Origin of the sequence: Streptomyces sp. NPDC001868 (assembly GCF_040297125.1) — a bacterium.
GTDB lineage: Bacteria > Actinomycetota > Actinomycetes > Streptomycetales > Streptomycetaceae > Streptomyces.
In genome coordinates this window covers 123354-178051 of record NZ_JBEOYO010000001.1, presented here as the reverse complement: position 1 = coordinate 178051, position 54698 = coordinate 123354, and the positions used below count along the sequence as shown (strand labels likewise).

At 68.9% G+C, this 54698-nt stretch carries 53 protein-coding genes and 7 pseudogenes (1 of these 60 only partly in view); 31 read left to right on the top strand and 29 right to left on the bottom strand.

The genetic code is table 11. The features are described from left to right. A protein-coding gene (locus ABT147_RS00870) for a Clp protease N-terminal domain-containing protein (RefSeq protein ID WP_351401272.1) crosses the window boundary here: on the top strand, nt 1-86 show its end. It extends 631 nt beyond the left edge of the window; the window shows 86 of its 717 coding nt (coding positions 632-717); the start codon falls outside the window, past its left edge; the stop codon is at nt 84-86. Between the two features lie 375 nt (nt 87-461). Here ABT147_RS00870 and ABT147_RS00865 read toward each other — a convergent pair whose 3' ends face one another. Beyond that, nucleotides 462-860: a YunG family protein gene (locus ABT147_RS00865; protein WP_351401270.1), complete on the bottom strand. Its 399-nt coding sequence runs from the start codon at nt 858-860 to the stop codon at nt 462-464. Nucleotides 861-1104: 244 nt separating this feature from the next. Here ABT147_RS00865 and ABT147_RS00860 point away from each other — a divergent pair, with 244 nt between their 5' ends. Continuing rightward, nucleotides 1105-1659 (top strand): hypothetical protein, encoded by a 555-nt coding sequence (locus tag ABT147_RS00860; protein WP_351401268.1) that lies wholly within the window; start codon nt 1105-1107, stop codon nt 1657-1659. 464 nt (nt 1660-2123) lie between these two features. Here ABT147_RS00860 and ABT147_RS00850 read toward each other — a convergent pair whose 3' ends face one another. Next, complete coding sequence (locus tag ABT147_RS00850) at nt 2124-2261, bottom strand: hypothetical protein (RefSeq protein ID WP_502983006.1); 138 nt, start codon at nt 2259-2261, stop codon at nt 2124-2126. A gap of 120 nt (nt 2262-2381) precedes the next feature. Here ABT147_RS00850 and ABT147_RS00845 point away from each other — a divergent pair, with 120 nt between their 5' ends. After that, nucleotides 2382-2720 carry a hypothetical protein gene (locus ABT147_RS00845; protein ID WP_351401266.1) on the top strand — a complete coding sequence of 113 codons (339 nt, stop codon included), beginning with the start codon at nt 2382-2384 and terminating at the stop codon, nt 2718-2720. 4 nt (nt 2721-2724) lie between these two features. Here the strand turns inward: ABT147_RS00845 and ABT147_RS00840 are convergent, their stop codons facing one another. Both ABT147_RS00840 and ABT147_RS00835 read right to left on the bottom strand, forming a co-directional pair. Then, the gene (locus tag ABT147_RS00840; protein WP_351401264.1) at nt 2725-3213 is read right to left on the bottom strand and encodes a hypothetical protein; all 489 of its coding nucleotides are present in this window, start codon (nt 3211-3213) and stop codon (nt 2725-2727) included. Between the two features lie 91 nt (nt 3214-3304). Beyond that, the gene (locus ABT147_RS00835) at nt 3305-3940 is read right to left on the bottom strand and encodes a TetR/AcrR family transcriptional regulator (protein ID WP_351401263.1); all 636 of its coding nucleotides are present in this window, start codon (nt 3938-3940) and stop codon (nt 3305-3307) included. A 90-nt stretch (nt 3941-4030) separates the two neighbouring features. Between ABT147_RS00835 and ABT147_RS00830 the strand changes: the two genes are divergently transcribed. Next, on the top strand, nt 4031-5473 hold the full coding sequence (locus ABT147_RS00830; protein ID WP_351401261.1) for an amidase: 1443 nt from the start codon (nt 4031-4033) through the stop codon (nt 5471-5473). 32 nt (nt 5474-5505) lie between these two features. Here ABT147_RS00830 and ABT147_RS00825 read toward each other — a convergent pair whose 3' ends face one another. From ABT147_RS00825 to ABT147_RS00815, 3 genes and pseudogenes are all read right to left on the bottom strand, one after another. Beyond that, nucleotides 5506-6627 carry a DUF4037 domain-containing protein gene (locus ABT147_RS00825; protein WP_351401259.1) on the bottom strand — a complete coding sequence of 374 codons (1122 nt, stop codon included), beginning with the start codon at nt 6625-6627 and terminating at the stop codon, nt 5506-5508. A gap of 100 nt (nt 6628-6727) precedes the next feature. Further along, a pseudogene (locus ABT147_RS00820) lies at nt 6728-7699 on the bottom strand (transposase); the annotation flags it as partial. Between the two features lie 145 nt (nt 7700-7844). Beyond that, on the bottom strand, nt 7845-8627 hold the full coding sequence (locus ABT147_RS00815; RefSeq protein ID WP_351401257.1) for a phosphotransferase enzyme family protein: 783 nt from the start codon (nt 8625-8627) through the stop codon (nt 7845-7847). Between the two features lie 251 nt (nt 8628-8878). Here ABT147_RS00815 and ABT147_RS00810 point away from each other — a divergent pair, with 251 nt between their 5' ends. From ABT147_RS00810 to ABT147_RS00800, 3 genes are all read left to right on the top strand, one after another. Further along, nucleotides 8879-9316, top strand: coding sequence for an ankyrin repeat domain-containing protein (locus tag ABT147_RS00810; RefSeq protein ID WP_351401255.1), 438 nt, complete (start codon nt 8879-8881; stop codon nt 9314-9316). Between the two features lie 213 nt (nt 9317-9529). Further along, nucleotides 9530-10180: an ArsR/SmtB family transcription factor gene (locus tag ABT147_RS00805; protein ID WP_351401253.1), complete on the top strand. Its 651-nt coding sequence runs from the start codon at nt 9530-9532 to the stop codon at nt 10178-10180. Next, nucleotides 10177-11481, top strand: a complete 1305-nt coding sequence (locus ABT147_RS00800; protein WP_351401251.1) for an MFS transporter — start codon at nt 10177-10179, stop codon at nt 11479-11481. Before ABT147_RS00805 ends, ABT147_RS00800 begins: the two co-directional genes overlap by 4 nt. A gap of 115 nt (nt 11482-11596) precedes the next feature. Here the strand turns inward: ABT147_RS00800 and ABT147_RS00795 are convergent, their stop codons facing one another. Beyond that, the gene (locus tag ABT147_RS00795) at nt 11597-12223 is read right to left on the bottom strand and encodes a class I SAM-dependent methyltransferase (protein ID WP_351401249.1); all 627 of its coding nucleotides are present in this window, start codon (nt 12221-12223) and stop codon (nt 11597-11599) included. A 63-nt stretch (nt 12224-12286) separates the two neighbouring features. Here ABT147_RS00795 and ABT147_RS00790 point away from each other — a divergent pair, with 63 nt between their 5' ends. After that, nucleotides 12287-12973, top strand: a complete 687-nt coding sequence (locus ABT147_RS00790; RefSeq protein WP_351401248.1) for a TetR/AcrR family transcriptional regulator — start codon at nt 12287-12289, stop codon at nt 12971-12973. Here ABT147_RS00790 and ABT147_RS00785 read toward each other — a convergent pair. Beyond that, nucleotides 12942-14678 (bottom strand): PE-PGRS family protein, encoded by a 1737-nt coding sequence (locus tag ABT147_RS00785; protein WP_351401246.1) that lies wholly within the window; start codon nt 14676-14678, stop codon nt 12942-12944. The two genes, ABT147_RS00790 and ABT147_RS00785, sit on opposite strands and share 32 nt — an antisense overlap. A 337-nt stretch (nt 14679-15015) precedes the next feature. Between ABT147_RS00785 and ABT147_RS00780 the strand changes: the two genes are divergently transcribed. The 4 genes and pseudogenes from ABT147_RS00780 to ABT147_RS00765 all read left to right on the top strand — a co-directional run bounded on the left by ABT147_RS00780 (nt 15016) and on the right by ABT147_RS00765 (nt 18213). Further along, nucleotides 15016-16245, top strand: coding sequence for an alpha/beta hydrolase family protein (locus tag ABT147_RS00780; protein WP_351401244.1), 1230 nt, complete (start codon nt 15016-15018; stop codon nt 16243-16245). A gap of 42 nt (nt 16246-16287) precedes the next feature. Beyond that, nucleotides 16288-16921 (top strand): annotated as a pseudogene (locus ABT147_RS00775) (MlrC C-terminal domain-containing protein); the annotation flags it as partial. Between the two features lie 91 nt (nt 16922-17012). After that, the gene (locus ABT147_RS00770) at nt 17013-17630 is read left to right on the top strand and encodes a dihydrofolate reductase family protein (RefSeq protein WP_351401242.1); all 618 of its coding nucleotides are present in this window, start codon (nt 17013-17015) and stop codon (nt 17628-17630) included. A gap of 208 nt (nt 17631-17838) precedes the next feature. Next, entirely contained in the window at nt 17839-18213 is a 375-nt protein-coding gene (locus ABT147_RS00765) for a hypothetical protein (RefSeq protein WP_351401241.1), read from the top strand. Nucleotides 18214-18393: 180 nt separating this feature from the next. Here ABT147_RS00765 and ABT147_RS00760 read toward each other — a convergent pair whose 3' ends face one another. From ABT147_RS00760 to ABT147_RS00750, 3 genes are all read right to left on the bottom strand, one after another. Continuing rightward, complete coding sequence (locus ABT147_RS00760; protein WP_351401239.1) at nt 18394-19500, bottom strand: methyltransferase; 1107 nt, start codon at nt 19498-19500, stop codon at nt 18394-18396. 365 nt (nt 19501-19865) lie between these two features. After that, nucleotides 19866-20954: an endonuclease/exonuclease/phosphatase family protein gene (locus ABT147_RS00755; RefSeq protein ID WP_351401236.1), complete on the bottom strand. Its 1089-nt coding sequence runs from the start codon at nt 20952-20954 to the stop codon at nt 19866-19868. Nucleotides 20955-21191: 237 nt separating this feature from the next. After that, the gene (locus ABT147_RS00750) at nt 21192-22271 is read right to left on the bottom strand and encodes a hypothetical protein (protein ID WP_351401234.1); all 1080 of its coding nucleotides are present in this window, start codon (nt 22269-22271) and stop codon (nt 21192-21194) included. Nucleotides 22272-22527: 256 nt separating this feature from the next. Here ABT147_RS00750 and ABT147_RS00745 point away from each other — a divergent pair. From ABT147_RS00745 to ABT147_RS00735, 3 genes and pseudogenes are all read left to right on the top strand, one after another. Beyond that, a pseudogene (locus tag ABT147_RS00745) lies at nt 22528-22755 on the top strand (YciI family protein); the annotation flags it as partial. Nucleotides 22756-22787: 32 nt separating this feature from the next. Next, complete coding sequence (locus ABT147_RS00740; protein ID WP_351401232.1) at nt 22788-23942, top strand: SGNH/GDSL hydrolase family protein; 1155 nt, start codon at nt 22788-22790, stop codon at nt 23940-23942. Between the two features lie 379 nt (nt 23943-24321). Continuing rightward, nucleotides 24322-24543, top strand: coding sequence for a hypothetical protein (locus ABT147_RS00735; protein ID WP_351401230.1), 222 nt, complete (start codon nt 24322-24324; stop codon nt 24541-24543). 375 nt (nt 24544-24918) lie between these two features. Here ABT147_RS00735 and ABT147_RS00730 read toward each other — a convergent pair whose 3' ends face one another. After that, entirely contained in the window at nt 24919-25695 is a 777-nt protein-coding gene (locus ABT147_RS00730; RefSeq protein WP_351401228.1) for an AAA family ATPase, read from the bottom strand. Between the two features lie 655 nt (nt 25696-26350). On the opposite strand from ABT147_RS00730, the gene ABT147_RS00725 reads away from it, so the two are divergent. Next, on the top strand, nt 26351-26788 hold the full coding sequence (locus tag ABT147_RS00725; RefSeq protein WP_351401226.1) for a glutaredoxin domain-containing protein: 438 nt from the start codon (nt 26351-26353) through the stop codon (nt 26786-26788). Nucleotides 26789-26799: 11 nt separating this feature from the next. Here ABT147_RS00725 and ABT147_RS00720 read toward each other — a convergent pair. Beyond that, a pseudogene (locus ABT147_RS00720) lies at nt 26800-26886 on the bottom strand (cysteine hydrolase); the annotation flags it as partial. Between the two features lie 274 nt (nt 26887-27160). Here ABT147_RS00720 and ABT147_RS00715 point away from each other — a divergent pair. The 3 genes from ABT147_RS00715 (at nt 27161) to ABT147_RS00705 (ending at nt 28883) form a co-directional block, all read left to right on the top strand. Then, nucleotides 27161-27595 (top strand): hypothetical protein, encoded by a 435-nt coding sequence (locus ABT147_RS00715; RefSeq protein ID WP_351401223.1) that lies wholly within the window; start codon nt 27161-27163, stop codon nt 27593-27595. 77 nt (nt 27596-27672) lie between these two features. After that, on the top strand, nt 27673-27885 hold the full coding sequence (locus ABT147_RS00710) for a hypothetical protein (RefSeq protein WP_351401931.1): 213 nt from the start codon (nt 27673-27675) through the stop codon (nt 27883-27885). A 491-nt stretch (nt 27886-28376) separates the two neighbouring features. After that, nucleotides 28377-28883, top strand: a complete 507-nt coding sequence (locus ABT147_RS00705) for a DinB family protein (RefSeq protein WP_351401221.1) — start codon at nt 28377-28379, stop codon at nt 28881-28883. 140 nt (nt 28884-29023) lie between these two features. Here ABT147_RS00705 and ABT147_RS47250 read toward each other — a convergent pair. Continuing rightward, nucleotides 29024-29425 (bottom strand): annotated as a pseudogene (locus ABT147_RS47250) (transposase family protein); the annotation flags it as partial. Between the two features lie 112 nt (nt 29426-29537). On the opposite strand from ABT147_RS47250, the gene ABT147_RS00690 reads away from it, so the two are divergent. Beyond that, nucleotides 29538-29756 (top strand): hypothetical protein, encoded by a 219-nt coding sequence (locus tag ABT147_RS00690; protein ID WP_351401217.1) that lies wholly within the window; start codon nt 29538-29540, stop codon nt 29754-29756. A gap of 168 nt (nt 29757-29924) precedes the next feature. Next, nucleotides 29925-30749, top strand: a complete 825-nt coding sequence (locus ABT147_RS00685; RefSeq protein WP_351401215.1) for a hypothetical protein — start codon at nt 29925-29927, stop codon at nt 30747-30749. Between the two features lie 89 nt (nt 30750-30838). On the opposite strand, the gene ABT147_RS00680 is transcribed toward ABT147_RS00685, so the two are convergent. After that, entirely contained in the window at nt 30839-31162 is a 324-nt protein-coding gene (locus tag ABT147_RS00680) for a hypothetical protein (RefSeq protein WP_351401212.1), read from the bottom strand. 86 nt (nt 31163-31248) lie between these two features. Between ABT147_RS00680 and ABT147_RS00675 the strand changes: the two genes are divergently transcribed. Genes ABT147_RS00675 through ABT147_RS00665 form a run of 3 tightly spaced genes read left to right on the top strand, consistent with a single transcriptional unit; the run spans nt 31249 to nt 34879 of the window. After that, complete coding sequence (locus ABT147_RS00675) at nt 31249-32595, top strand: flavin-containing monooxygenase (protein WP_351401210.1); 1347 nt, start codon at nt 31249-31251, stop codon at nt 32593-32595. Continuing rightward, complete coding sequence (locus tag ABT147_RS00670) at nt 32592-33470, top strand: SDR family NAD(P)-dependent oxidoreductase (protein ID WP_351401208.1); 879 nt, start codon at nt 32592-32594, stop codon at nt 33468-33470. The genes ABT147_RS00675 and ABT147_RS00670 overlap by 4 nt, the downstream gene beginning before the upstream one ends. An 11-nt stretch (nt 33471-33481) precedes the next feature. Then, entirely contained in the window at nt 33482-34879 is a 1398-nt protein-coding gene (locus tag ABT147_RS00665; protein ID WP_351401929.1) for an aldehyde dehydrogenase family protein, read from the top strand. Nucleotides 34880-34911: 32 nt separating this feature from the next. Here ABT147_RS00665 and ABT147_RS00660 read toward each other — a convergent pair whose 3' ends face one another. Continuing rightward, complete coding sequence (locus tag ABT147_RS00660; protein WP_351401206.1) at nt 34912-35985, bottom strand: AraC family transcriptional regulator; 1074 nt, start codon at nt 35983-35985, stop codon at nt 34912-34914. A gap of 207 nt (nt 35986-36192) precedes the next feature. Between ABT147_RS00660 and ABT147_RS00655 the strand changes: the two genes are divergently transcribed. Continuing rightward, nucleotides 36193-37443, top strand: coding sequence for an MFS transporter (locus ABT147_RS00655; RefSeq protein ID WP_351401204.1), 1251 nt, complete (start codon nt 36193-36195; stop codon nt 37441-37443). Nucleotides 37444-37886: 443 nt separating this feature from the next. Here ABT147_RS00655 and ABT147_RS47245 read toward each other — a convergent pair. From ABT147_RS47245 to ABT147_RS00640, 3 genes and pseudogenes are all read right to left on the bottom strand, one after another. Beyond that, nucleotides 37887-38213, bottom strand: a pseudogene (locus tag ABT147_RS47245) (sporulation protein); the annotation flags it as partial. Nucleotides 38214-38739: 526 nt separating this feature from the next. Then, nucleotides 38740-39993 carry an NAD(P)/FAD-dependent oxidoreductase gene (locus ABT147_RS00645; protein ID WP_351401201.1) on the bottom strand — a complete coding sequence of 418 codons (1254 nt, stop codon included), beginning with the start codon at nt 39991-39993 and terminating at the stop codon, nt 38740-38742. A gap of 245 nt (nt 39994-40238) precedes the next feature. Then, entirely contained in the window at nt 40239-41183 is a 945-nt protein-coding gene (locus ABT147_RS00640; protein WP_351401199.1) for an RNA polymerase sigma-70 factor, read from the bottom strand. A gap of 106 nt (nt 41184-41289) precedes the next feature. Here ABT147_RS00640 and ABT147_RS00635 point away from each other — a divergent pair. Beyond that, nucleotides 41290-41482: pseudogene (locus ABT147_RS00635) on the top strand (IS5/IS1182 family transposase); the annotation flags it as partial. 123 nt (nt 41483-41605) lie between these two features. On the opposite strand, the gene ABT147_RS00630 reads toward ABT147_RS00635, so the two are convergent. The 4 genes from ABT147_RS00630 to ABT147_RS00615 form a co-directional block, all read right to left on the bottom strand. After that, entirely contained in the window at nt 41606-42034 is a 429-nt protein-coding gene (locus tag ABT147_RS00630) for an ExeA family protein (protein WP_351401197.1), read from the bottom strand. A 38-nt stretch (nt 42035-42072) separates the two neighbouring features. Then, the gene (locus tag ABT147_RS00625; RefSeq protein WP_351401195.1) at nt 42073-42420 is read right to left on the bottom strand and encodes an AAA family ATPase; all 348 of its coding nucleotides are present in this window, start codon (nt 42418-42420) and stop codon (nt 42073-42075) included. Beyond that, nucleotides 42417-43775 carry a DDE-type integrase/transposase/recombinase gene (locus ABT147_RS00620; protein ID WP_351401193.1) on the bottom strand — a complete coding sequence of 453 codons (1359 nt, stop codon included), beginning with the start codon at nt 43773-43775 and terminating at the stop codon, nt 42417-42419. The genes ABT147_RS00625 and ABT147_RS00620 overlap by 4 nt, the downstream gene beginning before the upstream one ends. A gap of 105 nt (nt 43776-43880) precedes the next feature. Continuing rightward, nucleotides 43881-44522 carry a DUF6431 domain-containing protein gene (locus ABT147_RS00615; protein ID WP_351401192.1) on the bottom strand — a complete coding sequence of 214 codons (642 nt, stop codon included), beginning with the start codon at nt 44520-44522 and terminating at the stop codon, nt 43881-43883. Between the two features lie 67 nt (nt 44523-44589). On the opposite strand from ABT147_RS00615, the gene ABT147_RS00610 reads away from it, so the two are divergent. Beyond that, nucleotides 44590-45096 carry a hypothetical protein gene (locus ABT147_RS00610; RefSeq protein WP_351401927.1) on the top strand — a complete coding sequence of 169 codons (507 nt, stop codon included), beginning with the start codon at nt 44590-44592 and terminating at the stop codon, nt 45094-45096. A gap of 263 nt (nt 45097-45359) precedes the next feature. Here ABT147_RS00610 and ABT147_RS00605 read toward each other — a convergent pair whose 3' ends face one another. Then, the gene (locus ABT147_RS00605) at nt 45360-46091 is read right to left on the bottom strand and encodes an alpha/beta hydrolase (RefSeq protein WP_351401190.1); all 732 of its coding nucleotides are present in this window, start codon (nt 46089-46091) and stop codon (nt 45360-45362) included. A 156-nt stretch (nt 46092-46247) separates the two neighbouring features. On the opposite strand from ABT147_RS00605, the gene ABT147_RS00600 reads away from it, so the two are divergent. Beyond that, nucleotides 46248-46643, top strand: a complete 396-nt coding sequence (locus ABT147_RS00600; RefSeq protein ID WP_351401188.1) for a winged helix-turn-helix transcriptional regulator — start codon at nt 46248-46250, stop codon at nt 46641-46643. A 201-nt stretch (nt 46644-46844) separates the two neighbouring features. Here the strand turns inward: ABT147_RS00600 and ABT147_RS00595 are convergent, their stop codons facing one another. After that, on the bottom strand, nt 46845-48332 hold the full coding sequence (locus ABT147_RS00595) for an RICIN domain-containing protein (protein WP_351401186.1): 1488 nt from the start codon (nt 48330-48332) through the stop codon (nt 46845-46847). Between the two features lie 707 nt (nt 48333-49039). Further along, a complete protein-coding gene (locus tag ABT147_RS00590) occupies nt 49040-49459 on the bottom strand; it encodes a hypothetical protein (protein ID WP_351401183.1) in 420 nt (139 codons plus the stop codon). Nucleotides 49460-49774: 315 nt separating this feature from the next. On the opposite strand from ABT147_RS00590, the gene ABT147_RS00585 reads away from it, so the two are divergent. Next, nucleotides 49775-50479, top strand: a complete 705-nt coding sequence (locus ABT147_RS00585; RefSeq protein ID WP_351401181.1) for a hypothetical protein — start codon at nt 49775-49777, stop codon at nt 50477-50479. A gap of 282 nt (nt 50480-50761) precedes the next feature. Here the strand turns inward: ABT147_RS00585 and ABT147_RS00580 are convergent, their stop codons facing one another. Both ABT147_RS00580 and ABT147_RS00575 read right to left on the bottom strand, forming a co-directional pair. Further along, nucleotides 50762-51841: a radical SAM protein gene (locus tag ABT147_RS00580; RefSeq protein WP_351401179.1), complete on the bottom strand. Its 1080-nt coding sequence runs from the start codon at nt 51839-51841 to the stop codon at nt 50762-50764. 64 nt (nt 51842-51905) lie between these two features. Continuing rightward, the gene (locus ABT147_RS00575) at nt 51906-52148 is read right to left on the bottom strand and encodes a hypothetical protein (protein ID WP_351401178.1); all 243 of its coding nucleotides are present in this window, start codon (nt 52146-52148) and stop codon (nt 51906-51908) included. A gap of 268 nt (nt 52149-52416) precedes the next feature. On the opposite strand from ABT147_RS00575, the gene ABT147_RS00570 reads away from it, so the two are divergent. Both ABT147_RS00570 and ABT147_RS00565 read left to right on the top strand, forming a co-directional pair. After that, complete coding sequence (locus ABT147_RS00570) at nt 52417-52707, top strand: hypothetical protein (RefSeq protein ID WP_351401176.1); 291 nt, start codon at nt 52417-52419, stop codon at nt 52705-52707. 59 nt (nt 52708-52766) lie between these two features. Continuing rightward, complete coding sequence (locus ABT147_RS00565) at nt 52767-54560, top strand: S8 family peptidase (RefSeq protein ID WP_351401173.1); 1794 nt, start codon at nt 52767-52769, stop codon at nt 54558-54560. Nucleotides 54561-54698: the final 138 nt, after the last annotated feature.

The window sequence follows — 54698 nt, the reverse complement described above, 5'->3', positions numbered from 1 at the left end:
CCGCCGGCGTCCTGACCGACACCGGCTTCGACCTCGCAACCCTTGACGCGACATCAGCGGAAGCGGGCACGGCACAACACGGGTAACCGACCCCGGATCCCGTAGACGCGCTCCGCATCCCGGACTTGAATGAGACGCGACGAAAGATCCTGTCTCCTTGTGCTCGGCCGAGCGCCCGTACCAGTGCCTGTCTCCCCATCCTCACCCACGACCTGGTCAGCCACGGGGCGTCGTCGGGACGGATGCCCTATGGGCCCAGCTCGCGCCGCCGGGGGACGCCGCGCGTTGCCTGGCCCCTCACCTTCCCCCGCGACCACACCGCGACGGCCCGCAGCCAGCCAGAACTACGCCAGCGCTTCCCCTCTGACATACAGAAATGGAGAGGCGCGGATGGCCGCTGAGCCGACGAGGCCACGGGGCCGTTGTTCCTGCGGGCCGACCGCCACGGATGCTTCTCCCCCTCAGACAGGCTCCGGGAGCGGACCGAGGTGTTTGGTGACGCGCTCACGCAGAAGGAGGTACTCCTCCCAGCGGCGGGGAAGAGGGCCCGGTGGGCGTACGACGACACGGGCAGCGGTGATGGTCTGGCCGAGTTGGAACTGCTCGCGCGTCAGATCGAGTTCTATGCCGCTGGGCAGTCGGTTCCACCAGTGGAAGCCGCGCGCGGTCCCTGCAAGGTGCACCTCACCGACGATGAGGTCGCCGCTGAACACGTCGTTGACGACCAAGGCCGTGATGTCGCAGTGCCCCCAGGCCGGGTTGCCGGGCTGCCAGTCGGCCTGGTCGTCGGGCGAACAGGTGTCGGCGGACCAGCTGGCGCGCAGGGCTCTGTCGAGATCGAGCAGGTTCCAAGGGATCATGCCGCCAGCATCGCAGCCACCACTGACATCGAAGATGACGCAGGAACCGCGGGGCTGACAGGACCGACGCCACTGTCCGTGGATATCGTCATCTGATCGGCGAAGCTACCCGGAAGGAACGGCCCAGGGCGTCTACCGAAAGCGGAACAGTAGGGTTGGAGTTGGGTTGGGTTGGGCTGTGATGGGTGTCGCGCCCGTGCTGGGGAGGGCCGCCATATTGTTCGGGTCCCGGACCGGATTCGGTTTGGAGTTCCATGTCGAACACGACCCGGGGCTGCTGTGCGTCGACATCTTTATCGGCGGTCTCCATGTGAACACGTGGGACAACGCGTTCTACCCACCCCTACTGGTCAAGAAGCTCAAGGACGAGCTCAGTCGCTTTCGCACGCCGACAACGCCGCCGGTGGGGTTCACCTCTCCGGCTGCGTCCTTTCGCCTTGCCGAGAGTTGGATGTACGACGACGCCGGTACCGGGATCTCACCTGGGGCCGAGGCGGCACTCGCGCGGTGTGTGTTCCTGGAGTGGGGGGAGTGCACCGACGAGGTGACAGCGTTCGCGTTCCCTGACGGGGACCGGGTGCACCTCGCCTGTCGGGTACGCGATGGAGGCGGTCCCGCCTGGGGTACCGAGGCCCGGCGTGAGCCAACGGTGGTGTCGGTGAACCGGACGTCGCTCGTCGAGACGCTGGAGGGCGGCCTCGTCATCGCCGAACGCGAGTGGTCTGCCCGGCTCGCCGCCATCAAGGCCCGCAGTGACACACATGACGGCGAGGACACGTCCAGCGTGCGTTCTCCGTAGGCATGCATCGCAGAACTGTTCACAACGGGTGGGTGCCAGGGTTCCGCCCACGGCACGTACGGCACCCCTCAGATTCGTTCGCCAGTTCGCAGGCAGCCACCAGTAACCACTGTCATGGCAGGTCAGGTCCGGGTGCTGACCGTGCCGGGCGCGGCCCTCAACGAGTGGCAGTTGCCGGAGAAGAGGAACGAGCCGGTGGTGCTCAGTCTCCAGGGGCGGAGGGCGTGGCGACGGGCGTGCCGGCCAGGCCGTTGTGGACCAGTGCCAGGAACTCCTGGTCCGTGAAGCCGGGTTCGCGGGCCTGACTGATGAGGCGTTGACGCCCAGCGACTCCGCCACCTCGCGGGCGGGTGGCAGCAGCTCGCCGGGGGCAGCCGTGCCGTTGGCGAGCGCGCCCCCCACGCAGGCGGCGATCTGCTCGCCGAGCGGCACGGGGGAGCGGGTAAGCACCCGGAACAACATCGCTACTCGCGCTCCCTCGCCTGACGGTCCACCAGGGCGTTGAGCAGCGCGGCCGCGGTGGTCGAGTCGTCGACGGTGACCACGTATTCGCGTCCACTCGTCGTACGGACCCCCAGTGCCTCTCCCGAACGCAGCACCACGCCCCGGCGGTTCGGGCGTACACCGCCCGGTGATCAAGACGGACGGAGGCGACCTCGCGTACGTCTCCCTCACCCTGACGGACCCGAACGGCACCCTCCACACCGAGGCCCACCGCCCCCGTGCGCCTCGAAGTCTCCGGCGCGGGACTCCTGTTGGGCCTCGACAGCGCCGACCCGTCCACCGAGGAACGCTTCGACGCCACCGAATGCCGCACCTACGAGGGCCGTGCCCTGGTCGTTCTCCGCCCGACCGGCCCCGGCAAGATCCGCCTCCTCGCCACCGCGGCCGACTGCGACCCGGTCGAAGTCCTGGTCGTCACGAACGGTAGCGACCAGACCGATGAGGTTCCTTCGTGCCGGGAACCGAGGCATGGGTTCGAACAGGAGGTCCTTGCCTTCGCCGGCATTGGCAGGAGCCCTCATCTGTCACCGCCGAGTCGTCCGTGTCGACGGGCATGACCAGTCACTGTGAGGCTCCGACACTGCTGACCCAGACATCGAAGGGCCTGCCCTCCGGCTCGATCTCGGTCTCGGTCTGCTCCGGGATGCTCTGCGCGTCGTCCAGGTCCGACCAGGGGATGAAGCCTGGCTCGCTGTCGGCCAGAAATCCCGCGACGACCGGACCGAGGTCGTCGCAAGCCACATACGTACCTCTGAACGGCAACGCATCCGGAGGCACAGAACCGGTCGAGCACCGGAGCTGTCCTGCCTGTTCGTCGTGCCACACATAGAACGTCGCCACCCCGGAGAAGCCCAGATCGCGAACGCGCGCCCGGATGGCGGCAGCAGTCCGTTCGAAGGCCGCCACCACCTCGGCGACGGACAACGAACGCCTGTCCTCGTCAGCCGCACCCAGCGACCAGGTGTTGGTCTCCCACTCCACCCGCCGGTCAGCCGGTTCCAGCACCACAGGCTCGTCCGCCACCTCGGCGATCCACGTCAACAGCACCACAGCAGTATCCCTGCGCAACTCGACGCACAACTCGACGCACAATGCGACCCGAGAACCACGGAAAGGAACGACGTCTTGAGCGCCATGAGTGTCAGACGTCCTTTCGGGGGCGGGTGGCGCGGAGACGTTCCCAGAGGTCGACCAGGTGGGTGTGCAGGACTTCCTCGGCTTCCTCTGCGGTCAAGTGGCCCATGAGTACGTGGGTGGTGAGGCCGTCGGTGAGGGCGAGCAGGGTGCGGGCCTCGGCCCGCGGGTTGGGCGGTGCGGTGTCTCCGTCGGTCGGGTCGTTCTCGGTGGCCTCTGTGATCAGGCGGGTGAGGAGGTTGTGGAGGGCCGCGTAGCTGTTTCTCAGCGGGCGGGCGAGTGGCTCTTTGACGGCGGCCTGGGCGACGAACGCGAGCCAGATCCGTGCTTCGGCGCGGTGTTCCTCGCGGAGCAGGGCGATCTCGTCGGTCGCGTGGCCCAGGGCGGTGGCGGCCGACGGGGCCGGGCTTGCGGCAAGGCGTGCCCTCACGCGTTCGGTGATGCGTTCGCCGACGTGGTCGACGGCGAACAGGAGCATCTCCTCCTTGCTGCGGAAGCAGCGCTGAACGGCGCCCAGGGACACCTGCGCGCGGGCGGCGACGTCGCGCATGCTCACTCCCTCCGGTCCGTGTTCGTCGGCAAGGAGGCAGACGGCCTCGGCGATCCGGCGGCGTCGGCTTTCGTAATCCACCTGCTTGGGCATACGCGGTCAGCCTCCTTATTCCGATACGATCGTATCGCTTCCGGGTTATGGTTCGGACACGAACACTTCGGTACAGGGACAGGGAGCACGATGACCAGGCATGACGCCCTGTGGGCCATGACCGCCGTCACCCAGGCGGAGGCGGTCCGAGGCGGCGCGATATCGGCCCTCGAACTGGTCGACAGCCACCTGGAACGCATCGCTGAGGTCAACCCGCAGGTCAACGCGGTCACGCAGCTGATGGCCGAGCGAGCCCGTGAGGCGGCGGCGCGGACAGACCGGCGGAAGGCAGAGGGCGACGTACTCGGGCCGCTGGCCGGCGTGCCGTTCACGGTGAAGGAGTCCACCCCTGTCGAAGGGGTGCCGACCACGCTCGGAACGTCACGCTTCCGCGACCTGGTGGCGTCGGCAGACGCGCCCCCGGTGGCCCGGCTCCGCGCGGCCGGGGCCATACCGATCGGCCACAGCAACATGCCCACCCTGATCCTGGCCGGGATGCACACCCGCAGTGAGTTGTTCGGCGACACCGTCAACCCGTGGGACCGCAGCCGGACCCCGGGTGGCACCAGCGGCGGCGACGGAGCGGCCGTCGCCACCGGCATGGCCGCGCTCGGTCTCGGCAACGACTCCGGCGGATCAGTACGGATCCCGGCCTCGTTCTGCGGCGTGGCGGGGCTGAAGCCGACCACGGGGCGGTTCCCCGCCGACCACCGCGTCCTCGGCCCGCAGGACCCCGGACCGGCTGCACAGATGCTGGTCACCGACGGCCCCCTGGCCCGCTCCGTCGCCGACCTGCGACTGGCCTACGAGGCGCTGGCCGGTACCGACCCGAGGGACCCGCGGGCCGTACCGGTACCCCTGTACGGCGAGCCGCTGCCGACGCCGGTCAAGGTCGCGGTCGTCGCCGATCCCGGAGGTCACGGCGTCCACCCCACGGTCCGCGGGGCCGTCACAGCGGCGGCTGACGCCTTGCTCGACGCCGGGTACGACGTGCGGGAGATGGCGGACGTTCCGCGGATGGCCGAGGCACTCGAGGCATACGGCCGGATCACCGTGACCGAATTCGCGCCGACCTGGCCGGTGGTGCGGAAACTGCTCGGCGACGGCGGAGACCGCTACATCCAGATGGCCATGGAGAAGACCCCGCCCGCGAACGCCGCAGAGCTGACGAAGCTCATGGGGACCTGGCTCGGTATCCGCCGCTCCTGGGCCGAGTTCCTCGACGAGTACCCGCTGCTCCTCGGACCGGTGTTCACCGAGCCGCCCGTCGAGCCGGGACTGGAGTCACGCGACGAAGCGGGACGGGAACGAGTCGCCAAGGGCATGCGCCTGTGCACGGTGACCAGCTTCGTGGGCGTTCCCGCGGTCGCCGTACCCACCGGAGTCAGCGACGGACTGCCGTCCGGCATACAGATCATCGGGCGCGCGTTCCGGGAGGACCTCTGCCTGGCTGCCGCCGAGGCGATCGAGAACCGCCTCGGCGTGCTCACACCAGTCGATCCTCGCCCGGAAGCCCCGGCTGCCGCGCGGTAGGCGGTGCTACGACTGCGGGCAACTCTCTTCCTCTATTGCCTTGAGACGGAGTTCTCAGGGGGAGAACAGACCGTTGCCCGGGTGGCGGCGCGTGTCCGTTCCGGATGGCTGAGGACGTCGGTGCTGTCGATGAACTGGTCGACGTTGCCGATCATCGGGAGGGTGCGGATGGTCGGGTCGGTGATGCGGGCGGTCAGCGCCGTAGTGAAGCGCTCGGCGCGCAGGACCTGGAATGGTCGGGTGTGGTAAAGCCGCGTTGCAGGGTCGACAGGGTCGGTGAGGCCGAGTTGGTTGTGAGTGGCCGCGACGACCTCGTAGGCGCGGGTCAGGTGATGCTCACGGGTGCGCCAGTCGGTGGCGGCGAGGGCCGCGGTGAGTACTGGGGTGAGGGCGGGTGCCTGGGGGGTGCGGGCGAAGGCGCTGCCGAGCCACTTGCCGTAGGGCGGGTAGCGGCGGTCCATGAGCAGGCAGAGCAGCATCAGATCGCGCACCAGTCGGGCGGTGACGATGGCGGAGCCGAGTTCGTCACCCACCTCGCCGCAGCGCCCGACGAAGGCTTCTTCCTGGGAGATGCGTTGCCACTGGCAGGCGAGTAGGTGGAGCCAGACGTCTTGGGGGTACCAGTCGAGCTTGGCGCGGGCCGCTGCGAGTTGACCGAGTCCGTCGTGGAAGACGGCGCCGGCAGTGATCTCGGCGAGGAGTTGAGTGGGGGTGGCCAGCCAGTCCGCCAGGGTGATGTCGGTACGCGGGTCGAAGCCCAGGTGCGCGGTGAACCAGGCGCCCGTGTCTGTGACTTCGACTCGGTGGTGGACCGGCCCTTCGGTCGTCAGCATGACCCGGATGCCCGCTTGGCCAGTGGGGGCGAAGTGCGTCGGGTAGCCGAGGAAGGATTTCGGCAGGCGTTCGGAGAGCAGTGCCGTGATTCTCGTTCTGTGGAGGGTGATGTCCTGCGGGCCCAGGAAGATCTGCAGGCGGGGCCCCCACTCGTGGTCGGCGGAGCGGGCGGTGTCGAATCCGAGGACTTCCGAACCGCTGCCGAGGCGGGCGGCGGAGTGCGTGATCCCGGAGGCTGCCTCGTCCAACAGGGGCCGCACGGCCTCGAGGTAGAAGCGGCGGGAGAGCTCCAGCCCGGGGATGAAAGACGGCGTGGTCATGCTGGGGAGGCTGCCGGATCGGCGTGTGGTCGGTCGAAGGCTTTTCCCGTCCGGCAGGCCACAGTTGACTGCGTGTACGGCCGGTCCGATCCGTTCAGCCAACGCGGATCAGCGTGCCTTCGATGATGGGAAGTTCGCCGGTGTGGTCGATCCATGCGGAGCGGGTGGTCAGGCGGGGGTGGATGCCGTCCCGGGCCATCGCGCGGGCGGTGCCGTACCCGTCGGTGACCTGAACGGTTGCCGCGTCCGGCTCGCCCCAGGTCTCCGGCCTGGCGAAGCGGAACTCCTTGCCGTGCTTCGGCGGTCGCCCGCCCTGGGGATAGGCCAGGGCGGTACTGCTTGAGCGAGGGCCTCGGCCGTCGCATGACGCGGCCGGAGCGCATCCGTCCCAGTACCTCGACCGGGAGGCCGGTCAGAAGGTGGGCCATGCGCGGGACGTCGTAGCCGGCGTCGAAGACGATGAGGATGTCGCGCTCGCCCGAGTGCCAGCGGCCCATCTCGATCAGGTCCTCGACCACCCGGCGGAGCTGGGCGGCAGCGACCTCGGCGACGTCGTCCCCGGGTCCGGGACGCACGGCGTCCAGGAGCTGGCACCAGGATGTGTGGCCCGATTCGAGGGGGCGACGAAGGAGCACGGCCAGCCGGGGATGAACTGGTCCGAGGAGCGTCCGCTGCGGCCCTAGACGTGGCAGAACAGGCGGTTCGCGCTGGTCCGCGCTGGTCCGCGCTGGTCGGCGCGTCGGGGCGGAGCCAGTTGTTGACGTCGGCCGCCAGGATCAGGCGGCCGTCGGCGGCCCGCAGCATCGGCAGACCGGCCAGCATCTGCCGCAGCCGGAGCACGTCCGCACTCCCGCAGTTCAACGCCTCATACACAGCGCCGGGCCCGCGCCGGTGCTCGGCCACCAGCGTCAGGTCCACCGGCTAGGTCACCGGACCCGTCCGCGCACAACAACGCGTCCACGAGGTCGAACAGTTCGTACCCGGGCGCGGTCAGGCAGTCGAATAAGTCCTCCCGGAAGCGGGACGCTTGCGCGAACGCCTCCCCGGGACCGGTGGCAGGCAGCAGACTCACCCTCACGGCCTTGGTCTGGATCGGTGCACCTTGGTCGGAGCACATGATCAGGCGAAGGCCGCTTCAATGTCCGGCGAATGCCCAGGTGAGTGATCCAGTTCGAGATTTATTTCGATGCCAGGAGCCGGGCACGGGCGCTGATGCCTCAGCTAGCGAGCAGGGCCTGCATCCACTGGTCTTCGCGTTGCTCGATGTATTCGGCGTCGTTTCGCCAAGCGTCGCCGTGGCCTTCAGCCCACAGCCTTGCCCAGGGCTGGGCTCCTTGGGCTGCCTGGTCGCGCAGGAAGTCGTGCATGGAACGCGTACGGCGCCCCAGTAGAGGCACCAACCGACGGCGTTCGGACTCAGCCAGGCCGTAGGCGTCGGCGAAGACTCGCAGTCGGTCCGCCGCGTCCGGGCTCTGCCAGTCCGGATGCGCGGACAGCGGGATGAACCCGTGAATGGCGTATGCGACATCCCACAGGCGCGAGCCGGGACCCGCAGCGTCCCAGTCGATGAAGGCCCACCGCGCCTCGTCTGCGACCACGAGGTTCCAGGGGGCCAGGTCGTTATGGGCGATGATGTCACTGCCCTCAGCGGGGATCAGCGTCTGCCACCGCGCATCGGAGGGCGCCGTGAAGTCCTGCACGGCGTCGTGGAAGTCCCGGATCAGCCGTGCCACGCGAGCCAGTTGTCGAGCGGGTTCCATCAGCGAGAACCGGTCGGGCCAGACCACATCTCCCGGCATGAAGGTCAGGACCTCACGCCCCTGATCGTCAATGCCGAGCGGACGAGGCGCCGCGCCGAATCCCACCTCGTGCAGGTGGGTAAGCAGGGCATGCACAGCGGGAGTCCATGGTCCGGTCGGACGGCGAACGGTGTCCCCGACGCGAACGACACCCTCACTGACGTTCCCACCGGACAAAGGCTGTTCATCATCGTGCCGCATCGAACCAGTGTGTCGGATCAGCTCGTCTTGATCACCCCATTAAGGGGGAGCGTCAGAGTAGGGACGGAGGTTAAGGAACAAGCTGACATGACGTTCCTGAACCTCCCTACGAATGCGGGCGGGTGTGACTCCGTTCGGCGGAGCCGACCTCTCCGAACTCCCTCAAGCCGGAGCCGGAGCCGGACGACCATGGACTCGGACGCTCGCGTGGACATGCCCCATCACGCACTCGGTCGCTAGCCTTGGCCCTCATGAACCAGCGGCAGCGAAAGAAGCTCTCCCGGCGCCTCTGCAACGCGATTCTGGTGGGTGACACCGCTGCCGTGAAGGCGGTACTGCGGGCCGGGGCCGACCCGGAGCAAGCCGACAGCGAAGGCACCACACCTCTGTACGCCGCCTCCGTGAACGGAGAAGCCGATATCGCTCGCCTGCTTCTGGCGGCCGGCGCCGCCCCCGACACCGAGAGCAGCGGAATCGGCGCGGAGGGTACGCCGTTGTGCGCAGCCGCGTGCTGGGGGCACACCGACACCGTGCGCGAGCTGTTGGCGTACGGTGCCGATCCGAATACACGGGAAGATCACGGCACAGGCTGGTCCCCGTTGGACTGGGCGAACAACGGCCCCCACCCCGCAACCGTGGATCTCCTGACCACGGCGGGTGCCACCACCAGCGGGCGAGCGACACAGTAGCGGCGATCGACTCCTGTACACGCACTACGGCCCCTGTTTCGAGGGACTCGTCAGGTAGGTACCGGGACCATGACCTCGTGCTCGCCGCCACCACCACCAACGACGGCTTGGCCTCCGCCCGCGCCAGCCCACACCCAACTGCGGTTCTCTTAGCCAGAGTCTTCTCTGCAGAGACTCCTATGCAGAGAAGACTCTGCAACCTACGCTGTTGGCATGTCGGACGAACCCGAACGCGCACCACAGCCCGCCAAGCCCGCCAAGCCCGCCAAGCCCGCCAAGCCCGCCAAGCCCGCCAAGCCCGCCCGGCGTCTCGATGCGCGCAGCCTGCGGGGGCTGGCTCATCCGCTGCGGATGAACATCTTCGAACTGCTCAGTCTGGACGGCCCCGCCACCGCTACGGGGCTCGCCGAGCGCCTCGGGGAGAACACCGGCACCGTCAGTTGGCACTTGCGCCACCTCGCCGAGCACGGCTTCATCGAGGAGGAGATCGGGCGGGGCACGAAACGTGAGCGCTGGTGGAGAAAGGTCGGCGTCACGAACGAGCTGAACACCGCCGACTTCCGCGACGATCCCGACACCCGGGGCGCGCTCTCGGTCTACCTGCACGAACTGGTGCAGCAGTACTTCAGCCGGGTCGTGAACTACATCAGCGAGGACTGGGACGACGGGTGGCGGAGCGCCGGCACCGTCTCGGACTGGAGCGACCTGCGGATGACCCCGAGTCAACTGGAGGCGTTGAACGCTGAGTTGATGGCAGTCATCGCCCGCCACACCCCTGCCCTGGATGCCGAACCCGCCCCGGACGCACTCCCTGTGGTCGTGCAGCTCCAGTCCTTCCCCCGCAAGCGGCGTGGCACCGCATGAGCCAGGGCGTACGCGGTGGTCTCCTGCACCGCCACCGCGATTTCCGCCTGCTGTGGTGCGGCGAGACCGCCGGCAAGTTCGGCGCGTCCGTCACCGGGGTGGCGATGCCGCTGGTCGCCGTCTCCACCTTGGACGCCGGCACGTTCGAGGTCGGCCTGCTGAGCGCCGCCGCCTGGGCCCCTTGGGTGATCATCGGTCTCCCGGTCGGTGCCTGGGTGGACCGGCTGCGGCGCAGACCGATCATGCTGGTCTCCGCCGCGGTCTCCCTCCTGCTCTTCGCCGGCGTCCCGGTCGCCGCATGGTTCGGCTGGTTGAGTATCGGACTGTTGCTGGCCGTCGCCCTGCTGACGGGCACGGCGGCGGTGTTCTTCCAGACGGCTTACAGCGCCTATCTCCCCAGCGTTCTGGAGCCCGCTGACCAGCCCGAGGGCAATGCCAAACTGCACGGCAGCGCGTCCGCCGCGCAGATCGCCGGGCTCGGCTTCGGTGGCCTGATCGCACAGTTGGCGGGTGCGGTGAACGGGATGTTCGCCAACGCCGCGACCTTCCTCGTCTCCCTCCTCTGCCTGGCAGGTATCCGCCATCGCGAGCCACGCGTCACCAGAACCGAACATCGGCCCAGTTCACTCGTCGGTGAAGTCCGCGAAGGGCTGCGGCTGATCGCCGTCGACCCCTGGTTACGCACGCTGACGCTCTTCGGAGCCGCCTCCAACCTGGCCCTGATGGGATACCAGTCGATCCAGGTGGTCTTCCTGGTTCAGAGCGTCGGCCTGACCCCGGGGACGGTCGGGGCACTCATCGCGGCCACCAGCGCCGGAGGCGTCGCCGGGGCCTTCGTCGCCCGCCGGGTCGCCCATCGGATCGGCACGGCCCGTGCGATCCTGCTGTTCGAACTGGGACTTCCCATGTTCGCCCTGCTCATCCCGCTGACCGTCGGCGGAGCGGGGACCCTGCTCTTTGTGACAGGTGGCTTCAGCGTCTCCGCGGGCGTCGTCGCCGGCAACATCATCAAGGCCAGTTTCCAGCAACGCTACTGCCCGCCGGACCTCCTCGGCCGCCTCACCGCGAGCACGGCGTTCCTCAACTACGGAACGATCCCCATCGGAGCACTGCTCGGCGGCGCGCTCGGAACCGTACTCGACCTCCGTACCGCCATGACCATCACGACAGCCGGAGTCCCGCTCGCCGCACTGATCCTGCTCTTCTCCCCGATCCGGCGATGCCGAGACCTGCCGACGACGCCGAGACCTGCCGACGTCCCGTCAGTCAACGAGCGATCCCAAACTCCCGCTGGATTCTGACGGCGACCGGGCCCTACCTCATTGACCACGCCCACCACGCCCACTACGCCCACCACGCCCCCCCACGCACTGGCCGAGAGTTGGATCCAATGAGACGAGACGGGCGCGGTTACGCTCACGCCGCTGCGGCGGCGCGGTGCAGCGTGAACCAGAACGTCGGGACCGGGTTCGTGCCGGGCGTCACGTCGGCCAGCCGCCACCCGGCGAACCTGGCGCTGAGTTCGTCGGCGGTGACGCCGGAGATCGGGTCGTGGAACGCCTCGGGCCCGTAGCCGAACATCAGCAGCCGTGCGCCGGGGGCGGCACGCTTCGTGAGGCCGGCCGCGTAGGCGTCGCGGCGGTGCGGTGGGATCCCGCAGTAGCAGCTCAGGTCGAAGAACAGGTCGTACGGGCCGGGCACGCCCACCTCGTCGAGTCGGGTGGCGTCCCCGCACAGCACCGTGACGTCCGCTCCGGCCGCGGCGGCCTTCTCCCTCGCCTGCCGGACCGCGCGGTCGACCAGGTCTACGGCCGCCACCCGCCAGCCGTGCCGGGCCAGATGCACCGCGTTGGTCCCCGTGCCGCAGCCGAGTTCGAGGACCTGGCCGGGCGTCAGCGCGCCGGGCCCCTCGACCAGGTCCACGAGCTCGGGCGGCGTGATGCCGCTGTCCCACGGCGGCTTGCCGTCCCGGTAGTAGTCCTCCAACGCGCCGCGCACAGCCGCCTCTTGGTCGAGCTCCTCAGCCGTCCGAGTTCCACTCATCGCCACCCCTCCAAGAAACTAGAGTCAAACTCTAGTGATTGACTCTAGAGATAGACTCTCACCATGGATGCGGTCAAGGGATCCGACGGACAGAACGCCGAGCAGGCCGTCAAGCGCCCCGTCGAGCGCCCCGACAAGCGGGCCGAGCGCTCACGGCGCACCCGCGAGAAGATCGTCGCGGCGGCGCGGGATCTGTTCGTCGCGCAGGGGTACGGGGCGACGAGCCTTCAGGAGGTCGCGGACCGCGCGGGCGTAGCCGTGCAGACCGTGTACTTCGTGTTCCGCAACAAACGTGCGCTGTTCAAGGACGTCGTCGACACGTCCATCGCGGGCGACGGCGAGCCGGTCGCCACGATGGATCGGGACTGGTTCCGCGCCGCGTGCGCCGAACCCAGCGCGGCCGGGCAACTACGCGCTCATGTGCGGGGCGTACGCGACATCCTCGGCCGTGTCGCCCCGATCATGCCGTTGATCGCGGCTGCCTCGGCCACGGACCCGGAGATCGCCGCGCAGTGGCCCGCCGGCCCCGACCCGCGCTACACCGTCCAGCACGCCGCAGCGAAGGCCCTGACCTCAAAGCCCGACGCCCGCCCCGAGATCGATACGGCCCGCGCCGCCGACGTGCTGTACGGGCTGCTGAGCCCGGAGCTGTACCTGGTCTTCGTCCGCGACCGGGGCTGGTCCCCCGAGGTGTGGGAGGAGTGGGCCTGCGCGACCCTCACCGCTCAACTCTGCGCTGAACACGAGTAGGCAGCGGCCCTTCGGCGACCCTGCAACCTCGCGACAGCCAGAAGTCCTCGACCCTCGTTCTACTCCCGCGGGCGACCAGTTCCTCGTACAACTTCCGCTTCTGGGCGGTGTCCTTGGCCGCCTCCAGCTTGGCCACCCAGTCCTGCTTGATCGTCTGGAGGAAGGCGTGCCAGTCCTCCCCGCCCATCTTCCCCAGTTCCGCCCTCGTGGCACCGATCTTGTCCTGCTTGTGGCCGTGCAATATGGACTCGGGGTTGGCGGTTGCCTCCGTGGACCTGACGCCGTGGTGATAGCCGACCGGGCTGCGGGCGCCGGGCGCCACCGTCTCGATGCCGACCAGCAGAGCGCCGTCCTTGTCACCCGTCGGCGCGGTGAACACCAGGAGCATGTGGCCGTAGGAGCCGTTCGGCAGGACCACATCGCCGTTCCAGTCCTTGGTTTCGAAGCCGCCGCCCGAGAGGTTGGCCGCCAGCAGCTTCGGGGTGGTCATGCCGGGGGTGTACTCCGAGAGCTTGTTCTTCACCGCCGCCCCGACACCGCCCTCCTCCTTGAAGCTGCCGGGCTCACCGTCCTTGTTCTTGCCGATGGAGGAGCGGTGCGTGGCGTAGTCGCGCTCCACTGCGTGCTTGTGCAGGTTGCCTTCCTCGGTGACGCCGAGGAAGTCGAGCAGTTGATCGGGGCTCTCACCCTCGCGGAGCGCGGGGATGCGGATGTTGACGCGTCCGCCGTGGGCGAGCGCCCGGATGACATCGCCGTCCTTGTAGTCGACGTAGTTGCCGTCCTTTCCCGCGACCTGGAGTCCGTGCCGCAGGATGAGCAGGACGTTGGTGAGGATGTTCCGGGCGAAGTCGTCCTGCCCCTTCAGCTCCTTCACCTCCTTCGTCGCGCCGTCGCCGACGGACTCGTGCTTCTGCTCCTCGCGCAGGCCCTCCGGGAACAGGGTGTCGACAGCGGTTTCCCGGATCTGCTCGTCCCGTTCGTTCTCCAGCGTCTTCCGTTCCGGATCGTCGGGCCCCTGCTCGTTGGTGCGCATGAATCGGCCCAGGGTGTACGCCGGATTCGTCGGCGTGGAGGCTCCCGGGACCGGCGTCTGTGCCTGGAAGGCGAGGGTCGCGGCGAGGACACGCCGTCCCGGGCTCAGCTTCAGCCAGGCCGAGTAGTCGGCACGCTCGCGCTCCGAGACCTCAGCCTGCGCGTCGTTCCCGCCCAGGTCCTTGCCCTTGCCCTTGCGGCTCGAGCTCTTGCCCGAGTCGGCCGCCCGGCCCTTGCCCTCGGCGATCAGCCGGCCCTCTGCCAGGGTGCCGATCCCGACACTGTTCAGCCAGCCAGGCCGCTTCGCCGAAAGGATCTCGATGTCCCTCAGTTCGTCCTCCTGGAAGGCCATCCCGAGGACGAGCCGCCGTTCCAGGACCCACTGCAACCGGGGTTTCTCCAGCAGCCAGTCCTCCGGCCACTTCTTGTGCGGCTCCCAGAAGTTGAACTTCCGTTTCTTCTGGAGCGTGCGAGCCTCGATCGACGCGCTGAGCCGGACCATCACCGCATCGGGGTCCCGGGAAGCCTGCAGAGCAGCCTCGTCGGCCGGCGGCGTGCTTTCCCTCGCGGGGGCGTCCGCTTCCATCTGGCTCTCCCGGGCCCGCTGGACGATCGCCGTCGCCGCACGATTGCCGACCGCGATCTGGAACGCCGCCACCTCGGCGGGGCTCACCCGGCCGGGGCCGCCCGCCCCATGGACGTGTGGAAACTCGTAGTCAGTAGGGCGGACGAGTCAACCACCGTCGAGAGCCTGCGAGTTCGGGGGATCCGCTGCTGGTGCGGCCAGCGGTTCTCCATCTGCTGTGGTGCGGTGAGGCGGCCGCTGATCTCGCGCCCGGAGCACGGCCGCAGAGCGTATCGGCCCCAGGGTGTAAACCCGTGGGCCGATGCCGCGCGAGTGATCAATCGGTGGGCTGATGCTGTGGGGGAGGGCAGATGACAGCGTTCCCCTGTGCCCACGGACCCGCCGTACCGGCACGATTGACGATCCGTGACCACGAGAGGGGCCCATGGCTGCCACGCCATTCATCAGCCGGAAGGGCATGACGCGCCGCCGCATGCTGGGAGCCGCGCTGGCGGCAGGGACCGGCGTGCCGCTGGCCGCCGGCGCAGCCCCCGCGTGGGCGGACCCGGGCACGCCCGCCCCCGCCCCGACGGCCCCGACGCGGCTCACGCTGCCCGTGCCCACCGGGCCGCACCCGGTGGGCACGGTCCAACTGCACCTCGTCGACCGGTCGCGCCCGGACGACATCGCGGGCCCCGGGCACTTCCGCGAGCTGATGGCCACCGTCTGGTACCCGGCCCGGGACGTAGAGCGGTACCCGGTGGCGCCCTGGATGCCGGACGGCGCCCTTCAGGCGTTCCTCGCCGACGCGGGGTTCAGCGACCTGGTCCCTCTGGCGCCGCTCACCGCCGGCCACGTGGGCGCCCCGGTGCGGCGCTCGGGCCGACGGCTGCCCGTCATCGTGTTCTCCCACGGTGCGCACAGCCACCAGGGCGACCACACCATCATGGTCCAAGAGCTCGCCAGCCACGGATATGCGGCTGTGACGGTGGCTCACCAGTACGACACGTACACCGAGTTACCGGATGGCCGGGTCGCCGTCCCCCTCTACGACCGGGAGGCACCGACGCTGCCTGGGGACTTCGCCGCAGACGTGCGCTTCGTTCTCGACAGCGTCGAGCAGCTTGCCGCCGGGTGCAATCCGGATGCCGACCAGCGGGAGCTGCCGGCCGGGCTGCTCGGCTCCCTCGACCCGCGGCGCATGGGCGCGTTCGGCTGGTCGAAGGGCGGGACGGCCACCGCCTGCGCCATGCTCGCGGACGAGCGCATCCGGGCCGGGCTGAGCCTCGACGGCCCGATGCGGATGAACCCGCCGCTGGCCGGCGACCTGGTCCGGCCGTTCATGATGATGTCCGCCGTGTTCACCCGGGCCACGGATCCCGCGGTCGCCGCGTTCTGGTCGCAACTGCGGGGCCGGCGGCTGAACATCCAGGCCCAGGGCGCCGCCCACGTCTCGTACGGCGACAACGAGGCGCTGTTCCCACAGGTGGCGAAGCTGTTCGGATGGAGCGCACAACAGCTCCAGGACGTGATCGGCACCCTCGATCCTGACCAGGCGGTGAAGATCCAGCAGGCGTACCCGCTCGCGTTCTTCGACGAGCACCTGCGCCACCGTCAGGGACACCTGCTCGACGGGCCGTCCCCAGCCTTCCCGGCAGTGACGTTCCTTCCATGAGTCATGGGGGGCGGTCCCGTTGGAAGGGGGTGAGTCCGTCGCAGCGACACCGGCGACAACCCGACCGCGGGCGGCGCGGGCGACGTCACCTGGACACTGGAGCGGTCCTCGCGCGGGGGGAGTTCCGCGAACCGGACGGCCCGGTCGTCATCTACGCCTCCCTGCCCGGGCCGGACGCGGTGGTGGAGGCGGAGCGGGCCGGCGTCGGTGCGACCGTCACCGTCACCGTGGGCGCGGAGGTCGACGACCGGCACGCGGGTCCGCTCACGATGACCGGGGTCGTCCATGCCGTCAGGCACGGCGAGACCGGGATGCCGGGCGGAGGCCGTGCTGCGCGTCGGCAGTGTGCACGTGATCCTCACCGGGCACCGCAAGCCCGTACCACCACGAGCGCGACTTCACCGGCTTCGCGCTCGAACCGCGCGCCGCCGCCCTCGTCATCGTCAAGATCGGCTACCTCGAACCGGAGCTGTTCGCCATGGCCGCCGCCTGGAGGATGGCCCTCACACCCGGCGGAGTCGACCAGAACTTCCACCGCCTCGGCCACCGCCGCATCCACCGCCCCATGTACCCGTTCGACCCCCGGACACCGGAACCGGTGCTCACCGCCCGGATCATCCCGCCACCGGACGAGCCGCTCGGCCCGGAGACCGGGGCGGCCACTACAAGATCTTGAGGCTTCACACACCGATGAAGCGCGGCCGCAGACCCTTCACCTGGCCATTCCGAGAGCGATGAGTTCGGGCGGCGGATCGGGTCTGCCCTGTATGACTCGAATCATCGCTGACATCTCGGTCTCTCTCGACGGCTTCGTCACCGGGCCCGACCCCGGTCCGGACAACGGGCTGGGTACCGGCGGCGAGGCCCTGCACACGTGGGCGTTCTCCGACGACCCCGACGACCGCAGGGTCCTGCGCGAGGGGACCGCCCGCTCGGGCGCCGTCGTCCTCGGCCGCCACCTCTTCGACATTGTCGACGGGCCGCAAGGCTGGGACGACACGACTGGCTACGGTGCCGGCGAGGTCGGCAAGCCCGCGTTCGTCGTCGTGACGAGCTCACCGCCGGAGTCGGTGCGGACGACCAACCTCGACTGGACGTTCGTCACCACCGGTCTGCCCGACGCCGTCACCGCCGCGCGCGAGCGAGCCGAGGCGGCGTCCTCGGACAGCGGCAAGGACCTCGACGTCATCCTCATGGGCGGCGGCGCCACGGTCGCCTCGGCGCTCGACGCCGGGCTGGTCGACACGCTCACGCTGCACCTCGCGCCCGTCGTGCTGGGCGCCGGCACGCCACTGTTCACCGGCGGAGCGCCGCGCACGCTGGTGCAGCGGAGCGTGACCTCGACATCGACCGCGACGCACCTGACCTACGACGTCCTCCGGTGACGACGACGCGCCACTCGTCCTGCTCGCGGGCGGAACGCCTACCGCCTCGTATCGACGGGCGGGACGCCTACCGCCTCGTATCGATACGAGGGGAGGGGACGGACATGAGGCGCGGCTCCACGTCGATCGTGGTGACGGCTGGTCACAGTCGGGCCGCTATACGATCCCGTACAGCGCCGAACACGTCATTCCGTGGTCCAGTCTGGTCATGGCCTCAACGCCCGAGGACGACCAGGACACCCCGGCGTCTCCCCAGACCCGCGAACGCCCCTCCCGGCTCATCGACATCGCGGTCGCCTTGCTGTTCCTGGTCGCGGACGCGGTCATTCTCGTGGTCGCCGTGATGCTGTTCGTCATGGTGGGCATGGGCACTGCGCAGTCGCCGTATGCCTCCGCAACCGCGCATTCCCGCGACGTCCCCGTCCTGATGTGGCTCGCCGTCTGGGGCCTTCCGGTCCTGGCCGCGACCGGTGCTGTCGTGCACGCCCGCCTGAGGATGCCGATCAGTGCCGTCGTTCAGACCCTGTTCGCGCTCGCCTGCGCGTTCCTGGCCGTGGCATGGACGCGCATGCTCTTGTCGTGACGCCGGTCGTTCCGGCGCCGCCGGCTTCCCGCCCGCGGGTTCCTCGCCGGGACCGGCCTCGGTGTCCCGGCAAGGCGTGCCCTCGTACCACCATGGGCGCTGCTTCACTCAGCCGACGAACCCGCTCTCGCCGGCATCGGCCTTCGCTCCGAGCATGTCGAGCGTGGCCCATGGGTCCCATCAGACAGCGACAAGCTCCATGCCGAAGTAACCGCCACCGACGGGGTACGTCTTCGAGCGGCGCCATCCCGCGGCTGTGAAAACGGCGTCGAACTCAGTCAGGTCGCGTTCCCTGCCGTTCGTCATGGCGAGCATGGCCATGTCGGACACGGCGGCGAAGTCGGGGCGGCCGAGCTCGCCGACGACCAACTCGACGACCAGCGCGCGTCCGCCCTCGTTCACGGCAGACCGGCAACTACGCAGAATGGTGACGCATTGGGCATCGTCCCAGTCGTGCAGGATCGTCTTCACCAGGTAGAGGTCCGCCGAGGGAACCTCTTGGAAGAAGTCGCCCGCCACCGCAGAGAAGCGGTAGGACAGGCCACGCTTCTCGGCCTCGGCGCGTGCACCGTCGACGGCGTGCGGCAGATCCAGGACCTGGCCGCTCAGCTCGGAGTCGGCTTCCATCAGCGCCAGAACGAAATCACCGTGCGCACCGCCGACGTCGACGACGGTGGACACACCGGCCGTGGAGAGCGCGGCCACGGCACCCTGTGTCACCAGGCCGGACATGTCACCCATCGCCTGAGAGAAAAGCGCTGCCTCCGCAACGTTCTCCGGCCGCGCGAAATACTCGAACAAGTCCATTCCCAGCGCCTTCTGGGTCTGGGTGCTTCCTTGTCGCACAGCCTCGGTGAAGTGGGCCCAGGACTGCCAGTGACCGGGGCTCGTCTGGACCAGAGCCATGGAGCGCAGGGAACCGGGCACATCCGAACGCAGCAGTCGGCCCAGCCCGGTGAGGCGGAAGCGGCGCTGCCCCTCGTGGTCCAGCAGGCCCAACGACGAAGCCGCGCGCATCAGACGGTACGTGGTCTGCGGATGGCTGCCGGCACGCTGGGCCACCTCTTCGGCCGTCAGGGCGCCGTCAGCGAGGTGATCGGGTATGTGCAGCTCCGCCAACGCTCCCAGGACCTGGGCGGCGACGAGGCCACCCAGCAGGTTGAAGACGGCACCGGCATCGGGATCACTCGGTGTGACGTCGGTTGCATAGGTCGTGCCAGTCGCCTCAGTCGCCTCAGTCGCACCAGCCATGTCAGCCACGTTGTTCATGCCGGTCACATCAGTCATGTTGGTCAATACCTCTCAAGAGAGTCGCTGCCGGTCGCCAGTCGCCAGTCGGTCGGGGTCGAGGCGTCCGGGCCGAACACCTCCCGCTGATCGCGCGGCAGAGCCCGTTCCCGCTGTGCTGGGAGTGCGCCCTGAAGACACCGGCGAGCCGTCCGCTGTGACAACCCGCGCTTGTGGTGTAGAGCACACGGAGGCGTCCAGTCCTCTCCCGCTTCATCCGAGTGACTTGTCTGCCCTGTGATCCCCCCGCCTGGTCGGCGGTGTTCCACCACCTCACGCCGCGGCGCCCGGGCGGGCTTGCCCCGTCGCGACTTGCCCGCCCGGGCGCCGCACGGCGAATTCGCCCGGGTCTCGCAGTGCCGCCCTTACAGGTCGAGGTCGGCGACGATGGCAGCGTGGTCGGAAGCCTGGTTGCCGGGTCCGGTCACGGTGTCGAACGGGGTGCCGAACTCGAAGATCCCACGCCGCTCGACCTCGACCTGGTCCACCTTGGCGAACAGCGCCGGCGAGAACATCAGGTAGTCGATCTTGTCGTCGAGGTGGGTGCACTTCCCGTGGGTGCCGGGCGGTCCCTCGTAACTGTCGTGGGTCATCGCGTCCTCCAGGCCGGTGGCCTCGAGGAACGCGAGCGGTGGGCTGCCGGGGGTGTCGTTGAGGTCCCCGGCCACTACGACATGGGCCGAGCGTTCGAGCGCGGCCTGGTAGAGCTGGGCGACGCGCTCACCCTGGAGCTTGCGCTTGTCGCCTCCGCCGCCGCGCTTGCTCTTGAAGTGGTTCCCGAGGAGCCAGAGTGGTTCGCCAGCGATGTCGATCTCGAATTCCGGGCAGTCCCGGCTGAAGATCTCCCGGGAGTTCTTCTTGTCGAAGATGTGCGAGCGCACGGAGGTGATCGGATGCCGGCTGAACAGCCCCACGTCGATGCCGCGAATGTCGTTGCCGTCGATCAGCAGATTGAACGGATACGGTTCCGCGTCGAACTGACCCGCCAGCACCTGCTTGTTGAAGCGGTGCAGGGTGAGCCGGTCCTCGACTTCGACCGTCAGCAGGATGTCGGCGTTCACCTCGGCGATCACCCTGGCGGTGTTCTTGACGGCGTCCCAGCTCAGGTCGCCCTTGACCAGTTCGACCCAGCCGACCCAGGCGGACCGTCCCGTGACCTCGGGCCTGACCTCGATGTTCTGGCCGTCGCCCTTGAGCAGCCTGGCCCGTCCGCGTGGTTCGTTCACCAGGATCGTCTGGGTGGAGATCTCCTGGGCGACATCGGCGCTGTGCTTCTTGAGGAATTGGATGATCTTTGTCTTGTCGTCATCCGTGTATGTGTCGCGATCGAGGATTTCGACAAGCTCCCTGAAGTCCTTGAGTACTTCGTCGCGTATCGGGTCGTTCCCGCTACCGAAGACGATGGGCCTTCGGAAGAGATTCTCGCAGTTGAAAGTGGCTATGCGGATACTCATGGCCTCTCCTTGCACACATCGTTTTCCTGCTTCCAGCCGAACTCTTGGCGCGGCTCCGGGTGGTTGAGGAGCAGTACGAGGAACTGTCCAAGCAACTCGACGACGAGTCGGTGAGTTGGCGAGTCGGTAAGTCGGTAAGTCGGCGAATCTGCGGAGGCGGCGACCAGGGGGCCCGGGCCCACCTCGAACGCCACTCACCGGTCTCGCAGGGCGCTGGATGCGCTGGGGCCCGGTACGTCACTCCATCCGTACGTCGATCGCCATCGCGTCGTCGCCCGGCCTCCCCTCGACCTCGATGGTGACTCCGGACCACCGTCCGTCCGGCAGGTTGAGCGGAGGGTTCGTCGTCTCGCCGAGTACCGAGTTGCCCCGGGAGGGATACAGGTCGTTCGCGTCTCCCGGGTTGCCCCGGCCGAAGATCGCCCCGAGGTCGCGTTTGCCGTCGGCCTGCAGCAGTTCGATGGCGAGGGTGTTCTCTTCGTTGACGTCCTCGATGGCTTCGTCGACGACATAGACCGCGATGCCGGAGTCGGGGAGGAACGCGTCCTGCCCACGGCGGCGCCGGTATTCGACGAGGATGTACTGCGTCTCCGTCATGGTGTCCGCGTTCTGAATGAACACGAGTGTCTTCTCGGCACCTCGACCGGCGTGCACGATGAACAGGGCCGTGACTGTGTGTTCGCCCAGCGCGTCGAAGGGTGTGAAGTCGACGCCCTCCGCCAGAGCGAGTCGTACCGCGTCCCGGGCCAGCCCCTGGGCGTTGCGTGGGAAGCCGTCCTCTGTAAGGCCGGAGTTGCCGTCGGCGTAGAACGACAACGGCTGTGACATCCGGAACCAGCTCCGGACCTCGCCCTGAACGTCGATGCCGGTGTCGCTGAACGGGCCGAAGCCGCTGACCTTGCGATAGAAGTCGCGCATGCTGCCAGTGGGCAGGGACGCCGTGCTGAACAGCAACTCGCGGAAATGGCCGGGGCGGCGGTTCGGGTTGTGCGGCAGATCGGGGAAGTCGACCTGGAGCACGAGCGTATGGATCGCGCCTCTCAGACGCGCGGCGGGCCGCGTGATGAGTTGGCGTGGCGCACGGGTGCCGACACGGACCGCTCCGTCGTCGAGTCCGATGCGCTTGGTGCCGCGCCGGGCGGAGTGCCAGTTGTAGTAGAAGTCCTCGAAGGCGGTGCTGTCCGGCAGTCGGCCCGAGGTCGTCAGATCGAGGTAGCGGGCATAGAGCTGAGCCAGGGCTTCAGGCGCCAGCGGTACCGGGCAGGGCTCCGCGCGGGCTGCGGTAGGGCCGCGCGGAAGAGGTCGGAGGTATCGCATCGCGACCACACCCTTGGGCTAGGACGATCGCGGAGGGAGGTGCAAGGCCGCGCAAGACGCAGGGGTTCCTTGCCGCTGGGCGTTCCGTGCGCCCTTCGTTCGCGCTGTACATATCAAGCCTCCCTCCGGGCCCAGAACACGTCAAACGCAGGGGAAACGTGGGGTTGACCTGTTGCAGATCCTCCGGTGCCCAGCTCGGTCATCGTTGCCGAAAGCCTGTTGAGTTGGTGCCCTTGGTGGGGAAGGGTCTGTGGTCATGGAGTTCTTCCGCTATCACCGTGATCGGCCCGGCTCCCTCGCATTACGCGAGGAGTTGCCGGCGGAGTTGCTGGGGGAGCACTGGTCCTGCATGGACCGGTACGCGAGGGAGCTGATCGCTCGCGGTCCGACCCTCGCCGGTGAGGGTGTGACACCCGCCGGCGGCGTGCGCATCGTCGATCTGCCCGGTCCCGCCGCCCGTGGGTTCGGCTTCGACGAGCCCCATGTCCACGAGTGCGTTGACCTGGGGCAGGAGCGATGACGGTGGCGCTGCGGGCGGTACCGCTGGTGGGTGGGCCGGTGGAGTTTCGGGGCGCGCTGGATCTGGAGACCACGCGGGCAGGGGTGATGCCGCGCAGGTTGCCGGCGTGGACCAAGGCGCAGTACCAGGACCCGTCGGTCTACGGGGTGACCGTGATGCCTTCGGGGGTGCGGCTGGTGTTCCGCACCGACGCGCGGGAATTGGAGTTCGACGTACTCACCTCCACCGGCCGGCTCGACCCGACCCCCACCCTCGCCCGACCGGGATGCTGGAGTTGCTCGTCGACGGCGTCTTGGCCGGGCGTCAGCAGGCGCCGGTGGGCAACGTGCTGCGGATGGCGGGCCCCGGGGCCGGCCGTACAGCGACTCGTCCCGGGCGAGCCGGGGACCGTACGGTTCACCGGGCTGCCTGCCGGTATGAAGCGCGTCGAGTTGTGGCTGCCCCAGCAGACCCCGACGGAACTGGTGGCACTGCGCGCTGACGGCGACGTACTGGCACCGCTGCCGGACGGGCGGCGCCGCTGGGTGCACCACGGCAGTTCCATCAGCCACTGCATCGAGGCCGACGGCCCGACCGGGACCTGGCCGGTGGTGGCGGCCGCGCTCGGCGGGGTGGAGGTGATCAACCTCAGCCAGGCGGGCAACGCACTGCTGGATCCCTATGTCGCCCGTACGATCCGCGATACGCCCGCCGACCTGATCAGCCTCAAGGTGGGCATCAACATCGTGAGCCTGTCCGCCTTCCGGCTGCGGACGTTCGGCCCGGCGGTCCACGGATTCCTGGACACGATCCGGGACGGACACCCGGACACCCCGCTGCTGCTGATCTCTCCGGTGAGCTGTCCGGCCCTGGAGGACGCCCCCGGCCCGACCACGACCGGCCCGGACGGGAGGCTCACCGCCCTGGGCGACGCGGCCGATGTGGCAGGCGGGGCCTTGTCGCTGGCGGTGGTCCGCGCCGAGCTGGCCCGGATCGCCGCGGCACGGCAGGCGTCCGATCCCCACCTCCACCATCTCGACGGACGCGAGCTGCTCGGCCCGGACGAGGCAGATGACCTGGCCGACGGCCTTCACCCCACCGCCGCCGCCTACCGTCGGATGGGCAAGCGCTTCGCGGCCCACGCCTTCGCGACCGACGGCCCCTTCCACTGAGTGAGCTGGGCTCCGCGCCCCGCACCGGCTGGGCTCCACACCCCGCACCGGGGGTGGAGCTTCGGCGACACGGCGCCCCGGCGACACGGTGACACGGCGCCCCGGCGCCCCGGCGTCCCGGCGTCCCGGCGTCCCGTGCGGACTCGGCTGGTCGAGGAGCCCTGCGTCGCTGGTTCACAACGGCTTGAGCGGCGGCGCCCCGCCACTGGGGCTGCTGGGTGCCTTGTAGGTGATGTCGCTGAGTCGGCTACGTAAATCGCGTGGTGGGGGGCGGGTTGTCGATCGGTGCTGTTTGGATGCGGGTACGTCTGATGCACTGAGCGTCGAGGGCGCAGGGGCTGTGGTCGCGGGCGCCGGGGTCGTGGGCACGGATGGGCGGTTGGTGGATCCGGCGTTCCTGGTGAATGCCGATCCGGGTGAGGTGCTGGGGCTGGTGGATACGGCTTCGGGGGCTGCGGCGCGGTTGGCGGGGGCGGTGTATCGGGCGTCGGCGCATCTGCACCGTGACGCCGAGGTGTGGATGCGGCGGCAGCTGCTGGCTCTGGACGCGGCCCGGTACGGGGACCGAGCGCTGGCGGCGCGGTCATCGCCGTACCGGTGAGCGGTGAAAGCGACGCCCGGTGGGGGTGGAGTGGGCCACGGGCAGCATGATCGACCACCACGTTCGGCACGTACTCATCGGTCACACCGGCTCGGTGGAGGCGGTCGCGACGGCGGTGGTGGACGGCCGCCCCGTCGCCGTCACCGGCGGCTCGGCGGCATCCCGCCACTCCTCCCACACAGTTGGGCCTGGAACGCACGGCCTCCGCGGACGCGGGCCGGACTCGTTCAAGACTGACGCCCGAGCCCACCCCTGTGCCCCGGGAACCAGTGTCCCTTCCGGAACCAGTGTCCCTTCCGGAACCAGTGTCTTCTCGTTTCCGAGTGCCTGCCTGCCTGCCCGCCTGCACTCACGCACGCCCGACCCACCCGCCCGTCACGTTCGAGCGTCTCCGTCGAGCGGATCATGGGTGGCGATGCCGTCGCCGAACATGTTCCGCAGGAACCTGTCGGGCCGGTTCACGAACGCGCGGGTCAGGGTTACGGGCTCGGCCTGATCGTAGTCGACCTGTTCGATCGTGCCGTCGGTCCCGATCTGGAGGATCCGGGCGCCCGGCATGGCGAGCAGAATCGGCGAGTGCGTGGCCATCACGAACTGGCAGCCCTGGTCGACAAGTTCCCGCATCCGAACCATCAGCGCCAGACAGCCCTGCACAGACAGCGCCGCCTCCGGCTCGTCCAGTACATAGAAACCGTCCGGGCCGAAGCGGTGGTTCACCAGATCGAGGAACGACTGGCCGTGGGACCGCTCGTGCAGGGACCGACCGCCGTACACGGGCGCCAGGTCCAGACGGTCGATCTCAGTCGCCACGTTGTAGAAGCTCTCGGCGCGCAGGAAGAACCCTGCGCGCGGCCGCCGATTCCAGCACAGGACCAGATGATCGCCCAGGCTCGACTCACTGGACCGGGTGGCGAAACGGAACGACTTCGAACCGCCCTCGGCGTTGAACCCGGCGGCCGTGGCCAGCGCTTCGACAAGGGTGGATTTCCCCGAACCATTGTCACCGACCAGGAACGTCACCCCGGGGTCGAGATCGAGCTTGCCGAGCCGCGCGAGGTGGGTGACCACGGGCAGGTCGAAGGGGTACCCCCGCATGTCGGCGTGCGGGTCGAGCTGGAGGTACCGAAGGAACCCGGGGGCGAAGAGACTCATCGAGCACCTGCCCCGCGCCCGACCAGTTCCCGGTGGCGCCACAGGCCACCCGGCGGATGCACGGGGGGCCCGGCGAAGCCTGCGGAGAATGGTCCGACACCGATGCTCCGAGCGGCCCCCGCCGGGGCAACCTTGCCGGACCCCCTCGCCTCTGAGGCCCGTACACCGACCGAGTGACACAGGCACCCCTGCCCGACCGGCCCACCGGCCTGCCACACCACATCGCCCCGGCAGCCACGCGAGACCAGCCACAGCACACTCTGGCGCCACTGCTCATCGATACTGGTGAGGTCCATCCGGATCATGCCACGACCCTAGACCTCGGCACCGACATGCCGCCGCCGACGCCGGGGTGCCGTCGATGCCGGGGTGCCGGCGGCCACCACCTCGATCGGGTCGACGACGACCCGGCTCGACCACGCGGCCCGGGCGGCCGTCGGCGGCCTGCGGCACGGGCAGGCCGGCCGGTACCTGCCGCCCCCGGGGCGCATTGGATGGCAGCGAACTCACCTTCACGACCCGGCCTGCTCCGTGGTCACGTATGTCCTTGGTCGGAGCGCATGAGTCAGACGAAGGCCGCCTCAGCATCCGGCGAAGACTCAAGCGTGCGGCCTGGTCCGAGGAGCATCTCGCCTCATCGATAGTCTGCGTCACCATGACGCGCGCTTGGATCCTGCCGATGGTGCTTGTGCTCTGCGGCTCAGCCCTCGCGATGGGGCAGATCTCCAAGGGGCACCCCGGCACAGCCGCAGCCCTCCTGCTGGTGTTCCTCGCGCTCGCCGGCGTCAACTCGCCCCTGATCTTTCCGAAGTCGATCGGTGTGCGGGAGGCACAGCGCCGCAGTGTGGCCGACGGTCGGCCGGTCGTCTTCTGGCGGCCGGGCTGCATGTACTGCATGCGACTGCGCATCCGGCTGGGCCGCAGCGCCCGCCAGCTGTACTGGGTCAACATCTGGCGCGACCCGGCAGGAGCCGCAGTGGTGAGGGCGGCCAACGACGGCAACGAGACCGTGCCGACCGTCGTCGTGGCGGGCCAACCACACACCAACCCCGATCCTGATTGGGTGCGCGAACAGCTCTCCCCTCGGCCGTGACCAGAAACCGAGGCGGTGACATCTGCCCACTGCGGGAACAGCTTTTCGGCGAGCATGGTGTGCACCTCGGGGTCGGTGTCGAGGCGGGCATCCGATACGGGGTGACCGCCCGTCGGGTCACCTACCGCACCACGGACAGCGCGGGCGCCCCCACGACCGCGAGCCAGCTCGTCGTCCTGCCCAAGAATGGGGCGCGCCACCTGTCCACTGTCTCCTGGCTGCACGACACCACCGTCTACCGCCAGGACGTCGCCTCGGAGAACCCGAAGTCGAACGACCGGCTCGTCGCCCTACTGTTCGCCTCGACCGGGCGGGCCGTTTCGGCGCCCGACTACGTGGGCCTCGGATCGGGCCAAGGGTTCCACCCCTACGGTGACCCTCGGGCCGCCGTCGCGGCCTCAGCAGGAGGGCGCCGACCGCTACTTCCCGCTGGGGGCGCTCGCCCCGGTCGGCGGCCCCTACAACCTCTTCGACGGCCATCACACCTCCGGGCAGATCGTCAGCGAACTCCCGGCAGCCTCGAAGGACTTGTTCACCGAGGACTTCCTGAACAAGATCCGCAAGCCCGACGGTGTCCTGAAGGACAGGCTGCGCCCGATGGACCACACGGGCGACTGGCGGCCGAACGTACCTGGAGATCTTCCAGGGCCGGGGCGACAAGGACGTCGACCTCAGTCACGCGACGTACTGCGCCGACCAGTTGACGTTCACCCACACACGTCCCCGCATCCGCGAGGGTTGCTGTACGCGCTGGTCAAGACCCGCAATCCGGTCGTGCAGAAGCGTTTTGCCGCCACCGACCAGTAACCGGCCCACAGCATGGAGTGATTCGGGCTACATGTGGGCTGGGACATGTGTGTCTGACGGGGAGGGTCGGCCGGGTGATTCTGACGATCAATGTGGCGGTGCTGCTGGCGGTCATCATCGTGCTGCGCCTGAGACGGCGTACACAGGCCCGAAGCCGCCTCGACGAGAAGCTGACCGTCGTCATCGTTCTCGTCTTCGGCGTACTGATCGCCCCCACCGCGTTCGGTGAGGCCATCTTCGACGCCGCCGGCCAGATCGCGCAGGGCGTCACACAGTCGAGTGGCCCTTGACTCTTGCTCAGGATGAGCAGCTCGACAGCAGCGCCGTCCAGCATCTGCGCAGCCTCCGACGCGCGAACGGATCAGGAGACGACGGACCCGCCGTCACGATCGGTGATCCGGTGCGCCGCCAGCTCCGCGCACGGCTGAGCGAGCCGGTCGTACGACCAGCGGCGACCGCACTCCGGGAAGTGGCACCACGACTCGTCAGCGGCGGCGATGAGGTATGGCCATGGTCCGGGCAGATCCCGCACGGGATCGCGCGCACCGTTGCCGTGTTCGCATCCGCATAGGAATGGGTAAGCGCCACTCCATGCGTCACCTGCCCCGACAGCGGATGTCGCGCCACAGAACCGCCGGGGCCTGTCCGGCGGATCATGCCGAGTGGCCCACCCGCGCTGAATCGCTGTAGCGACCCGTCGGACAAGGAACTGGGTGGAGCAGGTCGGGTCCGTCGATAAATGCCTCGACATTGGTCACGGTGATCGGGGACGCTTCGCGCGATGACCAGAATCGACGACACGCCGCCCGCGTGGGACGAGCGCACCCAGCTCACCACGTTCCTCGACTACGCACGTGACACCGCCCGCGCCAAGTGCGATGGCGTCTCTGCGGAGAACGCGCGCAAGGCGCTCCTGCCAGGCTCACCGCTGATGACTATGAGCGGAGTGATCAACCACCTCCGCTGGGTCGAGTACTACTGGTTCCAAGTGGTCTTCCTCGGTGAGGAGGACCGGGGCCCCTGGACCGAGGAGGACCCCGACCGCGAGATGCGTATCGCCGTCGACTTCCCGCTGACGCAGCTGCTCGACGAATACGTCGGACAGAGCGCCCACTACCGCGAACTGGTCGCTGGGAACGGCCTGGACAAGCAGGCCCAGCGAGCCGTGCGCAACGGCCTCCACGTCGACCTGCGCTGGATCCTCCTCCACCTCACCGAGGAGACGGCCCGCCACAACGGCCACCTGGACATCCTGCGCGAGATGCTCGACGGCACGACCGGCGACTAGAAGATCATGGCCGGAGCCGGAGCCGGAGCCGGAGCCGGAGCCGGAGCCGGAGCCGGAGCCGGAGCCGGAGCCGGAGCCGGAGCCGGAGCCGGAGCCGGAGCCGGATCGAAGCGACAGTGACGGTGCCGTGGAAGATGTAGCCGCGTGCGCGGGTGACCGCCACAGAGGCGGCCGACACGGATGCGTTCCCTGACCGGGATGAGCTGCGGAGCGTCGCCCCACTGCCCCGGAGTGATCAGCAGGGCCAGGGGCCGGCGTCCACCCTCACCGGCGAGGTGGATCTTGCAGGTCAGACCGCCCCGGGAGCGTCCGAGTCCCTGGTCGGGACGGTGAGGGTGGGGCGCGCACCTTGTCCCGGCACCCGTGGCGGCTTCCTACGAGCCCCGGCGGCGTGCTGATGGGCCCGGGCAGGAGGTCGAATCGACGCTCACCATCGACCAGTCGATCCGGCCTTCAGCGTCGGCGTCGGCCAGGACGGCCGCGAAGATCCCGTCCCAGGTGCCGTCCGCCGACCAACGTCTGTGCCGTTCGTACACCGTCTTCCTCACGACGGTCACATGATCCGCCGGACAGGCGCTGGTCGGCCGGTCGCCTCGCGAGAGGGGCGGATTTGCATACGGGACCATGAGCGGGATGTCCGAGGAACCGAAACCGATGTCCAGCCTGTGGCCGCTCGCGCCGTCCGGAGCCACCGACTGGCTGCTGGAGCTATGCGGCGACGGCCTGACCGAATTCATGCCTCCAGCGATGCCCGACGCGGTGTGGGTGCTCAACGCCATGTACGAGCGCGAGCAGGAGCAGGAGCAGGAGCAGGAGCAGGAGCAGGAGCAGGGGCCGAACGAAGTGTCGTACGACGACTACCACCAGGCATGACTTGCCGACGGAAGCGCCCAGCCCCACAAGGCGGACCTGTCGACGTCATGGCACCGGCCACCGCACTACCGCACCTCCCACCCGCCCGGGCCGGAAATCCGCGAACGTCTCGGTGAGGGGGTCGGCCGGCAGCATGCTGCGTCTCGTCGTCCGTCCCCGGAGCCGCCGATGTCGTGCAAGCCCCCGCCCCTCGATGTGCAGTCGATCGCCGAGCTCTACTCGCAACTCTCCGGAGTGCTGGCCGGATTCGCGCTCACGGCCGTGTTCATCGTCATCTCTCATTTTCTCGGCGAGGCCGCACCGACGGGCCGCCGGGAAGAAGCGCTGGGCCAAGCCCTTCCCGCGCTGCTCGCGGCCCTGCTCGGGCTGCTCCTCAGCTCGCTCACCTACTGCATCGTCGCGGCCGACGGAGACAACCCCGGCCGGGCGCTGTTCGAGCATGTCGTGGCCGGCGTCGGTTTCTCCGTCGCCGGAGGGCTGCTCATCTTCGCTGCCGTCCTGCTCATCGAGGGCGTGCTGCCCTACGATCCCGTCCACTACGCACGGCGCCTGCTCGGACAGTGCGTGCCCCTACCGATCTTCGCGCTCCTGTGTGACGGCGCGTACGCCTACGGCAAGGCGTACCACGGAGGACGGGCCCCCGGCTGGCTGGGTGTCCTCATCGTTCTGCTGCTGTCCTTGGTGCTCGCCGTGTCCGTCCTCGGCTACGCGGCATACGGTCGTCCCGGTCTGGACGGGATCAGAGTGACCGGTGGCGGGGCCACCCGAACGATCGCGGTGAGCGGACTGTCGATCGTGACCGTGTGCCTGCTGAGCGTCGTGACGACGATGGGGCTCGCCGGTACGGGCTGCTCTGTACCCGTCGGTGCCGTCGTCACCGTCCTGCTCTGCGGATTCCTCGCGGCCCTCGGCCTGTGCGTCTGGCTCTTCGTCACCCGCCCGGCGCGCCCCACAGTCCCGGTCCCGGCTCCCACACGGGCCCCCGCCGTCTAGGAGATCCTTCGGGTGGCCCTTCGCCCGCATGGCACAGGCCAGGCGGCGTGCGAGGTGCTTTCCTCGCGGGCACAGCCCCCCAGCTCCAGTCAACCGCCTGCCGTGGCCATCACGGCGGACACGAAGGCCTGGAGACAGGTGTGCTCGGCCTCCTCGTCGAGGTGGGAGAGGCGCTGCGTGCCGAGCCCGTCGAAGTCGGCGGGGAAGAACCGCGTGATCGTTTCCGCGGGCTGCTCACGGACCGTTCGCCGCAGCGCGGCGGCGGCCGGCGTGTCGGCCGTTTCCTCGAATCCGTCGTCCGCCGGTGCGCCCTGCCCGACCCGCGTGATCAGACCGTGGGCGAGCTGCTCCATGACGGCGCGGTACAGCCCTTCCCGTGCCGGCTCGGTGGCGGCCGCTGAGGTCCGGTCCATGGCCGCGCAGGTCAGTTCCCGCCGAACGCCGGGTGCATACGTTTCCTCCAACCCCCGTGAAGCGGGACGAACGAGGAGGCAGGCCCGTGAAGGAAAACCAGTTTGATACGTGCGTGATCGGGGCGGGACCTGCCGGGCTGGCGGTCGCCAGGGCCCTGGCGGAGCGGAATCTGCCGTACACGCATCTGGAGCGGCACACCCGGCCCGGCGGTATCTGGGACATCGACAATCCCGGCAGCCCGATGTACGAGTCGGCCCATTTCATCTCCAGCAGGACGCTGTCGGGGTTCGGCGGTTTCCCGATGCCCGGCCACTTCGCGGACTACCCGCCCCACCGGCAGATCCTGTCGTACCTGGAGTCCTTCGCCGACGCCTACGGACTGACGGACCGCATCGAGTTCGGTGTCGAGGTCGAGAACGTCGAGAAGAACGCGGACGGCACCTGGACGGTCACCCGGGCCGACGGGCGGGAAAGCACGCACGGGCAGGTCGTCGTGTGTACGGGCTCGCAGTGGCACCCCAACATCCCCGAGCTGCCCGGTGAGTTCAGTGGGGAGGTCCGGCACACCGTCGGCTACCGCAGCGCGGAGGAGTTGCGGGGCAAGCGGGTCCTGGTCGTGGGGGCGGGGAACTCCGGCTGCGACATCGCCTGCGACGCGGCCCGGAGCGCGGACCACGCGGTGATCAGTATGCGGCGCGGGTACTGGTTCATCCCCAAGCACCTGTTCGGTCGGCCGGTGGACACCATCGCCGACAGCGGACCCCACCTGCCGATGTGGCTGGCGCAGCGGCTCTTCGGAGCCCTCCTGCGGATCATCAACGGCGACCCGACGCGGCTGGGGCTGCCGAAGCCGGACCACAAACTGTTCGAGTCGCACCCGGCCGTCAACTCGATGCTGATCCACCACCTCCAGCACGGTGACATCACCGTCAAGCCCGCGATCGCACGCACCGAGGGCAGGACCGTCCACTTCACCGACGGCACGAGCGACGACTTCGATCTCGTCCTGCTGGCCACCGGCTATGTCCACAAAGTGCCGGTCGCCCAGCGGTACTTCGGCGACGAGCAGCACCCGGACCTGTACCTGTCGTCGTTCTCGCGCGAGCACGAGGGCCTGTTCGGCGTCGGCTTCGTCGAGACCAACTCCGGTGCGTACCGGCTCTTCGACGCCCAGGCGCAGCTGATCGCCGGGTACGTCCATGACGCTCGGCACCGGCTGCCGAACGCGGAGCGGTTCGCCCGCCTGATCCGCTCCGACCGGCCGGATCTGAACGGCGGGCTGGAGTTCGTCGACTCGCCCCGTCACACCGGCTACGTCGACGGCACGGCCTTCGTGAAGTACCTCGCCAAGGTCGCGGGGGAGATGGGCTGGCGCACCGAGGGCCGGCCGCCGTCCGTACGGCCCCTGCGGCGCGCGGAGGCGGCGGCATGAGGGGGTTCGACTTCACCGACAAGGTCATGCTGGTGACCGGCGGCGCGGGCGGCATCGGCAGCGCGCTGTGCCACCGCTTCGCCTCCGGCGGCGCCCGCTGCGTCGTCGTCGACATCGACGGCGTCCGCGCCATGAAGGTGGCCGCGGACCTTCCGGGCGCCGGGCATACGGGTATCGGATGCGATCTGATGGACCGCGCCCAGGTGGAGCGGCTGTTCGAGGTGGTGGCCGATGACCACCGTCGCCTCGACGTACTCGTCAACAACGTGGGCATGACCAGCGCGGAACGCTTCGACGTCCGCAGCGTAGAGAGCATCGAGCGGGAGATCACCCTCAACCTGACCTCCCCGCTGATCGCGACCCGGATCGCGATTCCCCTGCTGAACTCCTCTCCGGACGCCCGGGTGGTCACCACGGTCTCCCTCGGCGGAATCTTCCCGCTGGGCGAGACACCGATCTACACCGCTGCCAAGTTCGGGCTGCGTGGCGCGATGCTGGCCATCGGGCTCGACCTCAGGAGCAAGGGCATTCTGGCCGGTTCGGTGCTGCCGTCGGCGACCGACACCCGGATGCTGCGCCAGGAGGCCGTGGACGGCGGGAACTCCCTGCAGTTCCAGGACCGGCCCCAGCAGCCCGCCGACGTCGTCGCGGCCGTGGTGAGCCTGCTGGACAAGCCTCGACTGGAGGCCTATCCCCGGCCTGGTGAGTCCCGTCTGGTGCGGTTCGCGATGCTCATGCCGAACCTGCTGCCCCGGGTCTTCCCGCTGTTCCGCAAGCGCGGTGACCGCGGCATGGCCCGCTATCTGGAGGAACTCCGCCGCCGCGGACTGGCCCGCCGGACCGACGGGCGCTGGGAGCTGGTGGAGGAGGCGTGACCACCAACGAGATGCTGCGGGTCGTCAACCCCGCCACGGGGGAGCAGATCACCACCCTGCCCGCCGCGAGCGCCGACGATGTCGCCAAGGCCGCCGAGCGGGCCCGGCAGGTCCACTGCGCCGGGGTGTGGTCGCGGCTGCCGGCCCGGGAGCGTGGCGCGGTACTGCTGCGGCTGGCCGACCTCATGGAACGCGACGCCGAGATCCTCGCCCGGCTGGACAGCGAGGACGCCGGCAAGCCGATCACGGAGTGCCGTACGGGCGACGTACCGGGTGCGATCGAGTCGATCCGCTGGTTCGCCGAGGCGGCCGACAAGATATTCGGCCGCGTCGCGCCGAGCGGGCCCGACGGTCTCGGTCTCATGAGCCGCGAACCGGTCGGGGTCGTCGCGGCGATCCTGCCGTGGAACTATCCGCTGGCCATGACCGCGTGGAAGGTCGGACCGGCGCTGGCGGCCGGCAACTGTCTGCTGGTCAAGCCCGCCGAGGCGACCCCGCGCTCGGCCCTGCACCTGGCCGCACTTGCCGCGGAGGCCGGACTGCCCGACGGGGTGCTCACGGTGCTGCCCGGGTACGGGCAGGAAGCCGGGGTGGCCCTGGCTCTCAACCCCCTTGTGGGGGCGCTCTCCTTCACCGGGTCCAGCGCAGCCGGCCGCCGCATCCTCAAGGGCGCCGCCGAGAGCAACTTCAAGCGCGTCTCGCTGGAGATGGGCGGCAAGAGCCCCCAGGTGCTGATGGCCGACGCGCTCTCCTACGGCGACGAGCTCATCGACCACATGATCGAGGCCGCGTTCCTGACCATGGGGCAGAACTGCACGGCCGGATCCCGGGTCCTGGTTCACCGCAGTATCGCCGAGGAGGTCCTGGAGCGTTTCACGGCCGCGGCTGGAGAGCTCGTCATCGGTGACCCGGCCGACCCGCGCACGCGGGTGGGGCCGCTCATCGACCACGCAGCCTTCGACCGGGTGGCGGGAGCCGTGGAGGCCGCCCGGGCCGGCGGAGCCCAGATCCATACCGGGGGACTGCCCCACGGGCTGCCTCCCCGCGGCGCCTACTACCCGCCCACCGTGATCACTCGTGCCCCCGAAGGCAGCGACGTCCTCACCAAGGAGTTGTTCGGTCCGGTCGTCACCGTCCAGACCTTCACCTCCGAGGACGAGGCGGTACGCAGGGCCAACGCCACCGAGTACGGGCTCGCCGCCTCGCTCTGGACCCGCGACCTCGACACCGCGCTACGGCTGGCCCGCGGCATCGAGGCCGGTGTGGTCTCCGTCAACGCCTACAGCGAGGGCGACATCACCACCCCCTTCGGCGGCTGGAAGCAGTCGGGCTTCGGCGGAGTGGAGAAATCGACCGACGCCTTCGACCAGTGGACCCGGGAGAAGACGATCTGGATCCGCACCCGCTGACCTCGACCTCGGCGTCGACCTGGACCTCGCCTTCAAAGGCGATCCGAACGCATCCGCTCCCGCAGATGGACCGGGGAGGTGCCGTGCCAGCGGCGTACCGCGCGGCGCAGCGCCCGTTCGTCGGAGAATCCCGCTCGGCGGGCGATGTCGCGCAGTGTCAGTTCCGGGCGGAGCAACAGCTGTTCGACGCGCTCCCGGCGTACTCCCTCGACAAGTGCCTCGTACGTCGTGCCGCAGTCCGCCAGCCGACGGCGCAGCGTCCGCTCGCTCGTCGCATGCCGCCGCGCCTGCTCACCGAACGAGGGCACCGCCGGGAGGCCCTGCGCGACGGAGATCTCCAGTACCTCCAGCAGGTCCTGCTGGTCACGGCGGGAAGCCATCTGCGCGTCGAGCGTCTCCAGCGTCGACGCGTAGCTCACCGGATCCCGGCCGGGCATCCGGGTACCGGCCCACGCGGGGTCGACGACCATGCGGTTGGCGGCGGCGCCGAAGCGGACCGTACAGCCGAACAGGGCGCCGTACAGGTCGAGTTGGCGCGGTGCGGGAAACGAGAACTCCACTGTTCTCGGCGTGAAGGCCGGGCCGACGGCCAACCGGGACAGGGTGAGCACGGAGGCGAACGCCTCCTCGATCAGGAAGGAAGCCACGGCCGGGTCCATGGCGGGGTCGGGTAGATCGGCGCGCAGCACGAAGGCGTCGTCCTCCTCAGCCACCCCGGCCGACCACACCACCATCGCCCCGGACAGGTTCTGGTACTTCACCCCCGTCTCGATGGCGTGCCGCAGCGTGTCGTCGGCCATCAGGGCGAAGCCGAGCAGGCCCCACGCGGTCAGATGCTGCGCCGCCCCGACCTTCAGCCCCAGGCGTTCGTCGCCGGTGAGTTCCAGCGCACGGCGGATCACCGCGCTGCCCTGCCGGTACGACACCCGCAGCGCGGCGGAGCGCATGACCGTCTCGTCCAGTCCCATCTGTTTCAGCAGGGGGCGCAGATCGACGCCGCGCTCTTCGGCGACCACGACCAAGTAGCGCAGGATGTTCGGCTGGATCGTCGCCGACGTGCTGCGGTTGGTCCCAGGCGGATCCGCCGGGCCGGGGGCAAGGGACATCGCACTCACCTTCTCCTCGGCGACCACCGTAGACAGCGGGCATCACCGGTCGTAGCGTCTGGCCGCCGAAGTCCCCTGTACGGCCCCTGGCGTCCTGAGTCCGCCTTCCGAGCCTGGCTACGGTTTCCGGAACCCGCACGGCATTCGACCCGCCGGTCCTCGGCCGGTCGGCCCAGCGCACCCAGGAAATGAAGGCGCGACAACATCATGTCCTTTCATGCTCCACTCCGGGCGAGGGCCGGGCATCCGGTCTCCAAGACCGGCGCCCGAAGGGGCGCGACCCTCGCGTTCGCCGCACAAGGGGTGTCCGTCGCCGCCGTCTACACGACCGTCCCCGCGGTCACGGAACACCTGAACCTGGCACCGCTCCTCACGACCACCCTGATGGTCGCGGTCGCGCTGATGGCAGGGGGCGGCAGCTTCCTGGGCCTGGCGGCGATCCGCCGTGCCGGTCCCGTCGCCACGATGCGCGGGGCCGTGCTGACGGCCGCCGCCGCACTGGTACTGATCGGATGGGCCCCCGACGAGGCGACCGTCATCTGCGCCTACATCCTCTTCGGGCTCGCCATCGGGGCCCTCGATGTCGGCGTCAACACACGAGCGGCGGCGGTCGAACGCGCCTACGGCCGCAGCATCTTCGGCTCCTTCTACACCGCATGGAGCGTGGGCGGCGTGACCGCGGCCCTGCTCACCGCCGGGGCCGCCCGGCTGGAGTGGCCCGTGGCCGCCGGCCTGAGCGTCCAGGCGGGCCTCGTGATGCTCCTCGCCGCCTGCATTCGCACACACGCCCTCCCGTCGCCCTCCGCGCAGCGACAGGTCACCCCGGCGCAGCCTCCGCTAGGGCGCCGTCTGTGGATCCGGCTCATCCCCTTCGGCCTGGTCCTCCTCGTCGTCTACGTCGTCGACTCCACCGTCTCGGCCTGGTCGGCGGTCTACCTGCGCCAGACCCTCGCCGCGTCCCTCACGGTCGCGCCGCTGGCGTACGCGGCCTACCAGGCCGGCACGGTCGTCGGCCGCGCCGCCACCGACCGCCTCGTGCGACGGTTCGGAGCGGTCGCAGTCGTCCGCACCGCGGCCCTGCTGGTCGCGGGCGCCCTGGCGGGCATGGCCGCCGCGCCGAGCTGGCCGTTCGCCGTTCTCGCGGCCGGGGCGGTGGGCCTGGGGGCGTCCGTTCTGGCCCCGCTGTGTCTGGCCGCCGCCGCGCGACTGCGTCCCGGCGCCTCCGAGGCGGTCCTGGCACGCCTGAACCTCTTCAACTACGTCGGTGTCATCACCGGTGGCGCAATGAGCGGACTCCTCGGCTCCACCGGCCAGTTCCGCCTCGCCTACGCGGCACCGGCCGCCCTGGCGATACTTCTCCTGACCGTCGCCCACCATTTCACCCAGCGGCCTCCAGGCTCGACCCGGTCGAAGAGACGCCCTCCCCTCGACCGGGCAGATCCACAGCCACTGGGCTGAGCCTTCCCGGAGTGTCCGCGTTCTGCGCCCCTCCTCGCGCACCCTCGACCGCCGGTCGTCGGCAAGGCCCAGCCTTCGGCCTCTTCCTCGTCGCCCTCGAAGAAGTCGCCCACCTCGTCGACGACTTCGGCCGCGACCATGCCGCCGACGACACCGACCGCGAGCCCGGCCGTGCCCGCGGCGACGGCCGTGCCCATGCCGGGGCCGGAGCCGTGATGGCTGTCGTGGTGACGCTCCTGGTGGCCGCCGCTGTGTCCGGCGTACGGGTCGCTGTGCCCGTACGCGCCGTACGCGCCGTACTCGCCGTGCGAGCCATGCGACGTCCGGCGCTCGACGAGCTGCCGGATCCAGCCGTCGACGAGGGTGTTCCAGTCCTGGTGATCCACGCCGTCGTGATCGGCAGCCTTGAAGCCGAAGCCGAGCTGCCCCAGCGCCTCCAGGATCGCCTCCTGCACCGGCAGGGGCCCGACCCTCAACTGGTCGCGGTCGCCCTTGTCCTTGGCGCCCGCCACCGACAGCTCGGTGCGTACGCCGAGCACGATGCCCAGGCTCTGCCCGTACAGCTCGGTGACCGGAGTCTCCCACGGCAGAGTCACGCTGAACTGCACACTGCGCAGCTCACCCTCGGCGAGCCGGAAGCCGCCCCCGACGGTGAACCGGTCGAAGACGACGACACCTTCACTCTCGCCCTCCCCGTGCTCGGCCTCGACCCGCGCACCAGCTCCACGGTGACGTACGTGTGTTTCATGAGAACGGCGCCGCCCGCCCACGGGTGGACACGCGGCACCACGCCGGCGCCGCTAGGGTCGTGACCCCGAACGTCTCCAGAAGCAGCTCGCCGTCACGGTCGGAGAAGGCTTCGCCGGAGCGGGAGGGAACGGCCGAAAACGATCACTTGCACGGCGCGCGGGTCACGTCCCGGTGCACGGTGCGTACGACTCGTCCGAGGCCGACCGGGACGCCCTGAACCGTGCGCCGTCCGCCCTTCAGCGAGCGCGACCTGCCGACGCTCGGCGGGTCAGGCGCTCTGGACCTGTTGGGCGCGGTCGGCGACCATCGAGGCCGGCTGCTCGAACTCCGTGTTCCCTTACGGGGGTTGGCGCCGTGGCGGGCGTTCAGGTCGACATCATCGGGTTGCACAGCAGGCCCCCTCCGGCAGTGGCGACCAGGCCCATGAAGGCCCGCCGGGGCGGAGGGAGGGGCGGGACCCTCTCGTCGTGGGCCCCGTTCCGAGGGCGGCTGGGCAGTGCCGTACGGGTCGGGCCCTGTTGTCCGGGGCCACCCGCGCCGTACGGCTCAAGCCGCGGTCCTGACCGCCGGGTCCGCCTGTCCCGCCGGGCTCCCCGTACCCTTCTGACCCTTCTGACCCGCCTGGTCCGCCCGTCCCGTCGGCTGTACCGTCCGACGGCGGCGGACCGGCATGCCGACGGTCGGGTGGGCGACGGTCCAGGCCGCGCCCTTGCAGATGATCTCCTTGTAGAGGGCGGCGAGGCGGCCGGTGAGGGCCTTGGGGACGGCCTGATCGTCCTCGGTGACGAACTGGATCAGGCCCTCCTTGCGGCCGAGCGAGATGCACTGCTGTACGTAGCGGATCGGAATCTTCGGGAGCTTCGCGCCGGTCAGGCGGGCCGCGATGGCGTCGGCGGCCTGCCACGCGGTGGGGACGCCGGAGGCGCACGACATCCGCAGCGGCTTGTCGCCGGGGCCCATCACGAGGGCCGCGTCGCCGACGGCGTACACCTCGGGGTGCGAGACCGAGCGCATGGTCTCGTCGACCACGATCTGGCCCCTGCCGGAGACCTCCAGTGTGCTGGCCTCGGCGATCGGGTGGACGGCGAAGCCGGTGGCCCACACGGTGACCGCGGCCGGGACGGGCATGCCGTCGGTCAGGACGCGGTCGCCCTCGACGGCGGTGACGGCGGTGTGCTCGTGCACGGTGATCCCGAGCTTGGCGAACACCTTCCGCAGATGCCCCCGGCCCTTGTCGGAGAGCCAGTCGCCGAAGCCGCCGCGGGCCACGAGGGCGACGTCCAGGTCCGGGCGCGTCTCGGCGATCTCGGTCGCGGCCTCCAGACCGGTGAGTCCGCCGCCGACGACCACCACGGGCGCTCCCGGGTCCAGCCGGGCCAGGCGCTCGCGCAGCCGGAGCGCTCCGGGGCGGCCGGAGATCTCGTGGGCGTGCTCGGCGGTGCCGGGGACGCCCTGGGGGTTCCAGCCGCTGCCGAGGGCGTAGACGAGGGTGTCGTACGCCAGTTCCTGCCTCCCGCCGCCGTGCGTGTCGACGACGGTGACGATCCGGCGATCGGCGTCGACACCGGCGACCTCGGCGAGCTTCACCTCGACGCCGGTGCCCGCGAACATCTCGTCGAACGGGCGGGGCTTGAGGTCCTGGCCGACCGCGAGCTGGTGCATCCGGACACGTTCGACGAAGTCGGGCTCCGCGTTGACGAGGGTGATGGCGACGTCCGCGCGGTGCAGCTGCTTGGCGAGACGCCCGGCGGCGGTGGCTCCGGTGTAGCCGGCTCCGAGGACGATGATGCGGTGCTGCATTTCCTGCTCCTGTCTGCGCGGGGTTGACGCTTGCCCTTGCTCGGTGACGCCCCTTGAACCGGGCAGCCCGCGCTTTCCTGACAGGAATGGAATGTGAAGCAGGTCACACCTTCGCTGGAAGGTGTGACCCGGTTCGTCGAAGGACGTCGGAAGCCCTCACCACGGCGCCCTCGCTGAGCCGCTCACCACGGCACGCTCTCACCACGGCACGCTCTCACCACGGCACGCTCTCACCACGGCGTTCGTCAGAAGGCGTGGAACAGGGGCTCCCCGTGCTCAGTGGCCGCCCACACCTCGGTCGCGCGTTCCAGCTTGTCGGGGTTGACCTGGCTGCGGAACGCGACGATGCCGTCCGCGCCGATCTCCAGGCAGATGACCCCGACGACCCGGCCCTCGACGACCGCCAGGACCGCGGGGCCGCCGTTGGCCGTCGAGATGTGGATCTCGGGTGAGCCGCCGACCAGGGCCCGCTTGACCGGGGCCGGCTTGAACAGACCCCGCATGAACTTCGCGACCGCGAGCGCGCCCTCGAACGCCTTGGCGCGGGCCGGGACCTTTCCACCGCCGTCGCCGACCGCGATGGCATCCGAGGTGAGCAGCTTGACCAGCGGCTCGGTCTTCCCGCTGGTGGCCGCCGCGAGGAACTCCTCGACGATCCGCCGTGCCGCCGCCTCGTCGATCTCCGTACGGGCCCTGCCCGCCGCCACATGCTTCTTCGCCCGGTGGAAGATCTGCTGGCTCGCGGACTCGCTGATCTCGACGATCTCCGCGATCTCCCGGTGCGGGTAGTCGAAGGCCTCCTTCAGTACGTACACCGCCCGCTCGTTGGGGGTGAGGCGCTCCAGCAGGGTGAGGACCGCGTACGAGACGGATTCGCGCTGTTCGGCGGTGTCGGCAGGGCCGAGCATCGGGTCGCCGGTCAGCAGCGGCTCGGGCAGCCACTGGCCCACATAGGTCTCCCGGCGTGCGCGGGCCGAGGTGAGCTGGTTGAGGCACAGGTTGGTGAGCACCTTCGTCAACCAGGCCTCGGGCACCTCGATCCGGTCGACCTCGGCCGCCTGCCAGCGCAGGAACGTCTCCTGCACGGCGTCCTCCGCCTCGCTCGCCGAGCCGAGCAGGCGGTAGGCGATGGCCTCCAGCCGGGGCCTCGTCGCCTCGAACCGGTCCACGTCGTGCATCGTCAGCGGCATGTTCCTGATCCTAGGGCCTGTGTGCGGTCGTGATCAGTACGTGCATTTGGCTGCGAGTACGGCCCCTGCCAGGGCTGGCCAAACGACCAACCCACGTGCCTATTGGGCGTACTCCTCCCGCGCCAACCGTGCCTACCTGCGTAGACGCGGAATCAAGTCCGTCATCCCGGAGAAGAATGACCAGGCCGCCCACCGGAAGAACCGAGGTAGCAAGGGCGGCCGGCCCGTCGCTCACGACGCGGAGTTCTATCAAGGACCGCAACACCGTCGAACGGCTGATCAATAGGCTCGAAGCCTGGCTGTTGGGCGACGCTGAAGATGTGCATGAATGCGACGGTCTGGTTGTGGACGGTGAGAGGTGAAACGACCCCGGCGGCCGTCAGGCCGCCGGGGTCGTCGTGAACGTGGTGTCGTCTTCGTCGTCACTCTGTCGCGTGTGTCTCGGTGATCGCGACGCGGGTGGAGGACTCGTCGACGATGCCCTTCTCCTCGGTGAAGGCGGCGATGAGGGACTGCCAGGCGATGTTGTTGACCGAGCGGGGCAGGCCGCGGCTGGTGAGGTGGATCAGGTCGACGGCGTCGTCGGAGAACAGGGTGTCTTGACGGCCGGCGATCGTGAGGTGGTGCTTGATGCAGCTGGCGGTCTCCTCCTTCGTCATCGTGGGCATCTGGTAGCTGACCGAGATCCGCTGGTCCAGGGCGGCAAGGACGCCGTGCTTCATCCGTTTCCGCAGGGTGGGCTGGCCGATCAGCAACACCGCGAACGGCGTCGTGGAGTCCATGTCGTAGTTGGTCAGCATGCGGATCGCGTCCAACTCGTGGTGGTCGAGCAGGTGCGACTCGTCGATCACGACGGCCGGGGTCCGGCCGCGTTCGTCGACCTCCGCGGTCAGCGCCGCGGACGCCTGAGCTGCGAGAGCGGCGGACTGGTATTTCGGGGTGCCGCCCAGGCGGTGACGATGCGGTCATAGAGGCCGCGCATGCCGACCTCGGGGTTCGGCTGGTAGATCACCGTGAACCTGGCCGGATCGAGGGAGGCGACGGCGCCTTTGAGGGCAACGGTCTTGCCGGATCCGGCCTCGCCGGTGACCACGCCGATCGCCCGGTTGTTGATGCACCAGGCGATGCGGGCCGCGGCCTCGCGGTGGGAGTGGTGCTGGTGCAGCATCGAGGGAGCCAGGTTGCGGCCGAAGGGGACGCGGGTGAAGCCGAAGTACCCCTGAACGCGGTCGATCATCGCTGTCCCCGCCCGTCGTCCAGCAGGGACGAGTAGTTGATGCCCTTCGCGGTGTTCGCCGTGTGCGTCTCGTCGAGGATCTTCAAGTAGTCGATCCCGGTCGACGGCGCCGGCTCCGCCGGCGTCTCCGGACTCGCCTTCGGATGCGTGTGACGGCCCACCCGGTGCGGGATCGCTTTGCCCGTCGTCCTGCCCGACGCCCTCACTTCGATCTCGGTCAGGTCGAACGGATCGAAGACCAGCTCTACTCTCATCCCGCTCAGCATCGGGTCGACCTCGTAGCTGTTGCCGTGCAGCGACACCGTCGCAGTCTTCGTCACGGTCCGGAACTCCGACCACAGAAACGCCTCCCGAAGATCAGCGGGGCTGGGCAGCGGCAGCGGCCGGGGAATCGAACCCAGCCAGCGTTCGATCGGAGGCTGCCCGGTCTCCGAGTGCACCGTGCGGTGATAGACCGTCTCCACCCACGCGGTGAAAAGCCTGTTCAGCTCGGTGAGATGCTCGATCTGGCCGACACGTTCGTCATCGAACTCGACGAGGAACTGGTCACGGACGGTGCGGAAGAACCGTTCGATTTTTCCTCGGCCCTGCGGCCGTCCGGGTTTGGAATGGGTCAGCCGGACCGCAAGCGACGCGCAGGCCCGCAGCAGCCACGTGTCGACGAAGGCACTCCCGTTGTCGACATAGATCGACTCCGGGACGCCGCGGGCCGACAGCGCCGGCCGCAGGGCCGCGGCCAGGCGGACGGTGTCCTCGGCGAACCCGAACCGGTGCCCCACGATCGCCCGGCTGTGGTTGTCGATGAAGGCGAACAAGTACGTCTTCCGCCCGCCGATCCTCGGACCGTGCAGAGCGTCGCCGGTCCACAACTCGTTGCCCCGGGTCGCCTCGAACCGGCTGAACACGCTCCTCTCGCCCGCAGCCGTGCCGGTCAGGCCGGCGGTCACGAAGTGCCGCTGCAGCGTGCGCTCGGTCGGCGACCAGCCCTGCGTGGTCCGCAGGATCCGCTGGATCTGCGCGGCCGTCCGGCCGGGATTCTCCCGCTTCAGCGCGGCCGCCAGCTCCAGCACCTCCGGCGGTGTCCTGGGGACGGCCTTGCGCGGCTCGGGAACCAGCGCGGCGAACCCGCCGCTGCGGTAGTCCCGGGCCCACCGGTCGATCGTGCCCCTGGACACCTTCACCTGCCGGCCGAACGGATCCGTGTGCTCCCTCTCCGCCAACTCACGTGCCAGCCGCCCGCGTTCGCGGGTCGTCAGACTTGAATCCAGCAGGTCCTGGATCAGGGAATAGCGGAACAGACCGACCTGCCGGGCCTTCTCCGCCCGGCGGCGGTCCTCGTCCTCGCTCGATGCCATGTGCGGACTCTCCTCGCATCTCGATCAGCGTCCGCCTCTGTCGTGGACGGACACGATCAAGATTTCTGGCCCCTCCTTCCGCCGCCCAGGGGCGGCCCGTGTTGATCAACTAGCCGAAGTGGTGCAGGTCAGCACCTGTCCGCCTATCGCCCGGCCGGCGAAGGCCCACCGCGACCCCGTGTTCATCTCCGGCCACTTCATGGCCGCCGCCCGATGGGCGGCGGCGATCACCGACACCGCGTCCGACAGCGGCGAGGCGGCCGCCTCGGGCATCACCGGATCCTCCGCGAGCGCGACCAGGGCGACGGTGAAATGCCGGCGGACGTCCTCCGACCTGCGTCGGAAGCGGCGGAGCCAGCCGCGGACCGTCCCCTCCGCCATGCCCAGGTGGGCGGCGATCTGGCGGTGCCCCATGCCGAGGGCCGCTATCTCCAGCCCGGTCCCGATCACCTCGGCCGCGTCCATCCGCCGCGGCCAGACCGCCTCCGGCAGCAGCACGTGCGTGACCTGGCAGCCCGAACAACGAGTGCGACGCGGCCGCAGAAACAGCCGGGCCCCCAGATCACCCCGAACCATCCGGGACCGACCATGCCCCCAGGGCGCCAGCGGAGCCGAACAGGCCGGACAGTTCAACCGGCCAGCCCGAAGCTGCCGCTCCACCAGCAGCACGTCCGAGTCCACCACCAGCACCGCCACCTCCGCCTGACCTGCGGCAATCAGCCGGAACCTGTCCAGACGGGCCGGCATTCATGTCCGGATCACCCGGTCAGCGGCCTCACCCTGAAGCCGATACCACCCCGCCGCCGTGCCCGTCATGCGCGGCAGCGATGATGCCCCCGTGGCAACCAACCTTGAACTCTTCGCGGACTACTTCCAGATCCACGTCCTGGACGACGAGTCCGAGGGCGACCTCAGTGACGTATGGACCGAACAGACCGTTTCCGACGGGCTTGGCGTAACCGAGGACGCCGTGGCCATCGGCACCGCCGTCAACGTCACCGTGGCAGTCAGCGTCGACGTCCTCGCAGAACAGCCAGTCGATGACAGCGACGACTTCGACCACGTTGTCGAGGCAAGCCTCAACCTGACGTCCGGACGTCTCGTCGTGCTGGGCTGTACCGACTACTTCCCCGATGCCGCACGATTCGAGATGCCCCCAGGGTGGACCCGCATCCGGGCCTCTCGGAGGAACCTGGCCGCTGCCGTGCGCAGCGAATCGGACCGGACACCCGAGACCACCGAGCAGGTGCGACTGCAAGCCTGGTCGGCGGCGTACTCCGAGCCGCACATCACCAAACGATGGACCCACTCAGCCCCGTAGTTCTCCTCGGGCGCTCGTCCTTCGTGTTCACCATGTCGTCGCACACGAAGGACTTCCCCGCCTCCAGAGACCGCACCCCAACGTCTCCACCGCGAGTGTCGTCAAACCACTCGTTCCTGTTCATGCAGAACGTCGCCTAACACCTGGCGCGGCATCGCCACTCGATACGACAAGACGCCCGCAAGTGACGGCTTCGCGGCCGGTTCCGCTGTCCGACGGTGGCGGGCCTTCTCCGGCTCGCTGCCGCAGTCACGGCCCGGACGCTACCGAAGGGCGGATTCAAGCAGCAGTTCGCTCAGGTCAGCCGGCATGGTGAGCATGCAGTCGTGCCCGGTCGGCAGTTCCCGTATCCGTGCTGGGGAGCCGTTGGGCTGTGTCGCGGGGACGGGTCGCCGCACGATGCCTTCCGGCTCCGCGCCGACGCAGTGGATGTGCGTGCGCGGAATGGAGTCCACGGCAGGGTTGTCCAGTCGGACCGGTTGCCGCAGGCAGCGCACTGGCTGGTCCGAGAGCGTCGCACGCAGCCAAGCGACGTCCGCCGGGTCGGTGACTCCGAACAGGCCGAGGGGCGGAGGCATCTCGGGCAGCGGCGGGATGCGCCAGCCGTTGTCGGACTTGGCGGCCAGGTCGATCAGGTTCTGGGTCATGGGCTGCACGTCGACGGCGGTCTCGCCGTGCTCCGGGACCATCGCGTCGAGGTACACCAGGTGCGCGATTCGTTCCGGTACCTCGTTGGCCGCGGACGAGACGACCAGCCCCGCGTAGCTGTGACCCACGAGCACCACCTCGGTCAGGTTCTCCTCGTGGATCAGCTTGACGATGTCCGTGACGTGCGTGTCGAGCCCTACCTCGGGGCCGAGCAGGTGTGCCTTGTCGCCGTAGCCGGTCAGTGAAGGCGCGAACACGCGGTGTCCGGCCGATTCCAGCAGCGGGACCACCCGCTCCCAGCACCGGCCGCTGTGCCAGGCACCGTGTACGAGCAGAAAAGTTGACATGAGGGGATTTTTTCCTCTTCGGGGCGTGGAGGCGCGGGAGCATTACGGTTCCTGTCAGTGCCTCGGTACTCTTCGGGAACCGAGATCATCGTGCTGCACCTGTCGCACCTCGATCAATAAGGCACATTTCGGTGCCCCGGTTCTCTGGAGGTAACCATGAGCGGCACAGTGGGCGGCGATGCGCGGCCGGCGCTGTTGGAGGACCCGTGCCAGGCCCGTGAAGTGCTCGGCATCGTCGGCGACAAGTGGTCGCTGCTGATCGTGCGTAACCTCAGCCAGGGGCCGCGCCGCTTCACCGAACTCAAACGGGCCGTCGACGGGATCAGCCAGCGAATGCTCACCGTCACCCTGCGCGGCCTGGAACGCGACGGGATCCTCACACGGACCGTCCGCAACGTCATGCCGCCGCACGTCAGTTACGAACTGACTCCGATGGGCAGGACCCTCCGCGAAGCCACCGCACCCCTGTTGGAGTGGAGCATCACGCACCTGACGCACATCGACGCAGCCCGCGCCGCGTACGACGCCCGCCCCGACACCTCGCCCGCCTGACCCCCGCTCGTCTCGCCGTGCCAGAGAGTCCCTCATCCGACCCACCTTGGAGCGGCGAAGAACCCGCACTGCGTGACACCAGGAACCCGGCGAGATCCGAACCCTGGCCGATCCCTGAACGGAGTCAGGAGTCAGGAGCCAGGATGAGGAGTCAGGAATCGGTCGGAGGTCGGTGAGGCCGTGTTCGGTACTGGTGAAGCCTCATGTCCCGGACCGGGGCGTGGATGTACCAGAGATCGGCTCGACCAGCCATCTCTGTTCCGCGTCTCCGTTCCGTGGGCTTGGCACCAGAATGGTGTCGGCCTCGGGCGAGGCAGGGGTGATCACGAGGTTTCTCTCGTCGCGTGTGAGGAGTTCTCCTTCGGGGCTCAGCTCGAAGCGGAGACCGAACGAGAGGTCGCCGGAGGAGTCGCAGAACTCCAGATCCAGCACCTCGTCATCTCCTCCGGCGTCCAGACACAGATTCGGTGCGGCGAGATTGCGCAGGAGCCCGGACTCAAGGTAGGTCCACCCCTGTGTGCCAGCGGTTGAGCAGGTGGACAGGGTGACCTCCGCGCCACGCTCGGGCGGCGTTCCACGGACGTCCATGCACAGGTCGGCGGCCGCGTTGCGCAGCCTGCCGCTGTCCGGGGCGACAGGGAGGACGGTCGAGGCCACGGGGGATGAGGGCGACGGTGTGGGCGTAGGCCGCTGCGGCGCCGGAGCCGGTGTGGTGCTGTCGGACGAAGTGCCGGTCACGATGAGTGCTGCCGCGACAGCGGCCGAACCGGCGGCGGCGATCCCGGCGACGAAGAACTTCGTGCGCCTGCGGGTGGCACCAGGCTTTCCCTTCCTTGCCGACCTTTGTGGCGTCCGTGGGGTGTCCGAGCGACGGGCGGCGGCTCCCTCGGTGGGCGTGGCAACAGAGGCTGTCCGCGAAGGGCGTGCCCGGCAGGCGGCCAGATAGGGGTGGGCGTTCTCGCCGAGGAGCGCTTCGGCCAGCAGCACGCCCGGTTCCGTGGCGCAGAGCCTGAGCTGTTCGGCGGTGTGTCGGCAGTAGGAGCACTGATCCAGATGCAGCTGCACCTCGGGCAGCGTGGAACCGGCACCGCGTGCGGGTGCGTCGAGAAGGCGGCTGTAGTCCCGGCACTCTCTCCCGGCCGAATGCTCGACATGCGTACGCAGGAGCGCTGACCGCAATTGCTCCCGCGCCCGGTCCAACTCGAAGGGCGGTGTGTTCCCATCGATACCGAGCAAGGCTGCGGGGACGGCCGCCGGTTCGGCTTCCACTTCCCTATGCCACAGAACGTACTGCGTGGTCCTCGGCAGCCGCAGAAAAGCGACGTGGCTCAAGTGCCGGTTCTCGGCGACCGGGTGTGGTGTCTGCCGGGCGCCGTCGGCAGTCCCGGACTGGTCGTACGACAGCCCCGAGACGGTGCCGTTCTGTGACCGCGCACGCGCGGTGTCCCGCACCACGACGAGAAGGCGAGGGCGCAGAGCGCCGGTGGATCCGGCTCTTTGGAGGTCCTGCACCACATGGCGAAACGCCGCAGAGGCGAACGCTCGTGCGAGCGCGGCCGAACCGAGGGCGCAGATCTCCGCATAGTCGGAGACCGACGGCCCGTGTCGCGCGATCAACGCCGCGACGGGAGTCGTGCCCTCGATCGTCTGGGACGTTCTCAGCGCGGCCACGAGGGCGTCGTCGGACATCCCTGGAGCGGTCTCGGGGTCGGGAGCCGGGCTTGCGGAAAGGGGGTGAGCGAAAGACACAGGGGCTTTCCTTGTCCCAGGGCGCACTGGGCAGCCTCATCCCGGGCCGATGCGGGAACAGCGGCAGCGCGGACCTGGCTGTGGCCGTGCAAAGAGAAAGGCATTGAGATCGAGGTGGTGACTGCCCGGGCGATGCCGCGCGACCGCCTTGTGGGGGAGCGGGCAACGCCACGACCCGTGCGAGCCGTTAGGCCGATTACGGATTGTTCTGAGCATGAACCACCCTGTCATACAGGCCAGATATCCAACAAGGGGCGCCAGGACGAAACAGAATCGGATCGGCTCGCGCGGGCTCTCACAGGCAGAACGGTCCTTGGACCAGCCGAACTTGCTCAGCCGCCCCCCTCCTGTCCGGCCCGATCCGTTCAGTGGGGCAACCGGCGTCACGACCAGGATCCACCGTCTGTCAGATCCGAATAGACGTGTGGACCTGTCGAACCGCAGCGCTGTCGTCACTGGAGAAACCAAGGGAACCGGGAAGGCATCACGTGGAGCATGCTGCTCGCCCTGCAGCTCCGGTTTCGTCGAAGGGCACGTAAACCGTGCAAGACGATCAAGCGGGGGATGTACGGCCGGGCATCGCTCCGTCTCCTCGGTACCCCGGGTCCTGCCGCGATCGTGGCAGGTACAGGCACTGGGCGGTGAGGTCAGGGAGCGAAGTACCAGCAGTACAGGCTCAGGCCTTTCTCTGCCCGGCTGTTGGCTAGAGCTGACAGGCGCTCAAGGAGGTCCACCGCTCTATCCGGCGAGATCTCATTGTCCGGCTCGGAGGCACTCGCAGCCCACGCGATGCCTGTCGTCCGGAGTTGATCCCTTTCCGCGCCCGCCAAAGCCCTACACAGCGGCTCCGGAACAGCGAATACGGTGAACCCGTCGTTCGCCATGGGCACCACGTCCCGGAGCGGACTCGCGGGCCTGCCCGTCAGCAGAGTCTCCCAGCTGAGAACCGCGTCATCTGGATAGAAGCCGTCACATGGCACGGCGGGAAAGTCGTGTCTCTTGCGCGGGCCTACCCGCGCTGCGGACGCATCGTCTACGGCTAGGAAGAACTCACCTGCAGACACCATCCGCCGATCCTGTCACGCCCTGGTTCCCGGGAACCTATTCAAGTGACTGCTCCGCTCCCAGGGCGTTGATACGGGCATGGGGCGGGGTGACCTGTCAGACGCCGAGCGGGAACGACTGCGTCCTTCGGGTGTTGGAAGACCGTGTACGAGCGCCACAGCCTGTTCGATCCGCCCCGGTTCCACCTCAAAGGGGGGTGAGCGGGTCGAACATCAGGATCGACGCGGGGGTGAACGGTGCCGGGCCCACCGGTGAAGAGGAGGCGGTCGAGGGGCCAACACGCCCTGGGTGAGCTGTGTGTGCAGTAGCTTCGTGGCGTGTCCACGCCCCCGCCGCCGCAGCAGTTCCCCGCGCCCCAGCCGTACCTCCTGCCGCCTCCGCCGCCGAAAAAGAGCCGGGCCGGTGTCGTCCTGGGGGTTGTAGCCGGGGCCATGGCCCTGTTGATCGTCGCCGGGGCCGCGGTCGTGGTCAGCAAGGTCGGCACCGACGGAGACTTTCCCGAGGCGCGGTACCGATTGACCCTGCCCAAGGCCCTGCTCGGCGGTGAGTACAAGCTGGAGCAGGACTTCTCCGACCCCCCGCAGGACAGCTTCATCCAGCACGCCGAGAGCGCCCTGGGCGGCCGTGACATCCGGGCGGCAGTCGCGATCTACAAGCCCGCGGACCGTGGTGGTCAGCTGAACGTCAGCGGTATGTACGGCCGGTTCAAGGACGCCGATGACGCCCGGGACAACATGCTGAAGGACGCTGCCGATCCGGACGGCATGTCGGTCGCCCGAGCACCCGAGGATTTCCGCCCCTCCGGCTCGGACGTCACCATCACCTGCCAGGTGATCGCCCACGAGGATCTGAACATGCGGGTCATCATGCCGATATGCGCCTGGAACGACGGCAACACCGGCGCGCTGATCGTCGAGATCGACCCCGGGGTCTCCTCCGGGGACGCCAAGGACGTGGACCTGGCGGGCCTCGCCGAGCGGACCCTCCGGATCCGGACTGAGCTTCGGCAGCCGATCAGGTGACGGAGGCCGGTCAGCGTCAGGTCGCGGGGCCTGTTCAGCACTCCAGGTGTAAGGAACGATGACCTTCCGGGTGTCGATGGACACCATGCGAATCGCCGTCTCGATCTTGGGGTATCACCGTCAGTGACACCCCCACAATCGGAAGTCGTTCGCGGGCCGGCGGGACCCATAGATCCGAGATCGACCGTTGCTGCTCTCCAGGTTTCGCGGAATTGACTTCCGGCCCCGACCGAGCGGGGTGTTCAAGTCGCACGCCGACCCGTCGCTCGGTGTTCTTGAGCGTTACTTGGCAGACATCTGTCGGGCATCCGTTGATGGACGCGGGCCTCTGCCGATCTGCAGGAGCTGTGAATCCGAGCGGGGCATGCCGACATAAGGGCAGCCTACGGATGCCCAGTTGCCCTCGGACCAGCCTCGCAGCCAGGGGCCGAGGCGGGCGTTGTCCACGCGGAGAGTGCCGTCCGGAGCAAGTCGGCCGATGGTGTTTGCAGGGTCGGACAATGCCACCGTGCATTTCGCAATACTGCCGTTCGCGCGGATCACCAGGGAGTTTGGGCGTGCGGCATAGCAGACTGCCGACCCGGCCGGTTTCCCGGAGGCCGTTGAGACGGGTTCGAGAATCCCCTGCAATTGCCCGAGGGCTTCCGCCCTGGCCTGCCGGGAAAGGGTCTCCATGGTTGCGTCGTTGGGTCCACCCATCCGTTCCACGGCCTTGAGACTGACGGAGAATCGGCTGTCGTCCAGGAAGGTGTCGCGTACCTGGCGCACGAAGTCCGGCATCGATGGCAGGTTCTTCGGCGTGAGGTGCACGCGCAACAGGATGTGGACCGGCAGCCCGCTGTCCCGGATCGCCAGCAGGTTCTGCCAAATACGCTGGAATGAAGCGCCGCCATTTCTCCGAACACGTGTGGTGTCGTGTACGGCTTCTGGGCCGTCGAGGGAGATCTGATAGCTGGTGACGCCCAGCCCCGCGAGCTTCTCCGCCGCTGGAACATCGAGCAGATATCCGTTGGTGGTCATGTCCCCTCGGTACAGCAGATCCGGTCTGTCGGCGACAGACGCCACCACATGGGCCGAGATCTCCTCAACGATGGCGCGGGCCAGCAGGGGCTCGCCCCCGAACCACGCGATGTCCAGCCCCTGTAGTCCGTCGAATCGCCGGTCCAGGAGCAGCTTCACCGCGTTGATCGTCTCCCGCGCCATCCGGCCGATCGCGAAATCCTCGTAGCAATACGTACAGCGGAAGTTGCACTGCTCCGTGGGCAGGAGGATCAAGTGCAGAGTTCGATCGGTCAGCGCTGCCGAGAGCTCTTCTTGAAAAGCGACATCTTCGCGGCGGGATGTGTCGGTGATGTCGCTCATGAGTACCTTTCGAAAGCGCGTCTGCGGGCTTGAGGAACTTCCGTGCGTGTTGTGACTGGTGCGGTCAGACCTGCCGCTCCCCGCAGCCGGCCACTGCATTTACGATGGGGCAGACGCCGTTGGTCGGCCTGAACCCAGCCGTCCTGAGGCCGGCGCTCTCCAGTGCCGAGGCAAGTTCTGGTGCGTTGATGATGATTCGGCCCTGCTCGTCCAGTTGGATGTCGGCGTTGCGCTGAGGATTGGATCCCGGGGAACTCACGGCGGCTCTCCTGACGTAGAAGCGATGGCTGACGCCCGTGTACTCCACTCTCATCTGCTCCCTTGGCGCCTGCGAGCGGAACTGCGCCGACCGAGGGGGTCGGACGCAGGCGGACGGCAGCCAGGGTTACGGTGAGCTCTCAGCCGAGGCGGAACACCGTCCGCACAAGATGGTCCGGGGCGGAATGGCGCGCGCCGCCTGTGATGCCTACCGTGGTAGGAGAGGCAGTGCGGTACGACTGGTCGCTGACACGAGACGAATGCCGGCGCACCGAGTTCGTATGGACGGGGGCCGTTCACCGGATCAGGTGGGGAAGATGCGCTCTCACAAACTTGGCTCCGCCGCACGGCGTGCGCTGTCGGACGCCGATGAGGCGGTCGGCCCCACTCCCCTCCAGGTGCTCATCCGGGTGAAGGGGGAACCCGATGAAGAGCAGCGTCGGCAGATTGCCGACGCCGGCGCGCGCGTGGGTATGGCCGCAGGCGATGTCCTGACCGCCACGGTCGCCTCCGGCGATCTCGGACGCTTGACGGAAGTCGACTGTGTCGACTACGTGGAGCTGTCTGAACCCCTCCACCCCGAGACGGGCACCCGGCCACGGAAATAGTGATCGCCTGTCCTTCACCGTGAAGGGCCGGCGATTTCTCGTCAGAGAGAAGACCGCTCATGCTCGACTCACGGCTGAAGTTCCTGCAGTCCCGGGCCGAGGAAGGCCCGGCGGAGCTGGTGGGCCTGGAGTCCACCGGCCGTTTCGCGCTCACGACCGAAGGGGTGAGGACGCCTCGTGTGCGTGTACTGGTGCGAATGGCGGAGGGGCACGGCGCCGACGACCTGGGAGAGCTGTCCCAGCACATGGGGCTGACGGTGCTCATCCGGGCTGGTGACGTGGTGGGAGGCGAGATCGGAATCGACCGTCTCACGGAGCTCGACGAGTCGGAAGCCGTCAGCTACGTCGAGGCATCCCGCCCCACCCTCACGGAACTGGACGCCGCCGTGCCCGAGACCAAGGCCGACAAAGTGCACACCGGACCGCCCGGCCTGCGTGGCGCCGGTGTGATCGTGGGCGTGGTCGACAGCGGCATCGACTGGCGCCACGGCTGCTTCCGGGACCCGACCGGGAAAAGCCGCATCCTGCGCATCTGGGACCAGAACCTCACTCCGGAAGTCGGGGAATCCTCACCGGCGCCGTTCGGTCACGGAGTGGAGTACCAACGTTCCGCGATCGACGACGCATTGAGCTCTCCGAACCCGATGAGCACAGTGCGGCACATGGACGACAGCCTCGGCCATGGCACCCACGTGGCCGGCATCGCCGCCGGTGACGGGTCGTCGGCCGGTAATGGCAAGCCGGAGTTCACCTTTGTCGGGGTCGCACCCGAGGCGGATCTGGTCGTCGTGGCCAATCGGGTGACGACGGAAGCCCTGGGCGATTCCATGGGCACGCTCGAGGCCGTCGGTTACGTCTTCAAGGTCGCCGAGACCCTCGGGCGGCCCGCGGTCGTCAACATCAGCCAGGGCGACAATCTGGGACCGCACGACGGTTCCAGCCTGCTGGAACGCGGCATCGACAACCTGCTCAACGCCCCGGGGCGCGCGCTGGTGAAGTCTGCGGGCAACGCGGCGAACGCCGGTGTGCACGCGACGGGCCAGGTGACGGAGGGAAGCAGCGACGTCGTTCAGTTCGTGGTACCCGTCGGCGACGACACGCCGGACACGCTGGACATCTGGTACTCCGGCGCCGACCGTCTCTCCCTGCGGATCACTCCCCCCAACGGCACGGCCAGCGCCGAGATCGCCCCCGGTACCACCAGCGCAGAGCTGGATCTCCCCGGAGGCAACAAGGCCTTCGTCGACTCTGTCGTGCACCACTCCCAGAACGGCGACAACCGGATCTACGTTCAGCTGAGCCCGGGTAGCCAGACAGCGATCCGGCCCGGCACCTGGAGCCTTACGCTCATCGGCCAGACCGTTGCCGACGGCGGCCGCTGGCACGCCTGGGTGGAGAGGGGCCGGACCGTTCCACAGTTCATCGGCTCACACCGAAACGACGAGATAACCATTTCCGTACCCGGGACCAGTCGGAAGGTCGTCACCGCCGCCTCCTACATCACCAAAGGCGCGGGACAGGGAAACCTGTCCACCTTCTCCAGCCGGGGCCCCACCCGCGACGGGCGCCACGCACCGACGCTCGCCGCCCCGGGCCAGGCCATCACCTCGGCACTGGTAGGAGCCGCGGGACCGAGCCAGTACCAGCCCATGTCCGGTACGAGCATGGCCGCACCGCATCTCACCGGGGTGTGTGCCCTCATGCTGCAGTCGAGTCCCACGCTGACCCAGGACGACCTCGTCCTGCTCCTTACCAACTCGGCCCGGCTGGACCCCTTCACCGGCGGGGCACCCAACGACGACTGGGGGGCGGGCAAGGTGGACGCGGCAGCGGCGGTCGACTCCATCCCTTGACCAGTACTGACACGCACACTCCGCATCGTGGCCGACGTCGTACACACCGGGGCCAAGGGGGGTGGGGAAGGAGGAGTAGAGGCCGGGGTAGTTGTACTTCGTGTACGACGAGCCACCGGTGCCCGTGCCGCTCCCCGC

Bases quoted from the DNA above. Each gene is read 5' to 3' on its own strand.
- ABT147_RS00690 (WP_351401217.1), top strand. From the start codon at position 29,538: ATGTCCAGCCTGTGGCCGCTCGCGCCGTCCGGAGCCACCGACTGGCTG.
- ABT147_RS00780 (WP_351401244.1), top strand. From the start codon at position 15,016: ATGGCTGCCACGCCATTCATCAGCCGGAAGGGCATGACGCGCCGCCGC.
- ABT147_RS00740 (WP_351401232.1), top strand. From the start codon at position 22,788: ATGACGGTGGCGCTGCGGGCGGTACCGCTGGTGGGTGGGCCGGTGGAG.
- ABT147_RS00795 (WP_351401249.1), bottom strand. From the start codon at position 12,223: ATGAGTGGAACTCGGACGGCTGAGGAGCTCGACCAAGAGGCGGCTGTG.
- ABT147_RS00825 (WP_351401259.1), bottom strand. From the start codon at position 6,627: ATGACCACGCCGTCTTTCATCCCCGGGCTGGAGCTCTCCCGCCGCTTC.
- ABT147_RS00625 (WP_351401195.1), bottom strand. From the start codon at position 42,420: ATGATCGACCGCGTTCAGGGGTACTTCGGCTTCACCCGCGTCCCCTTC.
- ABT147_RS00565 (WP_351401173.1), top strand. From the start codon at position 52,767: ATGCTCGACTCACGGCTGAAGTTCCTGCAGTCCCGGGCCGAGGAAGGC.
- ABT147_RS00755 (WP_351401236.1), bottom strand. From the start codon at position 20,954: ATGAGTATCCGCATAGCCACTTTCAACTGCGAGAATCTCTTCCGAAGG.
- ABT147_RS00590 (WP_351401183.1), bottom strand. From the start codon at position 49,459: ATGGTGTCTGCAGGTGAGTTCTTCCTAGCCGTAGACGATGCGTCCGCA.
- ABT147_RS00570 (WP_351401176.1), top strand. From the start codon at position 52,417: ATGCGCTCTCACAAACTTGGCTCCGCCGCACGGCGTGCGCTGTCGGAC.
- ABT147_RS00805 (WP_351401253.1), top strand. From the start codon at position 9,530: ATGTCGGACGAACCCGAACGCGCACCACAGCCCGCCAAGCCCGCCAAG.
- ABT147_RS00830 (WP_351401261.1), top strand. From the start codon at position 4,031: ATGACCAGGCATGACGCCCTGTGGGCCATGACCGCCGTCACCCAGGCG.
- ABT147_RS00615 (WP_351401192.1), bottom strand. From the start codon at position 44,522: ATGCCGGCCCGTCTGGACAGGTTCCGGCTGATTGCCGCAGGTCAGGCG.
- ABT147_RS00790 (WP_351401248.1), top strand. From the start codon at position 12,287: ATGGATGCGGTCAAGGGATCCGACGGACAGAACGCCGAGCAGGCCGTC.
- ABT147_RS00605 (WP_351401190.1), bottom strand. From the start codon at position 46,091: ATGTCAACTTTTCTGCTCGTACACGGTGCCTGGCACAGCGGCCGGTGC.
- ABT147_RS00760 (WP_351401239.1), bottom strand. From the start codon at position 19,500: ATGACTGATGTGACCGGCATGAACAACGTGGCTGACATGGCTGGTGCG.
- ABT147_RS00595 (WP_351401186.1), bottom strand. From the start codon at position 48,332: ATGTCCGACGACGCCCTCGTGGCCGCGCTGAGAACGTCCCAGACGATC.
- ABT147_RS00665 (WP_351401929.1), top strand. From the start codon at position 33,482: ATGCTGCGGGTCGTCAACCCCGCCACGGGGGAGCAGATCACCACCCTG.
- ABT147_RS00730 (WP_351401228.1), bottom strand. From the start codon at position 25,695: ATGAGTCTCTTCGCCCCCGGGTTCCTTCGGTACCTCCAGCTCGACCCG.
- ABT147_RS00610 (WP_351401927.1), top strand. From the start codon at position 44,590: ATGCGCGGCAGCGATGATGCCCCCGTGGCAACCAACCTTGAACTCTTC.
- ABT147_RS00810 (WP_351401255.1), top strand. From the start codon at position 8,879: ATGAACCAGCGGCAGCGAAAGAAGCTCTCCCGGCGCCTCTGCAACGCG.
- ABT147_RS00580 (WP_351401179.1), bottom strand. From the start codon at position 51,841: ATGAGCGACATCACCGACACATCCCGCCGCGAAGATGTCGCTTTTCAA.
- ABT147_RS00815 (WP_351401257.1), bottom strand. From the start codon at position 8,627: ATGCGGCACGATGATGAACAGCCTTTGTCCGGTGGGAACGTCAGTGAG.
- ABT147_RS00765 (WP_351401241.1), top strand. From the start codon at position 17,839: ATGGCCTCAACGCCCGAGGACGACCAGGACACCCCGGCGTCTCCCCAG.
- ABT147_RS00800 (WP_351401251.1), top strand. From the start codon at position 10,177: ATGAGCCAGGGCGTACGCGGTGGTCTCCTGCACCGCCACCGCGATTTC.
- ABT147_RS00660 (WP_351401206.1), bottom strand. From the start codon at position 35,985: ATGTCCCTTGCCCCCGGCCCGGCGGATCCGCCTGGGACCAACCGCAGC.
- ABT147_RS00750 (WP_351401234.1), bottom strand. From the start codon at position 22,271: ATGCGATACCTCCGACCTCTTCCGCGCGGCCCTACCGCAGCCCGCGCG.
- ABT147_RS00620 (WP_351401193.1), bottom strand. From the start codon at position 43,775: ATGGCATCGAGCGAGGACGAGGACCGCCGCCGGGCGGAGAAGGCCCGG.
- ABT147_RS00655 (WP_351401204.1), top strand. From the start codon at position 36,193: ATGTCCTTTCATGCTCCACTCCGGGCGAGGGCCGGGCATCCGGTCTCC.
- ABT147_RS00680 (WP_351401212.1), bottom strand. From the start codon at position 31,162: ATGGACCGGACCTCAGCGGCCGCCACCGAGCCGGCACGGGAAGGGCTG.
- ABT147_RS00865 (WP_351401270.1), bottom strand. From the start codon at position 860: ATGATCCCTTGGAACCTGCTCGATCTCGACAGAGCCCTGCGCGCCAGC.
- ABT147_RS00685 (WP_351401215.1), top strand. From the start codon at position 29,925: ATGTCGTGCAAGCCCCCGCCCCTCGATGTGCAGTCGATCGCCGAGCTC.
- ABT147_RS00670 (WP_351401208.1), top strand. From the start codon at position 32,592: ATGAGGGGGTTCGACTTCACCGACAAGGTCATGCTGGTGACCGGCGGC.
- ABT147_RS00725 (WP_351401226.1), top strand. From the start codon at position 26,351: ATGACGCGCGCTTGGATCCTGCCGATGGTGCTTGTGCTCTGCGGCTCA.
- ABT147_RS00600 (WP_351401188.1), top strand. From the start codon at position 46,248: ATGAGCGGCACAGTGGGCGGCGATGCGCGGCCGGCGCTGTTGGAGGAC.
- ABT147_RS00835 (WP_351401263.1), bottom strand. From the start codon at position 3,940: ATGCCCAAGCAGGTGGATTACGAAAGCCGACGCCGCCGGATCGCCGAG.
- ABT147_RS00640 (WP_351401199.1), bottom strand. From the start codon at position 41,183: ATGCCGCTGACGATGCACGACGTGGACCGGTTCGAGGCGACGAGGCCC.
- ABT147_RS00705 (WP_351401221.1), top strand. From the start codon at position 28,377: ATGACCAGAATCGACGACACGCCGCCCGCGTGGGACGAGCGCACCCAG.
- ABT147_RS00645 (WP_351401201.1), bottom strand. From the start codon at position 39,993: ATGCAGCACCGCATCATCGTCCTCGGAGCCGGCTACACCGGAGCCACC.
- ABT147_RS00770 (WP_351401242.1), top strand. From the start codon at position 17,013: ATGACTCGAATCATCGCTGACATCTCGGTCTCTCTCGACGGCTTCGTC.